We start from the raw sequence: 56,611 nt of genomic DNA on the forward strand, positions 1-56,611 counted from the left end.
CCCTACGAAGGCCCCCTCTCCGTCCGCTTCGCCGAGCCACCTCTCCCCCACTGTCGTGGGGGCGAGGAACCAAGCCCACTCAACCAGCGCTGTTCTGCGGATAACAGATAATCGACAAATACCGCATCGGCAGTTTCGTCAGCTGCTCCGGCCCGTGTGGCGCGTCGGCGTCGAAGAACAGGCTGTCGCCGGGCTTCATCGGATAGAGGTTGCTGCCGTGCCGGTAAACCACTTCGCCCTCCAGCATGTAGAGGAATTCCATGCCCTCATGCTGGAAGGTCGGGAAGACATCCGAATCCTCGGTCAGCGTGATCAGATAGGGCTCGACGACGACACCGCTGGTGTTGGAACCGATATGTCCGAGCAGATTGTACTGGTGGCCGGCGCGCGTGCCGCGGCGCTCGACATCGAGGCCTTCGCCGGCCTTGACGAAGACGGCGCTGCGCTCCTCTTCGAAGCGGCGGAAGAAGGCGGTGACGGGAACGCCGAGCGCACGAGACAGCGCCTGCAATGTCGTCAGCGAGGGCGAGGTGATGCCGTTTTCGATCTTCGATAGCATGCCCAGCGAAATGTCGGTGGCGACAGCCAGATCTGCGACGGTGATTCCGAGCTTCTTGCGGAAGGCGCGCACCTCGCGGCCGATCGCCACCTCCAGCACCTTTTCGCGTGTGTCGCGGATGGCGTGCGGGTTCTGCGTCAGCGGCGTACGAATGGTCTTCCCGTCCACCGAGACCTTCGCCAGCGGCTTTGCCTTGGCCGGACCGGCGCCGGGCTTGAGATCGGATGCTGTCTTCGCCATGTCGCCGCTCCCAAGAATCGCAGATTTATTTCACTCAAGGTGAACATATTCGCTGCCGGTACAGAAAGGCAACCGCTACGCAAGCCCCTTAAGTCGAATGGTGTCGGGTCCGGATTTGCGCTGTCATCGGGTTTTGCCGAAAATCCGCAGGGACGAAACGCGGTTTCGCCACAAGGCCTGTTGACAGCATCGAAGGGGCAATTACTGTCACTGTGAGTGAAATTTGTTTCGTAAGAGCAATCCCAGGAAAAGCGTGAAACGGTTTTCCAACAGGAATTGCGTCAAAGTTGAAATGAGCCCGGGAGGCCTGCCATGAACACTCGCGTTGCCGTCATTGGAGCCGGGCCATCCGGCCTGGCCCAGCTCAGGGCCTTCAAATCGGCTGAAGACAAGGGCGCCGCAATTCCCGAAATCGTCTGCTTCGAAAAGCAGTCCGACTGGGGCGGCTTGTGGAACTACACCTGGCGCACCGGCCTCGACGAACATGGCGATCCTGTGCACGGCTCGATGTACCGCTACCTCTGGTCGAACGGGCCGAAGGAATGCCTGGAATTCGCCGACTACACATTCGAGGAACATTTCGGCCGGCCGATCGGCTCCTACCCGCCGCGCGCCGTTTTGTGGGACTACATCAAGGGCCGCGTCGAGAAATCAGGCCTGCGCAAATGGGTGCGCTTCAACAGCCCGGTGCGCATGGTCACCTTCTCGGACGTGACGAAGAAATTCACCGTCACCGCGCATGACCGCACCAACGACGTCACCTACTCCGAAGAGTTCGACAATGTCGTCGTTGCGTCGGGGCATTTCTCGGTGCCCAACGTTCCCTATTTCGAAGGGTTTTCGACCTTCAACGGCCGCATCCTGCACAGCCATGATTTCCGCGACGCCATGGAATTCAAGGGCAAGGACATCCTGATCATCGGCCGCTCGTATTCGGCCGAGGATATCGGCTCGCAATGCTACAAATACGGCGCCAAATCCATCACTTCCAGCTACCGCTCCAAGCCGATGGGCTTCAAATGGCCGGAGAACTGGAAGGAGGTCCCGCTGCTGCAGAAGGTGGTCGGCAAGACCGCGCATTTCAAGGACGGCACGACCAAGGACGTCGACGCCATCATCCTGTGCACCGGCTATCTGCATTCCTTCCCCTTCCTCACCGACGATCTGAAACTCAAGACCGCCAACCGCATGTGGCCGCTCGACCTCTATGAAGGCGTCGTCTGGGAGAAGAACCCGAAACTGTCCTATATCGGCATGCAGGACCAGTTCTACACATTCAACATGTTCGACGCGCAGGCCTGGTTCGCCCGCGATGTCATCATGGGCCGCATCAAGCTGCCGTCGGCGCAGGCGATGGCGGAACACGGCGCCAAATGGCGGGCCCGCGAGGAGACGCTGGAAGACGCCGAGCAGATGATCTGGTTCCAGGGCGACTACACCAAGGAGCTGATGGACCAGACCGACTATCCCGGCTTCGACGTCGAGGCGGTCAACCAGACTTTCATGGAGTGGGAGCACCACAAGGGGGAAGACATTATGAGCTTCCGCGACCACGCCTACCGCTCGCTGATGACCGGCACCATGGCGCCGTTGCATCATACGCCCTGGCTGCAGGCGCTGGACGATTCGATGGAGAGCTATCTCGAAGTGAAAGGTGTGGCGGCCGAGTAGGGCATCATCCCGAACCGAAGGCCGGCGAAGCAAAAGCGGATCCCGATTTTCGGTCAAGCAAGAAGGAAAATAGAGCCGCACGGCTCTATTTTCACATCACCCCAGCCTTGCTCGCGCCTTCGCCGTCCAGGCATTGAACAGCCGGTCGGCGACGATGCCGATGAAGGCGATGGCCAGGCCTGCGACGATGCCGCGCCCGGAATCGGCCTTGGACAGAGCGATGAACACCTCCTGGCCGAGATCGCGCGTGCCGACCATGGCGCAGATGATGATCATCGCCAGCGCCATCAGGATGGTCTGGTTGACGCCGAGCATGATTTCGGGAAGCGCAAGTGGCAATTGCACGCGAAAGAAGGTCTGGCGCGGCGTACAGCCGGACACTTTCGCCGCTTCGATCAGCGCCGGCGGCACCTGGCGGATGCCGTGATTGGTATAGCGGATCGCCGGCACCACGGCGAAGGCGACCGTCGCGATCATGGCGGTGACGTCGCCGACGCGAAACAGCATCACCACGGGTATGATGAAGCAGAAAGACGGCAGCACCTGCAGCGTGTCGATGATAGGCGTGACGATCTTTTCGAAGCGGTCGCTTCGTGCAGCCGCGAGCCCGATCGGAATGCCGATCAGGCAAGCGATGAAGGCCGAGATGCCGCAGAGATAGACCGTCGCCATGGTCTTTTCCCAGAGACCGGTGATGGCGCAGAAAGCAGTCAGCGCCGCGACCAAAGCGGCGAGGCGGAGGCCGCCTAACTGGTAGCCGGCAAGGCCAAGCAGGGCCACCGCGCCCAACCATGGAAAGCCTTCGCAGAAGGCGCGCAGCGGGTTGAGCACATTGAGGATCAGCGCCACGCGAAAGGCCTCGATCACGTCGAAGAAGTTGATCGTTATCCAGTTCACCGCCGCCTTCCACAAAGGCGCGGTGGTGAAGGTGATCGCTTTCGGCACCGCCGCGAAGGCAGGCACATAGAGACTGATCAGCGTGGTGGCGGCAAGGATGGCGACCACCAGCGTCAGATGGGGATAGCGCCGCCAGAAGACCGGGCTTACTGCCTGATGCGTCTGGCCTTTCGCCTGCTTGTGGGCGATGGCCTGGCTCAGCCGGTCAAGCGCGATAGCCAAAGCCACGATGGCAAGGCCGGCTTCCATCGCCTCGCCGACCTTCAGCGCGCGCAAGGCCAGGAGCACGTCGTAGCCCAGCCCGCCGGCGCCGATCATCGAGGCGATGATGACCATGTTCAGCGCCAGCATGATCACCTGGTTGACGCCGACCATCAGCGTCGGCCGCGCCGAGGGCAGCAGAACCCGCCACAATTTCTGCCGCGCCGTGCAACCGGCCATCTCACTGAAATCATCGATCTCGGACGGCACCCGCGACAGGCCAAGCATTGTCGCCCGCACCATTGGCGGCGTGGCGAAGATGGCGGTGGCGATCATCGCCGAGACCGGGCTGTTGCCGAACAAAAGCAGCATCGGGATCAGATAGGCGAAGGTCGGGATGGTCTGCATCAGGTCCAGCGCCGGGGAGATGATCAGCCTCTCGGCCCACGGCTTGCGCCAGGCCCAGATGCCGGCGAACAGGCCGGTGACGATGCAGAACGGCACGGCGATGGAAATCAGCGCCAGCGTCAGCATCGCGCTCGTCCACTGGCCGAACAGCGCGATGTAGAGGAAGCAGCCGCCGACCAGCAGGCTGAGCTTGCGGCCGCCGGCGGCATGGCCGGCGATGAAGGCCGAAGCGCAGACGCCAACCCAGGACAGGCGCGGCAGCACATAGGCATCGGCGCCATGGCCGATCTTGAAACTCTTGGCCAGCAGATTGAGCGCGAAGTCGAGGGGAACGCCGAGCACCGCGGTGATCGAGCGCGTTAGCCACGACAAGTTCGACTTGATCCAGCGCATCAGCGCGCTGACCCAGTCGGCGACCGGGACGACCGCCTCGGCCGGATAGTTGACCGCCCAGGGCAGCCCGTCCTGCAGCAGGAACACCACCAGCACGGCGGCAAGTGCCAGCGCCCAGACAAGCAACCAGCGCTGAACCGGCGGTCTTGCCTCGCTGGCGTTTGCCGTCACCGTCATGCGCCGACTCTCGGTTTGTCCAGACCGGCCAGCAACCCGATCACGGCTTGCGGCGTCACTTCGCCGATCGGCTTGCCGGTGCCGTTGACCACGGCGAACGGCTTGCCCGAGGCGACGATGCTGGCCGAGAAACTGGCGATCTTGGCATCGGGCGAAACCGTGCCGCCATGCTCGGTGCCATCGCAGGCGCGCATCAGGCTGCGCGCCGAGATCACCTTGGCGCGGTCGACGTCGCGCGTGAATTCGGCGACATAGTCAGTCGCCGGATTGACCACCAATTGCTCCGGCGTGCCGATCTGGATGACCTCGCCATCCTTCATGATGGCGATGCGGTCTGCCAGCCTTATCGCCTCGTCGAAATCATGGGTGATGAAGACGATGGTTTTGTGCAGCATGGTCTGCAGCCGCATCAACTCGTCCTGCATCTCGCGGCGGATCAGCGGATCGAGCGCCGAGAACGGTTCGTCCAAAAACCAGATCTCCGGTTTGGTCGCGAGACTGCGCGCGATGCCGACGCGCTGCTGCTGGCCGCCGGAGAGTTCGCGCGGGTAAAAATGCTCGCGCCCGCGCAGGCCGACAAGCTCGATCACCTCACGCGCCCGCGCTTCCCGCGTCGGCCGATCCTGCCCCTGGATGCTGAGCGGGAAGGCGATATTGTCCAGCACATTGAGATGCGGCAGCAGCGCGAAATTCTGGAACACCATGCCCATCCGATGGCGCCGCAGTTCGATCAGCGCGGCATCGGAAATCTTGAGCAGATCATTGCCTTCGAACTCGACCTTGCCGTGGGTCGGCTCGACCAGCCGGGACATGCAGCGCACCAGTGTCGACTTGCCGGAGCCCGACAACCCCATGATGATGAAAATCTCGCCCTGGCGTATTTCGAGATCGACGGCGCGGACCGCGCCGACCAGTCCGGCGGCAGTGACATCGGCCATGCTGGCCTTGCCGTCGCGCTCGCGGATGAAACTGGCCGCGTTCGATCCGAATAGCTTCCAGACATTGCGGCAGGCAAGCTTTATCGGCCGCGCATCCTTTGGCGTGCCAACTGCCTGCGGTTCAGTCGCTTCCGTCATCCAATGGTCCTTCTGGAAAATAGGGAAATAGACCCGGCCGCTACGGCCGGGTCTGGCTTCCAGTCGGAACGATCACTGCGCCCAGGCTTTCCAGTCGGCTTCGTGCGCGGCGATCCAGGCGGCGGCGACTTCTTCAGGCGTCTTGCCGCCGAGGTCGATCTCGCCGCTCATCTTGTTGAGCTCGTCGGTGTCGACCGTGTAGGCCTTGGCGACCTTGTAGGCGACCGGCCATTTGTCCTTCATGCCGGACCACGAGTATTTCCAGATCTCGCCATGCGGCTTGCCGCAATCATATTTGGCGTCGGGGTTGGTGCCCCATTTCGGGTCGGTGTAGCACTCCGGCGTGTATTCGGGGAATTGCACCCATTCGCCCTTGTATTTGGCCGGTGCCCAATGCGGCGAATAGATCCACAGCATGATCGGCGCCTTGCGCTGATAGGCCGAGTCCAGTTCGGCGAACATCGCCGCGTCGGTGCCGGCATGGATGACGGTGAACGGCAGCTTCAGCGCCTCGACGCGCTCGTCGTCAAAGCCTTCCCAGGTCACCGGGCCACCGAGATAGCGGCCCTTCGGCGCCGTCTCCGCTGTCGAAAAGGCCTCGGCGCATTTCGGGTCCTTCAGCGCTTCCCAATTCGGCAGGCCCGGGCATTTCTCCTTCATGTATTCGGGAAACCACCATTCTTCCTTGGCCTTCGGTCCGAGCTTGCCGAGTCGCTCGGTCTGCCCGGTGGCGTCGGAGGCCTTCATCGCTTCGCCTGCCGTTGTGTCCCAGAATTCGAGGCCGACATCGATGTCGCCATTGGTGAGGCCGGTGGTCAGGCTGGAGAGGTAGTCGGCGGTCGGATATTCGACGGTGTAGCCGAGCTTTTCGAGAATGCCGCCAAGGATCTTGGCGTTGAGGTTGACGCTGGTCCAGTCAAACAGCGCGATCTTGATCGGGTCGTTGGATTCAGGCGCGGCCGCTTGCGCCGCCGGTGTCAGCGCGCTTGCAGCAGCAAGCGCCAAGGCTCCCATTGATAGGTTCGAAATCACACTGCGAAATGACATGCTTGTTCTCCTGTCAAACCATGTGGAAGTTCTTAGTCGTTCCCTTCTTGCGTCTTTTCTTGATTGTGTTGGAAAGGCGGGTCGTTACGCAAGCTCGTTCGCGCCATACCATCTCCATGGCCGCAACCGGCGCAGGCGAGATAGTGCTCAATCTGGTGGTGGTATGGTGCTGGATAGGCCCGCGTCATGGCATCGCATGGATTGCTGCGCGAGCAATCGTCAACGAATCGATCGCCGCTCCGGCGGCGCTCTGTGACTTCAGAGCCATCAAGGTCCCATGATCTCGGCCGGCGAGCCCCATCCCCACCAAGGCCGTTTCATGGGATGAAATTATATATACCAACGTTCATGCGGCGCAACGGCTGACGGCTCGTGCACTGCGGAATTTCAGACTGGTCGATTGCCAACCGCCAGAGCTGACTTCACGACATGATCAGGCCGCCATCGACATTGATCGTCTGGCCGGTGATGTAGGTGGCGTCGTTGCTGGCGAGGAAGCTGACCAGGCCGGAGACATCCTCGCCGCTGCCGGCGCGGCCCATCGGAATGTTCTTCACCCACTCGGCCATCAGTTCGCCGGGCTTGTAATCGCCCATAAGCTTGCCCCAGGCGGCATCATTATAAGCCCACATATCGGTGTCGATGATGCCGGGGCAGATCGCGTTGACGGTGATCTTCTCCTTGGCCACTTCCTTGGCCAGGCTCTGGGTGATGCCGACGACGCCGAACTTCGACGCCGCGTAGTGCGGCGTGTAGATAAAACCCTGCCGCGCCTGGCCCGAGGCCGTGTTGATCAGCCGGCCGCCATCGCCATGCTTGCGGATGCGGGCGATCGCTTCCTGGCAGCACAGGAACACGCCCTTGGTGTTGACCGCCATCACCTTGTCCCACTCGGCCTCGGTCATCGCCTCGATCCGGGCGATGGTAATGACACCGGCATTCTGCACCGAAATGTCGACGCGGCCGAATTCCTTCTCGGCAAGATCGTAGAGGGCGGCGACCTCGTCCTTCTTGGTCACATCCATGCGCATCGACGCCACCTTGACGCCTGCTGCTTTCAGGCTGGCGGTGACGTCTTCGACGCGCGCATCGATGGCGCTGACCACGACCGCGGCGCCTTCCTCGGCGAAGCGCTTCGCCATCGCCGCGCCGATGCCGCCGCTGGCCCCGGTGATGACCGCCGTCTTGCCTTCAAAACGTTTCTGCATTTTTTCTCCTACCAGCAGACAAAGCCGCCATCGACGATCAGGTCGATGCCGGTGACGAAACTCGCGGCGCGGCTGGCCAGGAACACGGTCGGGCCGACCATTTCTTCGGGCGTCGCCATGCGCCCCATCGGCGTGTCGCGCTCGAAAATCTTGATCTGCTCGGCGACCTCAGGGCGCTTGTTCATCGGCGTCAGCGTGTAGCCGGGGCTCACCACATTGACGCGCAGGCCGCGATCGGCCCATTCCATGGCGAGGCTCTTCGACATGTGAATGACGGCGGCCTTCGACGAATTGTAATGCGCCTGGGTCAGGCCGCGATTGACGATCGAACCGGACATCGAGGCGATGTTGACGATCGAGCCCTTGCCGCGCTTGAGCATGGCGCGTGCCTCGGCCTGGCAGGAAAGGAACACGCCGCTGACATTGACGTCGTAGATCTTCTGCCATTTTTCCAGCGGCAGCGTCTCGGCAGGTTCGGCGCCGGCTATACCAGCATTGTTGACGGCGATGGTCAGCGCGCCGAGTTCCTTCTCGGTGCGCGTGACCGCAGCCGCCAGATCGCCTTCCGACGTCACCGTGCCGGTCAGCACCAGCGCCTTGCGGCCGAGTGCGGTGATCCTGCGCGCCGTCTCCTCCAGTCCGCCTTTGGAGGCATGGCCGAAACAGGCAATGTCGGCGCCGGCTTCCGCCAGCCCGATGGCGATGGCTTGCCCGATGCCGCTGCCCGCACCTGTCACCAGCGCCACGTCGCCGCTGAGATCGAATAATGTCATGTCTCTCCCTCTCCCTGAAATGAAGGGGCGCCAACTCTTGAGTTAGCGCCCCGCGCGGTCCGGTGCCTGGGAGGATATCACCTGCTGCGCTGTGTTCCGATTCCTGTCCCTCAACTGGTGGCGAGTTCCATGACCGCGACATTGCTGGCTTCGCTGCGGTCGAGAATGCCGCGCTGCCGGCCACGGCTCAGCACCAGCACGCGGTGCGACAGCCCCAGCACTTCCTCGAGGTCGGAGCTTACCACCACCACCGCCATGCCGGAGCGGGCGAGGTCGGCGATGACGTCGTAGATCGCCGCGCGCGCGCCGACATCGATGCCGCGCGTCGGCTCATCGAGGATAAACACCTTTGGTGGCCGCGACACCCATTTGGCGATGATCACCTTCTGCTGGTTGCCGCCGGAAAGTTTGCTCACTGCCTGGTTCGGCTTGCCCTTCACCCCGAGCCGCGAGATGCCGGCCTCGGCGAATTTCTGCACCGCCTTGGGAAACACCCAGCCCTTCGGCGCGACATGGTCGAAATTGCCGAATGCCAAATTTTCGCCGATTGTCTGGTCGAGCACGACGCCCTGCGCCTTGCGGTCCTCCGGCACCAGTACGACGCCGGCCTTGATCGCCGCCGCCGGGCCGCTGAGATGCACAGCTTGGCCCTCGACCCGCACCGAGCCCGACGAGATCGGGTCGGCGCCGGCGATCGCCCGCACCAGCTCGGTGCGGCCGGCGCCGATCAGCCCGGCAATGCCGAGGATTTCGCCTGCTTTGACCGAGAAGGAGACGTCGTTGAAACTCTTTTCCGGCGAGGACAGGTTCTCGACCTCGAGCAGCGTCTCCTCGCGCGGCGGCGACAGATGCGGGAACATCCGCTCCACCGAGCGGCCGACCATCTGCTCCACCACGGTGCGCACGGGAATGTCGGCGCGCTCGTGGCGGGCGACGATGCGGCCGTCGCGCATCACCACGACGCGGTCGGCAATCTGCGCGATCTCGTCGAGGCGGTGGCTGATATAGATGAAGGACATGCCTTCGGCTTTCAACTTGCGGATCTGCTGGAACAAAAGCTCCGTCTCTTCGCCGCCAAGCGCTGCCGTCGGCTCGTCGAAGATCAAAAGCTCGGCATTGAGCGTCAGCGCCTTGGCGATCTCCACCTGCTGCTGGGCGGCGATGCGCAGCGTGCGCACCTTGCGCTCGGGCGAGACGTCGAGGCCGAGCCGCTTCAATTGCGCCGAGGCCTTGGCGTTCATCCCGGCGCGGTCGATGCGGCCGCCGCGCATCGGCAGGCGTCCGACATAGACGTTTTCCGCCACCGACAGGTCCGGCAATAGCTTCAGTTCCTGGTGGATCATGCCGACGCCGGCATCGATGGCGGCGGCGGGATTGGCGGGGGAGTAGGGTTTCCCCCGCCAGATGATGGTGCCCGCATCGGCCCTGGTCGAACCGGCGATGATGTTGGACACCGTCGACTTGCCGGCGCCGTTTTCGCCGAGCAGCGCCACGACCTCGCCCGGCCGCACGTCGAAGCTCGCATCGGCCAGGACCTGGACCGGTCCGTAGCTCTTGCAGAGGCCGTTGACGAAGAGCCCATTGTGCGGGCTTTCGCTATGGCGAGACTCTGTGGACATCGTGGCGCTCTCTTACGCGGTGCGAGCTGTTACGGGTGCTTGGCGATGAACTGCTCGACATTGTCCTTGGTGGTCAGCGTCGCATCCTGCAGCTGCTCGGCCGGAATGCTTTCGCCAGCCACCAGCTTGATCGCCGCATCGACCGCGAGCCTGCCCATGCCTTGCGTCTGCTGCGTCGCGGTGACGTCGAACACGCCGTCCTTCAGCGCCTTCAGCGCCGCAACGTCGCCATCGAAGCCGGCAACCCAGACCTTGTGGCCGGGATTGGCGACCTTGACCGCCTGTGCCGCGCCCAGCGCCAGCGCATCGGCCTGGCCGATGACGATGGAGACATCGGGATGCGACTGCAGCAGGTCCTGCGTCAGCTTGAAACCTTCGTCCTGATGCCAGCCTTCGCTCCACAATTCGCCGACCACCTTGATGTCGGGGTAGCCCTTGAGCGCTTCGCCGCAGCCCTTCGAGCGGTCGACTTCCGGCGTCGTGCCCTTCTGGCCGTGGATGATGATCAGCTCACCTTTGCCGCCGGCCTGCTTGGCAATGTAGTCGCACACCGCTTGCGCCGAGGCGACGCTGTTGGTGGCGATGAAGGTGTCGCCGGGCGCGCCGTCGGCGTTGCGGTCGACATTGATCACCGGGATGCTGGCTGCCTTGGCGGTCTTGGTCGGCACGGTGGCGGCGGTAGCGCCGGCCGGAATGTAGATCAGCGCGTCGATGTTCTGCGTGATCAAATCCTGTACCTGGCTGACCTGCGTTGCCGAATCGCCCTTGGCGTCGACGGTGACGATCTCGATGCCCTTCTCCTTACCGTAGGCTTCGACGGACTGCTTGATCTGGTTGAAGAAGTCGGCCTGCAGATTGGCAACGGCGAGGCCGAGTTTCTTGGCCTCTTTGGCCGAGGCTATGTCGGTCAGGCCGAGCAGCGGAATGATTGCGGCCGCGGCAAGCAGCAGTGAACGTTTGGTCAGCATGTGTTTCCTCCGTTGATAGTCAAACTGTCCCGCCAGCGCATCGCGCCCCTTGGAACATCCCAGTTTCGGATCGACCGATCCGTCTATCGCCCGGACGCTCCGGGCGAATTCCTATTGTGCTCGCCGGCGCCAGGTGTCGGTGGCGACCGCCAGCGCGATCACCACGCCGATCACCACCTGCTGGATGAAGGGCGAGACGCCGAGCAGATTGAGCCCGTTGCGCAGCACGCCGATGATGAGCACGCCGACCGCGGTGCCGCCGATCGAGCCGACGCCGCCCGACAGGCTGGCGCCGCCGATTACCACGGCGGCGATGGTGTCGAGCTCATAGCCGAGGCCGGAGCTCGGCTGCACCGAATCCAGCCGCGCCGCCAACACGATGCCGGCAAGCCCGGCGAGCACGCCGCAGATCGCGTAGACCCAGTTGGTCAGCGACTTCACCGGAATGCCGGAGAGCCGCGCCACCTCGGCGCTGCCGCCGATGGCGTAAAGGCTGCGGCCGGTGGCGCGGTAGTTGAGGAAGATGGCGAAGATGATCGCCAGCACCATCATCAATCCGACGGTCACCGACAGGAAGCCGAAATGGCGGATGATCGACAAGTTGGTGAACCAGTCGGGGAAGCCGACGATCTGCGAGCCGTCGGTGATCATGTTGGCAAGACCGCGCGCCACCGACATCATCGCCAACGTGGCGATGAAGGGCGGCAGCCGGGTGACGGTCACCAGCAGGCCGGACACCAGTCCGCAAAGGCCGGCGACGACCAGTCCGGCGATGACGCCGGCCGCAAGGCCGAGATTGAGATAATCGGGGTGGGCGACGAAGCCCATCACCATGGCGGCCAGCGCCAGCACCGAGCCGACCGAGAGATCGATGCCGCCGATCAGGATCACCAGCGTCATGCCGATCGCCATGATGCCGAGCACGGTGATCTGGTCGAGCACGTTGAGGATGTTGCGCACGGTGAGGAATGTGTCGGTGGTCAGGGTCAGCGCCAGGCACAAAAGCGCCAGCCCGATCAACGGCCCCATGGTTCCGGCGAACAGCGCCGAAAGCTTCGCGCTCGTCGCGCCTTGCGCGCCGGTCGCGACTTTCAACTCGCTTGCATCATTGCTCACGGCCACTTCGTCTCCTCCGTCAGCGAAACGGCGATGGCCTGCCGTCCGCTCTTGTTCACCAGGCACCTCCCTGTGAACAATTTATCTTTGATATGCAATTTTGTTCAGCTAAACTGTTCATTAGAAAATTGTCAAGAGCCGTTGCGCCACTCGGCCACGGTTTGCGCCACCGGGCGGTTTGTCCTAGGGAAGGCCAGGGGGCGGCGCTTTGCGGAAAGATTTCCGAAATCTGCCGCGGGAGGGCACGAGCATGGCGACCGTCGAAAACGAGAAGGCCTCGCGTTTCCCCGATGCCGAGCTGAAGGCCCGCGCTGCCTGGCACTATTATGTCGAGGGCCTGACGCAGGAGCGCATTTCGGAAATCCTCGGCGTAGGCAGGATCAAGGTCCACCGCATTCTCTCAGCCGCCCGCGAGGAGGGCATTGTCCAGTTCCGCATTCGCGACAGTGTCGTCGAATGCGTGCAGCTTGAGGAAAGCCTCAGGCAGCGCTTTGGACTCAGTCAGGCCGTCGTGGTGCCGTCGGCCGCCGACCGCAGCAACGCGCCACTGATGATCGGCCACGCCGCCGCCGCCTATCTCGCCGACAACGTCAATGCCGGCGACGTCATCGCGCTGGGCTGGGGCCGCACGCTGAAATTCGCCATCAACGAACTGCCAAGGCGGCCGATCGCCAGAACCACGGTCGTTTCGATGCTCGGCGGTCTCACCCATGCGCAGCCGCTCAACCCGACCGAAAGCGCCTGGGAATTCGCCGAGAAGATCGGCGCCGAATGTTTTCTGCTGCCGGTGCCGGTCTATGCCGACAGGCCCGAGCAGCGCGACGCCTTCATGAGCCAGCGCAGCGTTCAGGATGTCGTCTTCCGGGCGCGGCGGGCCAACATCGCCGTGCTCAGCGTCGGCTCGTTTTCCAACGACAGTCCGATCGCCAATTACGGCTTCATCAAGCCGAGCGAACTCGAGGAATTGCAGGCGGCCGGCGCGGTCGGCGACCTCTTGTGCCATTTCATCGACGCCGAGGGCCGCCCCGTCGACCATGAGGTCAACCGCCGCGTCTGCGCCTATCCGCTGCAGGAGCTTTCGGATATTCCGAGCATCATCCTGGTTTCAGGCGGGCAGGAGAAGGTGGCCGTGATGCGGGCGGCGCTCGCCGGGACGAAGGTATCGGTGCTGATCACCGACGAGGATGCCGCCAAGGGCCTGCTCAATCGCTGAATGTCGCGGGCCTGTCGGAATTCGCACGGCTCCGGACGGCTGTCGTCCGACCAGTCGGCAAGCGCGATCGGCGTGAATTTTCCCGCGACCGGCTTGCCGCCGCCCAGATCCTTTGAGGCGACGCCCTTGCCGGTGAGAAAACTGATGTCGCAGCCGCCGAGTGTGGTCTCGACCGTGCCATCGGCTTTCTGCACGTTCCAGTCCCAGTCGCGGCTATAGCCGGCGACCAGGAACTTGCCGCCGCGCCAGATTGGCGCGCCGGCGGATCGAAAACCGAAAATTTCCACCGGAAACGTCAGCTCGAGCTCAGATCGCGCCCAGCCGCACATGGATGTCGCGGGTTGCGTGATAGAGGTCGCGGTAGATCGCCTTGCGCGTCCGGTAAGCCGACATCAGCGCCGTGTCCGGATCGACACGCCGGGCCGGCTCCGCCGCCATCGCCTTGGCTGCCTCTTCCGGCGAGGCGAACCAGCCGATCGCCGAAGCCGCCAGCATGGCCGCGCCAAGTGCGGCCGCCTCGTTGACCGGCGACACGAGAAGCGACCGCTCGAGCACGCTGGCCATGATTTGCATCAGCAGCGCCGAATTGGTACCGCCGCCGGCGGCAATCATTTCCGCCGGTGTGCCAACGCTCTCGGCTTCCATCGCCTCGCTTGCGATGGCTTGCTCGAAAGCGATGCCTTCCAGCGTCGCGCGGAAGAGATGCTTCGGTTCATGGTTGAGCGACAGGCCGACGACAGCGCCTCGCGCCGCGCCATCCCAATAGGGGCTCATGACACCGGCCCAATAGGGCATGACCAGCAGCCCATCACTGCCGGCCGCGATATCGACCGCAAGCTTCTCCAGTTTTGCTGCGGAGGTCGCGCCGGTGATGCGCACGATCCAGTCGACCAGTTGCATGCCCGAGCGCAGCACGGTCTCCAGCATGAAGCCGGAACCGGTCGGCGAGACCAGCGTGCGAAACGCGTCCGATGTGGTGACCGTGCCGGAATAGCAGCCGCTGACGACGCCGGAGCCGAGCGATAGATAGCTCTTGCCGGCGCCATAGACACCCATGCCGAGGCCCATAGCCTGGCCGTCGCCGGCACCGGCGACAATGGGTGTGCCAGCCTTCAGGCCGGTCAACTGCGCAATGCTTTCGGCAAGTCCGCCGCAGATTTCGCCTGGACCGACCAGCGCCGGCAACTGCTCGGGCCTGAGTCCCGCGGCCGCGATGAGTTCGGGGCGCCATTCGCCTGTCGCGACGTCGATCAGCCCGAGCGGGTCGGCACTTGCCGTGCTGGTGACGAGATGGCCTGTAAGCCGATGGACGAAGAAGCCGTGAACATCGACGAGCGCGGCGGCGCTGTAGAGCACCTCCGGCTGGTGCTCCGCCAGCCAGGCGATGGCATAGAGAGCAGGCGTCGGGTCTGGCGGCTTGCCGCTCCAGTCGCGGATCACTTCGCGGCCGAGCTCGGCTGACAGCCGGGCGACTTGCGGTCGGGCGCGCTCGTCAAGCCACAGGATCGCGGGAATGAGCGGCTTGCCGGCATGATCAATCAGCGTGAAGCTCTCGCGCTGATGGGCGATGGCGATCGCTGCTACGCGCGACGCTCCTATCTTGTCGGTGACCTGCTTCAGCCCGCCGACAAGGGCTGCCCACCAATGTTCGGCATCCTGCTCGAAATGGCCGGGCTTCGGGTTTGAAAGCGGATACGTCTCGCGTGCCTGGAAAAGCTCCGCGCCGTCGCGCGCGAAAGCGATCGCCTTCACCGCCGTCGTCGAGGCATCGATCCCGATAACGACATCGTCCATCACAGCTATTCCCGAAGGTTCAGGCAGCGTTGGTCACGAACCGTCCGTCCGACTGGTCGAGACGACGGCGGATCTGCGTTATCACCATCGAATCGTCGGGTACACAATTTTCATAGGTGAGAAAGTCGCCGGTCTTGATTGGTTTGACCACCTTGGCGCGTTCGGCAAGCCCGAGCGGCAGCGCACCCTTGGCGCGCGCGTCCTCCCAGGTCATGGCAAAGCCGCGATAGTCCGTCTCGCCGATCATGCCGAGCGATTGCCCGGCGCCGAGGTCGCTCTTGGCCACCGCCACCGCTTCGGCCACCGGATGATCGAGCGGCTCCATGTCGGCGCGCTTGTAGACGACGGCACGCGCAGCCGACAGCGGCACTTCCAGGCTGGTCAGGTGGTAGGGGCGGAAGATCGTGAAATAGGGGCCCTTGCCGACCTTGAGGTCGATCATCCGCTCCATGACGCGCGGATGCCTGGTTTCGATGACGCAGAACACGCCGGGCGCCACGCCCTTGCCTATGGAATAGTCGACCACGCCCTTGCGGTGCAGCACGCCGCCATCCTCGCGCGGGCAAAGCACGCTGGCGAGTTCCTCCAGCGTCGCGGTCGGGCCGTGCATGCCCGGCACGTCGGGCACCAGGCCCGTGGCGTTGGCGATCGCCACCATCTCGATCGCCGTCTTGGAGCCGTCGACGAACTCGACCAGCATGCGCGCATTCATGTTGCGCTCGGCCGCTTCCTTGGCGTAGTCGGCCGGCATGGCGTCGAACTTCAGCGGGTTGTTCTTGCCCTTGCCGGCGGCGATGATGTTGAAGCCGAGGCTGCGGGCAAAGCCGATGATCTCCAGCGTACAGGCAGGTTCGTCGCCGGCCGCTCCGGTGTAGACGACGCCCGCCTTGCGTGCCTCGTCCTTGAGGAAGCGCCCGATGGTGATGTCGGCCTCGACATTGAGCATGACGATGTGCTTGCCGTTTTTCATCACTTCGAGTGCAAACAGCGTGCCGATGTTGGGATTGCCGGTGGCGTCGATGATGACGTCGATACGGCCGGCCGCGGCCAGCGCGTGCAAATCCTCGGTGACAGCGATCTTGCCGGCCTCGATGACGCGGTCGATGGCAGACGCATTGGCGGCCTGCACGATGTCGGAACGGTCATGGCCGGCCAGCAGCGCTGCATCGATCGCCGCTTGCGGCCGAACCTCGGAAATGGCACCGATCCGCATGCCGGGCATCAATGCCACCTGGACGACGATATCGGTGCCCATCTGCCCGGCCCCGGCGAGACCGATGGTGATCGGGCCTTGAGCTTCAGCGCGCTGCAGAAGTTCCGCTGCAAATTGCGGATGGGCCATATCGTTCCTCCAGTCGTGACGCGCCGCAGCGTCAAATCATCATTTTGAACATTCCTATTTCTAAATGAACAATATTTCAACCGGCAATTTGGCAATCGTGGCGGGATTCAAGTTGGGGCTTCGAGCCGGTAGTTGATCGGCGTTGCCTTGATGCGCTTGATCTTCATCTTGAGCCGATCTCGAAGAATGGTTTGCCAAGGAGGCTCGGGTCGACATCGATGCCGAGGCCGGGTCCGTCGGGAATGCCCATATGACTGCCGGTGACCGGCGGGGCGTTTTTTGCTGTGCGCACCGTCACCCATTCATGGAAGGCGATGGCGTGCAGCCGCCGCTCTTCCGGCGTCGACAGCGACAGATGTGCCATCGCCGCGGTATCGATCTCGGCGCCGCCCGTATCCTCGACCGTGATCATGAAGCCCAGATCGACGGCGACGTCGCGGATCTGGCGGCTCCTGGTCACGCCGCCCAGCCGCGAGATCTTCAGCGTCAGCCCATCGGCTGCGCCCAGGCGGTGAACCTCCAGCATCGCCTCGAGAGAGATCACGGATTCATCCAGCACCATCGGCTTGTCGAGCATGCGGCGCACCGACATGTTCTCCTCGATCGTCGTGCAGGGCTGCTCGAATGTGTAGTCGATGCCGCGCGTGGCATCGGCGAACTGGCGCGCCTGGTAGGGCGTCCAGCCGGCATTGGCGTCGCAGAAAATCACCGTGCCTTTCGGCACAGCGGCGGCGACTGCGCTGACGCGCTCGATATCGTCGTGCACATTGCCGCCGACCTTGACCTGCAGGCGCCGACAGCCCTCGGCGATGATCCTCTTGGCCAGTGCCGACATCTGGTCGAGCGTGCCGTGGGTGACGACGCGGTAGGTCTCCGCCATATCGCTCTCGCGGCCGCCAAGCATGGTCACCAGCGGTACGTCGGCGGCCCGCGCCGCCAGGTCCCAGCAGGCCATGTCGAGCGCGGACTTGATGTAGGGATGGCCCTTGAAGACCGTGTCCATCAGCCGGCCGATGCCGGCGAGGCCACGCGGGTCCTGGCCGATCAGGTGCGGCGCGATCTCGACCACGCCCGCACGCGTTCCCGCCGGAAAGGCGGCCGAATAGAAATTGCCGAGCGGCGCCATCTCGCCCCAGCCGGTCACGCCGCTGTCGGAAGTGATGGCGACGATCACCGCGTCGAAGCAGTCGGCGACGCGCCCCTTGGACATGCGGTAAGGCCCGTCCACGAAGGGCTGCACGACGCGAAAAGCCTTGATGGTTTTGATCTGCACTTTGTCTGTCCGTTGTCGCTTGGTGTTGAGGAGGGTCAGCCCTTCGATGTCCGCTGTTCGAGGCCGCGCGCGCATAGGCAAGCAGCTCCTCGAAATCGAGGTCGATGTGCTCGCGGGCGTGGCGCTGGGCGGCGCGCATGTCGGCGCCTTTCAAGAGCCGCACATAGGTCTCGTGGACATCCTCAGCCGGCACCGGCTCATTGCGCGCCCGCTGGTGCAGGGCAAAATACATTTGCAGCCGGCTGGTCAGCCGCTGCCAGGTTTCCAAGAGCACCGAATTGTCGGCCCACTCGTAAATCAGCCCGTGCAGTTGCAGCGCGGTTTCGATCTGGCGGGTGGTGTCGCGCGCCCGTGTCGCCTGCTTCACCGCCTCGTGGCGGCTGTCGAGTTCGTCGAAGAAGCGTTGGTCGCGCTGCTTCCAGGTGCGCTCGATGGCGAATTCGTCGAGCACCTTGTTCAGCGAATAGGCGTCGTCAATGTCCTTGGCGGTGACATCGATCACAAAAGTGCCGGCATAGGGAATGCTGGTCAGGATGCCTTCCTGCACCAGCTCGCGCATCGCCTCGCGCAATGGCGCGCGGCTGACCCGCATCTGTTCGGCGATCCTCAGCTCATTGAGTTTCTGGCCAGGCTCCAGCTGGCCGGTCAGGATCGCGCGCCTCAAGAGCGCGACGATCTCGGCCCGACGTGTCGTATCCGCGATCGGACTGAAATCCAGCTTGGCCATGTCGCCACTCCAGTGAGAGCCGGAAACAAGACAAGCAGATTGTCGACAATCCTACAAGAGGCCATTTCTGCATTCTTCCAGCCGGACGGCGTGTCAGCCTTTTGGCCTCATGCCGCCCGACCGTAGAAGCCGACCCGCTCTTCTGGGCTGAACATCACACCTGGTTTCTCATAGTAGGAAAACACCGCGATCATCCGCTCGCGCTCGCCCTGGACCGTGGTGACGCGATGCGCGGTGTTCTTGCCGCGGAACACGTTGAGCGTGCCGGGCTTCACGCGCAGGATCTTGGCCTCGGGATCACGGCCTTCGAGCAGTTTTGCGACGCCGTCATAGTTGGGATTGTCGTCGGATCGCAGATCGGTGCGGTACTCGAAATCGCCGCCGCGCTCCGGCGCCTGCAGCAGAAGCGTGGTGGTGAATTCCGAGCGGTCGAAATGCCAGTTCAGCGCCTCGCCGGCGCGATAGGCCATGATATTGGTGCGCGCCAGTGGATCCTGCATGACATGCAGTCTGGCCTTGCCCATCGCTGCCGCCAGGAAGCGTAGCAGCGGCTCATATTCGTAGATGGCAAGCACGGTGCTGCCCGGGATCTGGTCGGCGCAGACCGTATGGCTGATGGTTTCGACCTTGCGCAGCGCCGGATGATCCGGAGCGAGTTCGGGAAGGTCCGGCTTAAAGTAGATGTTGTGCATGCGCTTGTGCACATGCGAGCGCGCCGCCATCACCGGCTGGATTTCGCCGACCGCCTTCTCGGCGACGCCTGGGCGCAGAAACCCTTCGAGATTGAACATGCCGTCGGCTTCGAGCGCCGCAACGGAGGTGTCCACCAGGCGCTGCCATTCGGGGCTGCCTTCGCGGTCGAGCGGGTAGCGGTCGAGATCGAGAATGTCTTTCATCGTCAAATGCTCCGGTTTCGAAAGCAGAAGACGACAAAAAAATCTTTCTCTCAACGCGGAAAATTATTAGGGTTGCACAAGAAAATATTGAGGAAGCGATATGGAGAAGCTCCCGCCTTTGAACGCCGTACGGGCTTTCGAGGTCGCTGCGCGCGCCGGCTCCTTCACGCTCGCCGCCACCGAACTTGGCGTCTCCTCGGCTGCGGTCAGCCAGCAGATCCGCAACCTCGAAAGCTGGTTCGGCAAGCAGCTCTTCGTGCGCAACGGCAACCGCATCACGCTGACCGATGCCGGCCATGCCATCTACCCGCAGACGGCTCGCGCCCTTGGCGACATAGCGGCGGTCGGCCGGCGCATGCTGGAAGGCGGCGTGCGGCCGCGCCTGGTCGTCAGCGTGCCGTTCTCGCTGGCCGAATTGTGGCTGGCGCCGCGACTGGCGGAGTTGCTTGACGGCTTCCCGCAAATGGCAATCGATATCCGCGTCGAGGACGATCCGGTCGATGTCATGCGCCAGAGCATCGACCTGCGCATCTCCTATGGCGACTATCACTATCCGGCGCTGCGCATGGTGCGGCTCGTGCATGACGAGGTGCTGCCGGTCGCGTCGCCCGATTTCCTGCAGCGCCACGGTAACCTCCTGGCGGATATGCATGAGAGCCAGTTCATCCACACCAACTGGGGGCCGAACTACGCCTCGCATCCAAGCTGGGCGGAGTGGTTCGCGGCGGCGGGCGGCAATCGTGCGCCGGACCCTTCGCACGGCCGCCGCGTCGGCCTGTCCAGCCTGGCGATATCGGCGGCGAGGCTGGGGCTGGGGGTCGCACTTGGCCAGAGGGCGATGGCTGATGCCGATCTCGAAGCCGGTCGCCTGATCGCGCTCTCGCCAGTCTGCGTACGGCTCGGTCAGCCCTATTGCGCCTTCATGCTGCCGGCGAAAGCCGAACGCGCCGACATTGCCGGGCTTGTTGCGCTGCTCGGAGCAATTCCAGGAAAAGTGCACGGCGCTCCATAAAAAACGGCGCCCTCGGCGTGGGTGCCGAGGGCGCCACAGAACCGGGGCTGATGGGGGTTATCAGCTGGCCGGTTTTTCCTGAGGCAATGGCGAGATCGGCATTCCTGGTCCGATCTTCTGCAGATTGCCCGTTATCACCTGGTCGCCTTCGGCGACGCCGGTCAGCACGGCCACCAGATCGCCGCTGTTCGCGCCAAGCGTGACGATGCGCTGGTCGACCGTGTTGCCCTTGCCGACGACATAGACATATTTGCCGAGCTGGCTCGAACCCAGCGCCACTTGCGGAACCATCAGCGCGTCGGGCAGCTGCTTGATGTGCAGCCGCACGCGGACATACTGGCCCGGCAGCAGCGAGAACTTCGCATTGCCGATGGTGGCGCGCGCCGTGATCGTGCCGGTCGAGTGGTCGACCGTGTTGTCGATGAAGGTGAGTTCGCCCTTCTGGCTGGCCTCGGTCTCGCCGGGCAGCAGCACCTCGACCTCGATCGGGCCGGCCGCGCGGGCCTGCTCGATTTCGGCCAGGTCCGTCTCGCTCGGATTGAAGGTGACATAGATCGGGTCGAGCTGCACCAGCGTGTTCAGCACCGTGCCGGCAACGCTGACCAGCGTACCGACGGATGCCTGGTTGCGGCCGACGCGGCCTGCGAACGGGGCGTGGATTTCGGCATAGCTCAAATTGAGCTCGGCCGTCCGCGCCGCCGCCTGGTTGACGGCCAGCGACGCCTCGGCCTGGCGCAAGGTGCTGGTGCGTTGGTCGAACCCGTCCTTGGCGAGGTAACCGCTCTTGGCGAGCTCGGAGCCGCGGCCGAGATTGGAACGCGCATAGTCGAGGCTCGCCTGGTCGCGCTGCACCTCGGCCTTGGCCTGGTCGAGAGCCGCCTTGAAGTCGTCGGGCGAGATCCTGTAGAGCAGGTCGCCTTTGCGCACATCCGCGCCGTCCTCAGCCGTCTGTTCGTCAAGATAGCCGGGCACCCGGGCCTGCAGCGTGACGCTGCGGATCGCCTCGATCCGGGCGGCGTAGTCGAGATAGATCGGGATCGTCTTCTTGACCACGCTCGCCACCGGCACCGGCATGACGAATGCCGCCGGCGCGGGCGTCGCTGCCGCCGTGCCGGCATTGAGGCTGAGATTGCCCATATCGAGGAAGTGAACGCTCGCCACCGAGATCGCCCCCAGGGCGACGGCCGTTCCCAAAGCTATTTTCCATTTACGCATTTTGGTCTCCAATTCTATTCGGCTGCTTCGGCCAGTCGCACGAGCGCTGGGTCGGCAGTCGGTTCATTGTTGTCCTGGCCACTGTGGTCCTGGTCATGGGCGGCGGGTTCGCTGCGCTCGCGGCCTTCGCGCAGCCGTTCGATGACTGCGTAGAAGACTGGCACGAACACCAGCGACAGAATGGTCGCGGCGACCATGCCGCCGAAGACGGTGGTGCCGATCGACTGCCGGCTTGCCGCACCAGCACCTGTCGCAAACATCAGCGGCAGCACGCCGAGGATGAAGGCGAAGGCCGTCATCAGGATCGGCCGCAGCCGCAGCCGCGCGGCTTCCATCGCCGCGTCGACGATGCTCAGGCCTTCCTCGCGCCGCCGCCTTGCGAACTCGACGATCAGGATCGCGTTCTTGGCCGCCAGGCCAATCAGCATGACGAAGCCGATCTGCGAGTAGACGTCGATCTGCATGCCGCGCAGGAACAGGGCTGCGAAGGCGCCGAACAGGGCCAGTGGCACCGCCAGCAGCACCATGAACGGCATCGCCCAGCTCTCATACTGCATCGCCAGGATCAGGAAGACGAAGACGATGGCGAGGCCGAAGACGACCGACGCGATCGATCCTGCCTTGAGCTCCTGGAAGGTGATGCCGGTCCATTCGAAACCGAAATCCCTGGGCAGCGCGGTGGCAGCGGCCCGCTCCATCGCGGCGACCGCCTGGCCCGACGAGAAGCCGGGGGCTGCGCCGCCGTTGATCGTGGCCGAGGCGTTGTTGTTGTAGTGCGGCACGGTTTCCGGGCCGACGAACGGCACCAGCTTGCCCAGTGTCGAGAGCGGCACCATGCCGCCGGACGCATTGCGCACATAGAGCCTCGAAATGTCGGCGGCACCCGCGCGTGCATCCTTGTCGGCTTGGATGGTCACCCGGAAGGTGCGGCCGAACAGGTTGAAGTCGTTGACGTAGAGCGAGCCGAGATAGATCTGCAGCGTGTTGAAGACATCGGGCAGGTTGAGGCCGAGCAGTTTGGCCTTGCTGCGGTCGAGGTCGTAGTTGAACTGCGGCGTCGAGGTCGAGAACGGCGAGAACAGCTGCTGCGGATTGATTTCCGGCTGCTTGCGCGCCTCGGCGATCACGGCTTGCGTCGCGTCGTTGAGGGCTGAGCTGCCGCGTCCGGTGAGATCCTCGACGACGAATTCGAAGCCGCCCGTGGTGCCGATACCCGGGATGGAAGGCGGATCGAAGGACAGCGCGAAGGCTTCCGGAATCTGCATCAGCTTGCCGCGCACGTCGGCGACGAGTTTCGACGCACTCTGGTCGGGGCCACGCTCCTCCCAGGGCTTGAGGATGGCGAACTCGACCGCCGAGTTCGACTGCGCAGCACTGGTCAGGAAGTTCAGCCCGCTGATCGAGCCGACGATGTCGACACCGGGCGTCGCTTGCAATATGTCGCGCGCTTTCTGCGCCACCGCGTCGGTGCGTTCCAGCGACGCGCCGTCAGGCAGCTGGATGACGACGAAGAAGTAGCCCTGGTCCTCGACCGGAAGGAAGGTCGAAGGCAGCTTCTGCCAGACGAAGTAGGTCGCGACCAGTCCGGCTGCGAACAGGCCAAGCATGATCCAGCGCAGCCGGATGAGGATGCGCACGCCGTGGGCGTAGAGATGCGAGAGCTTGTCGAAGCCGCTATTGAACCAGCGGAAAGGCGCGAATTGCGTCTCGCCGCGATGGCGCAGGAAGGCGGCACTGAGCGCCGGACTGAGCGTCAGCGAATTGAAGGCGGAGATGCCGACCGAAATCGCCACCGTCAGCGCGAACTGGTTGTAAAGCTTGCCGGAGACGCCGGGAATGAAGGCGACAGGCACGAAGACGGCCATCAGCACCGCGGTGGTGGCGATGATCGGTCCGGTGACCTCGGCCATCGCGGCCTTGGTCGCCGCCAGCGGTTTCAGCCCGGCCTCCAATTGTCGTTCGACATTTTCCACCACCACGATGGCGTCGTCGACGACGAGGCCGATGGCCAGCACCATGCCGAGCAGAGAGAGCATGTTGAGCGAGAAGCCGAGCATCTCCATGACGACCATCGTCGCCACCAGCGACACCGGAATGGCGATGGTCGGAATGATCGTGGTGCGCCAGCTCTGCAGGAAGATGAACACCACGGCCACCACCAGCACCAGCGCTTCGCCGAGCGTGATCAGAACGTCATGCATCGAGGCCGAGACGAAGCGCGTCGTGTCGTAGTGCATGGCATAGGAGACGCCCTTGGGGAAACGGGCCGACAGCTCCTGCATCTTGTCCTTGACGCGCTGCTGCAGATCGAGCGCGTTGGAACCGGGCATTTGGTAGACGGCGAGCACCACGGTCGGGTCCTTGCCGAAGAAGGCCGACGACGAATATTGCAACGCACCAAGCTCGATGCGGGCGACGTCGCGCAGCCGCACCAGCGAACCGGTGTCCGTATTGGCGCGCACGACGATGTCGCCGAACTCCTTCGGGTCGCTCAGGCGGCCGACGGCGTTGACCTGCATTTCGAAGGCGGTGCCGGCGGGCGCCGGCGACTGGCCGATCTTGCCGGCTGCCACCTGGACGTTCTGTTCCGAAATGGCATTCTGGACGTCGACCGCGGTGATGCCGAGATTGGCGAGTTTGTCAGGGTCGAGCCAGACGCGCATCGAATAGCGCCGTTCGCCGAAGATCTGCACATCGCCGACGCCGGGCAGGCGCTTCAGCGGATCGACGACCTGCAGATAGGCCAGGTTGCTCAGCGCCACCGGATCGACCGAACTGTCGGGCGAGGTCAGGTTGACGATGAGGACGAAATTCGGATTCTGCTTCTTGATCGTCACACCACCCTGGTTGACGATCGCCGGCAGCGACGAGGCGGCTTGCGAGACGCGGTTCTGCACGTCGACGGCCGCGGTGCTCAGCGGATAGCCGACATCGAAGGTGATGGTGATGGTCGAGGAGCCGTCATTGGAGCTCGACGACGACATGTAGGTCATGCCTTCCACGCCGTTGATCTGCTGCTCCAGCGGCGTCGTCACTGTATCGGCGACCACTTGCGCGCTGGCGCCCGGATAGTGGGCGCTGACCACCACCTGCGGCGGTGTGATGTCGGGAAACTGCGAGACCGGCAGCAGGAAATAACAAATCGTCCCGGCGAGCACCATGATGATGGCGATCGCCGAGGCGAAGATCGGACGATGGATGAAAAAGTTTACCACGACACGCAAGCCTCTTTAAATGAATGGGCCTCTTTAAATGAATGGTCAGACCGGGACAGCCGCCGGCTGCGCGCCGAACCCGGGTCCTGCAAAAAATACGAAGACGGCGCCGCGCCGCTGAGGCCCTGCTCATCGGCCACGGTCCTCAGCATCGCTTCGAAGGCGCGCGGGTTGACGCGGTCCGCCTTCATCACCAGCCGGATCATCGGATCCCGGATGGCTTCATCGATGGTCAAATCCTTGCGCTGCGACATTGGAGCGTCTCCATTCCAGCGATTCGCATCGGATGATCGCGAACCGGTTTTCATCTCTTCACCGGCCGGAGCCGCATGAACCGCAATTTTCACCCTTTGTGACCTGGCAGGACCAGTTCACGGCCTTGTTATTGACGGAAGGCTACATAGGTGTTACCAGTAAGTAACATTCGGATAGTTACAGACCGGTAACACCCTAGTCAAGAGGTGGACCGAAAATTTAGGGAGACAAGGAGACTGCGATGGCAGACGGCATTACGGATCGCGTGCGTCCCCGGGATCGAATCCTGGAGACGGCGCAGGACATGTTTCACAAACATGGCATCAAGGGCGTCGGCGTCGACGCCATTACGGAAGCCGCCGGCACCAACAAGATGACGCTGTACCGTCATTTCGAGTCCAAGGACGAGCTGATCGTCCAATGCCTGCGCGCATCGGCAGCCAAGGGCGCCGCGATATGGGGCGAATTCGAGGCTGAGCACCCTGGCGACAAGCTGGCCCAACTACATGCCTGGGTCCACAAGGTAGCCGAGACGCTCGCCACGGACGGCCGCGGTTGCGACATGGCCAACGCCGCCGTCGAACTGACCGAGCTCGACCACCCGGCCAGGAGCGTGATCAAAGAACTCAAAGGAGCCCAGCGCGATCGCCTTGTTGCGCTTTGCCGCGATGCCGGCATCGGTCAGGCCGAGCTTCTCGCCGATACGCTGTCGCTGCTGTTCGAGGGTGCGCGTGTCAGCGTGCAGACCATGGGCTGCCAGGGCCCCAGCACTCAGTTCGTGCGCATGGCGGAAGGCCTGATCAGCTCTTTCAGGGCACGCTGAACTCCAAGCTCCACGTGGAAGCTCCCGCCATCCGGCAGGGGCCGCGGGTGTTTGCCAAGCGTTGACCGTCAACGGCAGATTCATGTGGGAATGAAAAAAGCCCGCTGCCGGGAGGAGGTGGCAGCGGGCTCGATTTCGAACGAGATGCGGGAGGAGGTGCACCGCGTTCAGCGCCGGCATCGCATCTGGGAGGAGTAGATGGCCGACCACCAATACCTACGAGTTGCTTAATGATTCGGCAACCATAAAAGATGCATAGCTGCTGTGCAGATTTGCGGCAGCTACCCCGACTTGTCGGACAAATAGGAAAACCGCCACGGCGCAAAATTCACTGCACCGGCACGTTTTCCTTGAAGATCAGCCGCGGCTCGATGAACTTCTTCGTCAGATAGGGCGCGGCTGACGCGATCGAGCCGAGCAGGCGGATCACCGATTGCTCGGCGATCAGCCGCGCATTCTGGTCGATCACGACGTCAGCGAGGTCGTCGACGAGATAGCCGCGCGTTTCCTTCGTCAGGTCGTGACAGATGAAGACCGGCTTCTTCTTCGGCCTGGTTTCGAGCAGCGCTCTGGCCACGCCTGAGCGTCCGGCGCCGACGCAGTAGATGCCGAGCAGGTCCGGCTCGTTGTGCAGCGCCTGCATCGTGGCGGCATAGCTGCCCTCCGGCTCGTCATTGATCTCGACGGCGCTTGAGACTGTGAGGTTGGGGAACTCTTCCGACAGCACCGAGCGGAAGCCCATTTCGCGCTCCTCATGCCCGCGATAGGAGCGCGAGCCGACCACCATCGCCAGATGGCCCTTATGGCCGTTGAGGAAGCGCCCCATCAGCAGTGCCGCCGTGCGCCCGGCGACCCGGTTGTCGATGCCGACATAGGCCGAGCGCGGGGCCGCCGGAACGTCTGAGACCAGCGTGACCAGGCGGATGCCGGCCTCGACCACATCACGCAATATGTTGCGCGTCCTGGGATGATCGACGGCGATGACGCCGACGCCGTTGGCCTTCAGCGACAGGTTTTCGACCGCCGCCTGCAGTGCGGCGGGCGAAATGCCGGCAAGGTTGTGGATGCGGCACGAGGCGACCAGCGGCAGGCGCGCCGCATAGTCCTCGATATGCCCGGCCAGGTCGACCATGAAGCCGTTGGCGCCGATCGGCAGGAAGAATTCGAGATGCGCCGGCCGCGATGGCAGCGTCACCTGGTCGACCACCGGCAAGTAGCCGAGCTGCTTGGCCGCTTCCATCACCCGCTGCCGGTTGGCGGCGCTCGCGCCGGCCCGGTTGTTCAGAACGCGGTCGACAGTCGCGGTCGACAGGCCGCAGCTTCTGGCAATGTCAGCAACGGTGGCTTTCATGGCTGTAGTCATAGAGCATGATCCCGAAAAGTGGGAACCGGTTCTCCGCAAGGCCGATGGCCACTCAGCCGTGCGATGGCCTGCCTTCGGCGATGGCGTCGCGGATCTCCTTGTCCGACATCCCGGTAATGATGCGTTCGACTTCAGCGACCGTCGTCTTCTTCGGATCGATGTCGTCGGCCACCACCTTGCCCCGGCGCATGACGACGATGCGGTCGACCACCTGGAAGACGTGGTGGATGTTGTGGGCGATGAAGATACAGGAATGTCCGGAATCGCGCGCGTTGCGCACGAAGCTCAGCACGCCTTGCGTTTCGGCGACGCCGAGATTGTTGGTCGGCTCGTCGAGGATGATCAGCTCGCTGTCGAAATGCATGGCGCGCGCGATCGCCACCGCTTGCCGCTCTCCACCTGACAGCGAGCCGATCGGCGTCGTCGGCGGGATGTTCTTGGAAATGCCGACCTGTTTCAACAGGTCGCGGGCGACCACGTTCATCGCCTCCTGGTCCATGCGGTTCAGAAAGCGCGGCGGCTTGATCGGCTCGCGCCCGAGGAACAGGTTGCGCGCGATCGACAGCTGCGTGACCAGTGCGGAGTCCTGGTAGATCGTCTCAATACCGTGCGCGATGGCGTCGCTGGTGCTGCGCAGATTGACCTTCTTGCCGCGGATGAAGATGTCGCCACTGGTCAGTGGCACGGCGCCCGACAGCACCTTGATCAGCGTCGACTTGCCCGCGCCATTGTCGCCGAGCAGGCCGACGATCTCCCTTTCGTTGACGTGGAAGTTGGCGTCCACCAGCGCCTGCACGCGCCCGTAGGATTTGCGGATGTTCATCATGCGGATGAGCGGTTCAGCCATGGTTCACGTCCCTGCCTGATGCCGGCGTTCGAGCCATGAGTGCAGCGCCATCATGCCGAGGATGATCGCGCCGATGAAGATGTTGTAGGCAAGACCCGGCACGCCGATCAGCACGATGCCGTTGCGCATCACGCGCAGGATCAGGATGCCGAGCACGGTGCCGATGATGGTGCCGCGGCCGCCGGTCAGCGCCGTGCCGCCGATCACCACCATGGCGATGACCTCGAGCTCGTACCCGGTGCCGCTGTTGGGATTGGCGGCCGAGGTGCGCAGCGAAGAGATGACCCCGGCCAGCGAGGCCATCAGCGACGACAGCACGAACAGGCCGATCTTGACGCCATTGACGTTGACGCCGCGCGCGCGGGCGGCGTTTGGATTGCCGCCGGCGGCCTGGATCCAGTTGCCGGTGCGGCTCTGCGTCAGCACATAGCCCAGCACGATCGCAGCACCTATGAACCAGAACAGCGAGGCATAGATACGGAACGGTCCGACATAGAAGTCGCCGACCAGGATGTTGGCCAGCCAGCTGCCTTCGGCGCTCCAGGTGCGCTGCGGGAAGCCGTCGGTGATGAACAGCGCCGAGCCGCGCACGACCAGCAGCATGCCGAGCGTCACCAGGAAGGACGGGATCTTGAGCTGCGTGACGAACCAGCCATTCACCAGTCCGATCAGAGCAGCGACGATCAGCGCGATCAGCAGGCCCATCTCCAGCGAGGTGACGCCGCTGTTGTAAAGCGTCCACATCAGCACCGGTGAGAAGCCGAACAGCGAGCCGACCGAAAGGTCGAATTCTCCGGATGTCATCAGCAAGGTCATTGCCAGCGCGATCAGGCCGAGCTCGACGGTGAAGGCCAGGATGTTGGAGATGTTCTGTGGCGAGAGGAAGTCGGGATTGATGCCCCAGAAGACGGCGAGCTCGACGATGAGCAACACCAGCGGGCCGAATTCCGCTCGCGCGATGAAACTTTGAATGAAGGAATGGTTTTCCATTGAGCCCGCGACATAAGCGCGGCCGTCCGATGGGGACGGCGCGGGGAGGAGGAAAAACGGTCGCGACAGGGGCCGCGACCGTTCGCTTGAGGATTATTTGCCGGACAGGATCTTGTCGTAGACGCCGGCCGTGTCCTTCTCATAGAGCGCGCCGGTGATAACGTTGAAGCCTGGAGGAATGCCGCTGGCGGCCATGTTGGCCAGCGAAAGCGCCACATAACTGGTCGCCTGCGGGTCTTGCCACTGCCCGGCATTGACGTAGCCGTTCAGCACTTCCTGCGTGGTGTCGAGCGAGTTGCCCCAGCCGACGACCGGGATTTCGCCCGGCTTGACGCCGGCCTGGTCGAAGACGCGCTTGACCGAGCCGGTGACGAGGTCGCCGAGGCCGATCATCGCCTTGACCTTGCCCTTGTTGGCGGTGAGGTAGTCGACCATGCGGTTGATCACTTCGGCCTGGTCGAGCGTCGCTTCGGTGATTTCATAGGTGATGCCGAGCGGGCCGAACACGCTCTTGATGCCTTCCTCTTCCTGCACGCCATAGGTGGCGCCGGGAACCTCGACCGGCATCCAGACGAAATCGCCCTTCTTCACCAGGCCCTTGTCGACCAGATACTGCGCCCAGTGCTTGCCGAAGGTGACGTTGTCGCCGCCGACATAGGCGTTGAAGTTGGCCTTTGGATCGGGCGTGTTGAAGTTGATGATCGGAATATTGGCGGCACGCGCTTCCTTGACGATCTCGACCAGGCTGCCCGGATCGGGACTGGTGGTGACGATGCCGTCGGCCTTGGCCGAGATGGCGGCGCGAACAGCCTCCTGCTGCGAGGCCACGTCGCCATTGTGGAACGAGGTGTTGACGGTGTTGCCGGTGTCCGTCGCCCATTGCTTGGCGCCGGCCAGGAAGTAGGTCCAGACCGGATCGGCCGGTCCACCGTGCGAAATCCAGTAGAACGTCTTGGCCTGTGCCGCCGCCGGAATGGCCAGCGCCACAATCAAGCCAAGCACGAGTAATCGTAGCCTCGTCAGCATTTGCTTTCCTCCATGTTGAAAAACGACCTCCACGTCCGGATGATCCGGGGCCATGCCCCCGATCATATCCTCCTGCCAGGGCCGACCCGGATGCTCAGAGCATCCTCTTTTCTGGCCGATGGCAAGCCTCCATCCGCCCAATGGATGGTGGCGCGATGCAACACGCCATCAGCGATCCCATCAGATCGCATCAGTTGTGGTGCTATTTTCCCAGGGCAAGCGACGCCGTCAGGCCATCAGCTTGCCGGGATGGTACCCGACAAAATCGCCTGGGCTGCGGCGCTGGAGCAAAAGTGCGTGCGATTTTGCGTCCGGAACTGCGCCAAAACCAAAGGGATAGAGCATTTGGAGGCGATTCTGTTTTCGCCGCAATTGCTCTAGAGAAGGCCGGCTTTGGCGAGGTCGCGCATCAGATGGCTGGCACCATAGGTCCAGTGCGGACAATCCGGCGACAGAAGCACGCGATTGACCAGCGCGCCGAATTTCTCCGACGAAATGGTGACGATGTCGCCGACCTTGTGAGTGAACCCCTTGCCCTTTTCGCCGCGGTCCTTCGACGGCACGAACATGGTGCCGAGATAAAGCGCCAACCCGTCAGGATACTGATGGTGCGGCCCCATGGCGGCCGCGACCAGCTCTTCCGGCGAACGGCTGATCTCGGCCATCGAACTCGCGCCCTCGAGCGAGAACCCGTCCTCGCCCTCGACTTTCAGCCGCACGATGGCCTGCTTGACGTCGTCGATGGCGAAGGTGTCGTCGAACAGCCGGATGAACGGGCCGAGCGAAGCCGAGGCGTTGTTGTCCTTGGCCTTGCCGAGCAGCAGCGCCGAACGCCCTTCGACGTCGCGCAGATTGACGTCGTTGCCGATGGTGGCGCCGACGATCCTGCCGCTGCTGGCGGCGATCATGGCAATCTCCGGCTCCGGATTGTTCCAGGTGGAGACGGGATGCAGGCCGACATCGGCGCCGAAACCGACCGACGCCATCGGCTGGCATTTGGTGAAGATCTCGGCATCGGGGCCGATGCCGACTTCCAGATATTGCGACCAGGCGCCGCGCTGGATCAGCTTGGCCTTGATCTCCATCGCTTCCGGCGACCCCGGCTTCAGCTTCGACAGATCGTGGCCGATCAGCCCGGCAATGTCGGCGCGGATGGCGTCGGCCTTTTCCGCCGAACCGCGCGCCTGCTCCTCGATGACGCGTTCGAGCAGGCTGACCACGAAGGTCACGCCCGACGCCTTCACCGCCTGCAGGTCTACCGGCGAGACCAGATAGGGCTTGCCCGGATCGCGGGTGGCCTGAAAACTATTGGCGGCAATCGCGTTGAGTGAGCCGATCGACTTGCCCTTGGCCGAGCGCACATATCCGGCCGGGTCGGCCATCTCGCAAATGTCGCGCACGGTTGGTGCTGCGCTCGATGTGATGTCGAGGACGGTGCCGTCGCGGACCGTGACCACCAGCGGATGCGAGGCATCGCTCGCTTTGGCGCGGCCGATGAAGAGCCCGTCGGCGGGAAGCTGCGTTGGGTTCGTCATGGCTTACGGTCCTTTGAATGATCGCGAATGGGAGCTGGCCTGAAGGGCGCGGCACTTTCACCGGATTCACGTCAAAGGTCTATCCCGTGGCGCAGCCAATTATCGGTTCTGACCTGACGCTCACTCTTTCAAAAAAATGAAATAGCCAATAGAATTTTCATTTTACGCGCCACATCAGGTGAAGCCTTGCCCGTGCCGTTTTCCATTCCGATCTGGCAAAAGCCGAAGACCGCATCCGCATTCCAGTCGCTCGTCCCGGATGGCGCATCTGTCGATGTCGTCATCGTCGGCGGCGGCTTCATGGGTATGTCGACGGCCTTGCATGCCGCGCGTCTCGGCCTCGGCGTTCAGGTGCTGGATGCCGGCGAAATCGGGCAGGGTGCTTCGGGCCTCAATGGCGGCCAGGTCATTCCAGGCCTGAAATACGATCCGGAATGGCTGCTTGAGCATTTCGGCCCCAAGCGTGGCCAGGCATTGGTCGATTTCGCCGCCTCGACGGCGGATACGGTGTTCGATCTCATCCGAGACGAAAAACTGGCGGTGCCGTTCACGCGCAATGGCTGGATCCAGGCTGCGCACACCGAAACCGCCTTGAAAGCGGCCGCGAACCGGGATCGGCAATGGCGGGCGCGTGGCGCCGATGTCCAGCTTCTGAGCCAAAGCGAGATCGCGGCGATGACCGGCGCGCAAGGTTATCTCGGCGGCTGGCTCGACCGCCGCGCCGGCATCATCGATCCGCTTGCCTATACGCTGGAACTGGCGCGCATCGCGGCCGCTGCCGGCGCCAGCATTGCCGAGCGCCATAAGGTGGTGAAACTGACCAAAGAGGCCGCCCTTTGGCGTGTTTCGACCGCAAACGGCGCGGAGGTGTGGGCCAAGGCGGTTGTGCTGGCGACCAACGCCTATACCGATGGACTGCTTCCGGGCCTGGCGGAGACCATCGTGCCGCTGCATTCCTTCCAGATCGCGACCGCACCGCTGTCGTCCAACCTGGCGGCGACGATCCTGCCGGAAGGGCAGGCGGTATCCGACTCCAGGCGCATCCTTGTCTACTATCGCAAGACAGCTGATGGCCGGCTGGTGCTTGGCGGGCGCGGCCGCATGGCACTGCCGAGGAGTGAGGCCGACTGGGCGCATCTGCAGCGCGCACTGCTGCGGCTCTATCCGGCCTTGGCCGATACTCCGATCGAGAAGCGCTGGTTCGGCCGCGTGGCGATGACGCCGGATCATCTGCCGCACATCCACGAGCCCGAAAAGGGCCTGCTCGCCGTGGTCGGCTGCCAGGGCAGGGGCATCGGCCTGATGAGCGCGTTGGGAAAACGCATGGCGGGCTACTTGGCAGCCGGTGATGTAACGCAATTGCCGTTCCCGCTGTCGCCGATCCGGCCGATCCCGTTCCATGCCTTCCGCCAGGTCGGCGTCGCCGCGACCATCGCCTGGTATAGGATGCTGGACGCCTTCGAGCGCTGATTGCACGCTGGCCGGTCAGCGCCAGCTAATTCAGCTTGACAGTTTCATGAATATGAAAAAAGTTAAGTTGATTTCACAATTCGGTTGAACAGTTTGATGTCGACCATCGTTGCAACAGAAGCACCGGCACAGCCCCGATCCCCTTCAGGATTCCGCTTCGCCATGTTGCTGCCGGGTGGGCTGGTCACCTTCTTCCTGATCCTGTTTGCCCTCGGCCTGGTGCTCTTTCTCGCCTTCCGCGGCAATGACGGTTCGCTGCTCGGCGCCGGCTTCACGGCAGACAATTTCATCACCGTGATCTCCGATCCGCTGTACTGGACGGTGACGCTGCGCTCGTTGGTCATTGCCGGCCTGGTGACGCTGGCGACCGTCGTCACCGCCTATCCCGTCGCCTACTATCTCGCGTTCCATGCCGGCCGCAGGCGTGGGCTGCTGCTGTTCCTGGTGACGCTGCCGTTCTGGACCAGCTATCTCCTGCGCGTCTTCGCCTGGAAGATCGTGCTGGCCTACAACGGCGTGTTGAACTCGGCGCTGATCGAAAGCGGCATCTGGTCGGAACCGACGCTGGCCTTCCTCAACACGCCGGCCGCTGTCGTCGTCACCCTGGCGCATGCCTATGCGCCCTTCGCCATCCTGCCGATCTATGTGGCGCTGGACACAATCCCGAAATCACTGCTCGAAGCCGCTTCCGATCTCGGCGCCAGGCCGTTCACGGCGTTTCGCCGCGTCGTGCTGCCCAATTCGATGCCGGGCGTGCTGGCCGCGGCGCTGGTCGTCTTCGTGCCGACGGTCGGCGACTATGTCACGCCGGCCATGGTCGGCGGCCCGGCCAGCACCATGATCGGCACGCTGATCCAGTCGCAATTCGGCAAGGCCAATGACTGGCCGTTCGGCGCCGCACTCTCGGTCTGCGTGATGCTGGTCATCCTTTGCGTGGTGCTGGTCGCGCGCTCTGCCGACCGCAAATTCGGCAGCCGCACATGAGCGCGGCGCGCACCGAAGGCGGTCGCTGGCTTGGCGTCTACGTCATCGCCTACCTGGTGTTCCTCTATCTGCCCGTCCTGTTGATCCCGCTGTTCTCCTTCAACAATTCCATCCAGGCAGCGTTTCCGCTGCAGGGTTTTACGCTCGAATGGTATGCCACGCTCTATGGCAATCCGGGGCTGTCCGGCGCGCTTTTGAACAGCCTTGTCATCGGCGTCATTGCCGCCGCCGGGGCAACGCTGTGCGGCATCACCGTCTCCTACATGGACCTCTATGGCCGCTCGCCGCTGGCCGCCACCATCAGCGCCATCGCCCGGCTGCCAATCCTGATCCCCGGCGTCATCGTCGGCATATCGCTGCTCATCCTCGTCAACCTCATCGGCCTCGGCCCGTCGCGCATCGCCATCGTTCTCGGCCACATACTGGTGGCGCTGCCGACGACGGTGGTGATCATGCGCAGCCGCTTTGCCGCCATCCCGAAAACCATTCGCGAGGCGGCGCTCGATCTCGGCGCGTCCGACTGGACGACGTTCCGGCGGGTGATGCTGCCGCTCAGCGTGCCAGCGATCATTTCGGCCTTCATGCTGGCGTTTCTGATTTCCTTCGACGAATTCATCGTCGTCTTCTTCCTCGCCGGCACCGAGCCGACGCTGCCGCTCTACATCTGGAGCCAGCTGCGGTTTCCCCGCTCGCTGCCGACCGTGATGGCGCTGGGGACTGCGATCCTCACCGTGTCTTTCATCATCGCCGGCACAGCCGAATTGCTGCGCCATCGCGGGCTCAGCGCGAAACCATCCTGATGACAACAAAACAAGAGAGGAGAACTGAAATGGCATTCGACCTGACATCTGGCCTGAAATCGATCACCGGAAAGGCAGCTCGCACCGGGCTTGCAGCCCTTGCAATCGTCCTGTCGTCGACCGTCGCCTTCGCCGCCGACAAGCTGCAATATTTCACCTGGTCGGGCTATGAACTGCCCGACTTCAACAAGAGCTTCCTGACGGCCCATCCCGATGGCGTCGAAGCCTCGATCTTCGGCGACGACGACGATGCCTTCACCAAGGTCAAGGCCGGCTTCCGCCCCGACATAGCGCATCCCTGCTACGACAAGGTGGCACGCTGGAACAAGGAAGGCCTGCTGCAGCCGATCGACACCAAGCGCATCAAGAACTGGGACTCGATCTTCCCGGTGTTCAAGAACCTGCCCGACATCCAGGCCGGCGACGGCAAGGTCTGGATGGTGCCGTGGGACTGGGGCAACACCTCGATCCTCTACCGCACCGATCTGGTGAAGAACCCGGAAGCAAGCTGGAACCTTCTGTGGGACAAGCAGTATGCCGGCCGAATGGCGACCATCGATGCCGTGCATGACACCCCGATCGTTGCCGCGCTGCTCGCCGGCGTCAATCCGTTCGACATGACGCCGGCTGAGATGGACAAGGTGGCGGAAAAACTGCGCGAGCAGCGTCCGTTGCTCTCCAACTACACCACCGACATGACCTCGGTCGAACAGGCACTGGCCAGCGGCCAGCTGGTCGCCGCCATGACCTGGAACGCGTCTGCCACCTCGCTGAAGAAGCAAGGTGTGCCGGTCGAGTTCATGAAGCCGAAGGAGGGCATGCTGACCTGGGCCTGCGGCTTCGTCATGCTGAAGGACGCCAAGAATGTCGACCTCGCCTATGACTTCATCAACAGCCGGCTCGACGCCGACTCGGGTAAGTACCTGATCCAGTCCTACGGCTATGGCAGCTCGCTGAGCACCGCCTTCGCCGGCGTGGCGAAGGACGAACTGGACAAGCTGCAACTGCCGGCGGACCCGGAAGTAATGCTGAAGAGCACCATCTTCACCGGCCCGATGAAGCAGAATGACGATGTGGCGAAGATGTTCGAGAAGGTGAAGGCGGGCGGGTGAGCGGCTGAGGCCTGACCTTCTCCCCTTGTGGGAGAAGGTGGATCGGCGCGAAGCGCCGAGACGGATGAGGGGTGTTCCAGCGGAGTGAGACGCTTGCGTTCCCTGGAACACCCCTCATCCGTCGCCTTCGGCGACACCTTCTCCCACAAGGGGAGAAGGGGGAGCTTATCGACGCTGCGCCGCGCCTACGAGACTGCAACGAGGACCCACGCATGGACATGCTCGACGACGCAACCGAGAAACCCAAGGACGATGCCGACATCCGCGTCGGCCGCCGTGTGCGGGCGCTGCGGCTGGAGCGTAACCTGTCTCTGGCCGAGCTTGCGGAAAAGGCCGGCGTGTCGATCGGGGCGCTGAGCCAGATCGAGCGCGGCCTGTCTTCGCTGCGCGTCAAGGTGATCTGGCCGCTCGCTGCCGCACTCGACATAGAGCCCTCGGCGCTGATCACCGACGGCAATGATGCCGGCAACGATCTCTATTGCGTGCGCGCCGACAAACGTCGGCAGATCCCGGTCAAGTCGGAAGGCATCGCCAAGGCGTTGCTGTCGCCGCCGGGCGCGACGCTGACCGGGCTCCTGGTGACGGTGGAAGCCGATGGCGGCACGGCGGAAGCCTATGCGCATGTCGGCCACGAGTTCGGCTATGTGCTGTCGGGCGAGGTCGAACTGGTGGTGGATTCGACAAAATACGTGCTGAAGACCGGCGACTCCTTTGCCTTCAAGAGCACGCTTCTGCATGCCTTCCGCAATCCCGGCTCCGAGCCTTGCCAGATTCTCTGGGTCAACACCACGAAGCCGTCCGAGGTTCGTGATGGCGCTTGATGCTCTGGTACGTTTGGACAACGTCTCGAAGGTTTTTCCCGGCGGCATTGTCGGGCTCGACGCTGTCGATCTCGACATCACCAGCGGCGAGTTCATCACGCTGCTCGGGCCGTCGGGCTGCGGCAAGACCACCAGCTTGCGCGTCATCGCCGGCTTCGAAAGCCCGTCGAGTGGCAAGGTGCTGCTCGACGGGCGCGACATCACCGCGCTCAGGCCCTTCGACCGTCCCGTCAACACGGTGTTCCAGGACTACGCGCTGTTCCCGCATATGAACGTAGCCGAAAATGTCGGTTTCGGCCTGTCGCTGCGCAAACTGTCCGGAGCCGAACAGGCCAAGCGCGTCCGCGAAGCGCTCGACATGGTCGGCCTTGCCGACAAGCTCGGCGCCCGCGTTTCCGAACTGTCGGGCGGCCAGCGCCAGCGTGTCGCGCTTGCCCGCGCCATTGTCTGCGAGCCGCGCGTGCTGCTGCTCGACGAGCCGCTGTCGGCGCTCGATGCGCACCTGCGCGAGCAGATGCAGGTCGAGCTGAAGCGGCTGCAGTCGCGGCTCGGCACCACCTTCGTCATGGTCACCCACGACCAGACCGAAGCGCTGTCGATCTCCGACCGCATCGTCGTCATGAACAAGGGCCGCATCGAGCAGATCGCGCCGCCGGCCACGCTCTACGACCGGCCGGCGACGAAATTCGTCGCGAGCTTCATCGGCACGATGAATCTCCTGCAGTCGCGCTTCCTCGGCCGCGATGGCGACCGCCTTCGCTTCGCCGCCGGTGGGCTCTCGCTGGAAGCGACATTCGAGACCGGCGACATGCCTGGTGAAGGCGCCGAACGCACCATCGGCGTCCGCCCCGAGGATCTGCTGGCCACCACCGCGGCCGCCGCCGGCACCGCGCCGGCGCGCGTCAACAGCATCGTCTTCCACGGCCGCACGCTGCGCCTGCATGCCGAACTCGGGCAAGGGCTGCCGGTGGTGATCGACGCCCCGCGCCAGGCAGAAGGCTTTCAATTCAGCGTCGGCGATGTGGCGCATATCAGTCTGCGCCGTGGCGCCAACTGCCCTATGCTGCCAAGCTGATCTCCTCGTCTCAGCCCTGAAAGCGCCACCCTGGTCACCGGTCGACCGCGGCCGCCGGCTGTGAACAAAAGACCATGGAACTAAGTGTGAATTGACTCGACAAGGAACATATTCCTACCTTGTCTTATGCCCGAACTGAGCACCCGACCGCGCCGAAATGTGCAAACCCTGTGCCTGGCGCACGAGGTCGGGCAGCTAATTCGTATCCGATGCCGGCACTGCAACATCACTCGACACTATCTCCCTGGCGACCTCGCAAAGCTGGTCGGTGATATACCTTTTTGGGACGTGGAACGGCACATGCGGTGTGAGCGCTGCAAAGGTCGCGAGCTTGAAGCCAGCATCATCCTGCCTAGCGCAGTCGAGCGTTTGAAAATTCGTGTCAGGCGTCTTGTCGAAATCCGCATGGTTCGCCGGGTGATCTGGCGAGACGACGATTGAGGAGAGCCGATCCCGGCCTAGAACAGAGACCCCTGCGCTGGCGCCAACTGCGTGAACTTGATCTGTGTAGCTGGCTTCTCGACGATCACCAACGCGTCGTCGGTCGCTGTCCGCTGCAAATGCCGTGCTTCTGACCATGGCGCTGTCAGCCAAGCCTCGGTCTCTTCCGGCGTGGTTAGGATCACGGGCATCGCCTTCTCATGAATTGGCGCTATGAGAGCGTTAGGCTTGGTTGTCATGAAGGCGAACAACTCGAAGTCGCCGGGACCGTCCTTGACCTTTCGCACGCCCTGCCAGCGGGTCCAGAAACCAGCGAAGAAGAACAGCGGCCGGCTTTCGTCACGGGCAAACCAATAATTGCGCTGGATGCCTGTGTCTGGGTCCTTGTCGTTCGGAGCAGGGCTGGGTTCGGCAAAGCTGGTCACCGGGACGACGCATCTATGCTCGACGCCGACAAACTGCTGCCAGTGCGAGTATTGCGGATTGCGAACGTTGGTGGTGCCGTAGTCGGCCTTGCCTTGCATGCGCTCAGGCGGCGTTGGCAAACCCCAAAGCAGCTTCGCCAGCTCACGCTCCCCCTCCGCCGTGTTGCGAACGACCAGGCCAGGTTGATTGGGATAGACATCAAGCGAAGGCTCGAGATTGCCGCTGATATCGCGCAGTGCGCGGGTCCATTGGCGGACCGCCTCTTGCGTCGTCGTGATGTTGTAGAGGTTGCACATGCACCTAGCATTGCGGAATTGGCTTGTGTCCGCAACCGACGTCGCTGTCGGCGCCGCCCCAAAATCGTCGTCACATAGCCGCGCTATATCAATCGTCCTGACACCAGTTGTCAGCTACCGAGCGTCCTAACGGTGGCAGGCCGGCATGCGGCCCCCTACTTGGGATGCGTCTGAACAGGAGGAACACCATGTCCATTACGGAAATTGCCAAGGATTTCACCGAACTCCTCAAGCAGGGCGACAGCCACAGCGCTGCCGCGAAATACAATGCCGACGACATCGTCAGCTATGAGGCGATGGAAGGGCCGATGGCTGTCTGCAACGGCAAGGAAGCCGTTAAGCAGAAGGGCGAATGGTGGGAAGCGAACCATGAGGTCCATGGCGGCTCGATCGATGGCCCCTATGTCAATGGCGATCAGTTCGCGCTGCGCTTCAAGTTTGACATAACGCCCAAGGCTACTGGCGAGCGGGCCACCATGGATGAAGTTGGCCTGTATACGGTCAAGAACGGCAAGATCACTGAAGAGCGCTTCTATTATTAAGTCCGGAATACCGTCGGCTTCCGGCTCGCTTGCGTGATTTAAGAATGGCGGCCGGGACATTGTCCTGGCCGCCAGGCGAAAAACTCAAATCGTCTTCACATATTGCGCCAGCTGATCGGCCACCGTGCCCCAGCCGTCGAAGAAACCCATCTCTTCATGGTTGTTGCGGGTGGCCTCATCGCGGTGGATGGCGGTGGCCGTGTAACGCGTGCCCTTGCCGTCCGGATGCAAGGAAATCACAGCGGTGATGAAGGGCTCGCCCGACGGCCGATAGCCCGGCAGCAGCGCGTCCGTCCACACCAGCCGCTCGTTCTCCACGATGTCGAGATAGCAGCAACGGCGGTCGTTGACCTCTGTGCCGTCGGGCGACTGCATGCGGGTGCGAAACAGCCCGCCTGGCCGCAGATCGATCTCGCAATCGGTGATCAGCCACGGCTTTGGCGTGAACCATTGCTTGACATGGTCCGGCACCGTCATGGCGCGCCACAAGAGTTCGCGCGGCGCGTCGAGCTTGCGCTCCAGCACGAGGTCCAGTCTGGGGTCGGGCTTGAAAGGATAACTCACTTTTCCTGCTCCTTGAGGCTCATCACATAGGCGTCGAACTGATCGAGGCGGCGCTCCCACAGCGCGCGCTGTTCGGCCAGCCAGTTTTCGGCAAGCTGCAGCGGCTCGGGCGCCAACTGATAGGTCCTGGTGCGGCCGATCTTTTCCGATCGCACCAGGCCGCAGCCTTCCAGCACTTTGAGATGTTCGATGAAGGAGGGCAGCGCCATCTCGAAAGGCTGCGCCAGTTCGCTGACCGAGGCCGGACTGCGGTTCAGCCGCTCGACCACGCGCCGCCGCGTCGGATCGGCCAGCGCTCGAAAGATGCCATCGATCGGCGGAGGGCTGGGATTTGCGGTGTGGAGGCTTGGCATGGTCGGTTCCTGAGGCGCCGAAAGAGTGATATGAAAATACTTAGGAAAATTCCTTAGTAATGGCAAGTCCTAAAAATGCGCAGATGTCGGCCGGGGCGCTGGCAAAGCGGGAAGGGCGGTTTTAGGCTGTCCGGCGGATTCGACACTCAGCCTTGGGAAGCACGCCTTTGACCATCACCATGTACGGCATCACCACCTGCGACACGATCAGGAAGGCGCGTGTTTGGCTGGAGGGCCACGACGTGCCTTACCGGTTCCATGATTACCGGGCCGAAGGGATCGATGCGGGCAGGCTGGATGACTGGGTCGGCAAGGTCGGATGGGAAAAGGTGCTCAACAAGGCGAGCACGACGTTCCGCGACCTGGCGGACAAGGACAAGCAGGGCCTCGACGAGGAGAAGGCCAAGAAACTGATGCTGGCCAACCCGACGATGATAAAGCGGCCGGTGCTCGAGGTCGGGGATCGGATTCTGGTTGGGTTCAAGGCTGATGTTTATGAGGAGACGGTGGGGAAGTAGATTTTCACCGCGGCGACCCTTCGCGCCCCCCTCTGTCCTACCGGACATCTCCCCCCACGAGTGTGGAGATTGGCTGTTTCGGCGCCTCGCCTGTCTCTGCAGCGTTGAAGATTGGCGAAAGCCCGCGTGACGTCTGATCTCCCCCCTCGTGGGGGAGATGTCCGGCAGGACAGAGGGGGGCGCTGTCCCGCCGGCCTCTGAATTCCGATCGGCTCACCCCATCCCGCGCAAATACCCCGCCAACGCCACCGCATTGTTATGCGCCTCATCATGCGCGCCGTAGAGCAGCGTCACGCGGCCCTTGCCGAGCAGGCCACGGAGCTGCGCCACCGCCTCGCCGTTCCCGTCCAACTCGACCGCATACCGCTCCCGAAACTCCGCCCACCGAGCCGGCTCATGCCCGAACCATTTACGCAGATCATCACTCGGCGCGACGTCCTTCAGCCACAGCGTCAGCGCGGCATCCTCCTTGCGGATACCGCGCGGCCAGATGCGGTCGACCAGAACCCGCTGCCCGTCATCGGGCGCGGGTGGCTCGTAGACCCGCTTCACCGTCAGGTCGAAACCCATCCGACCCTCCGCAAGCTCAGGCCCACTCGCCCTCGCGCATCACCGGCACCTTGCGGCCGTCCTTGTGGACGCCGTCTATGTCGATCTTGTCCGAGCCGATCATCCAGTCGATGTGGATGAAACTCTTGTTGCCGCCGCGCCGGGCGATCTCGTCCTGGCTGAGCGAGGCGCCGTCGACGAAGCATTTCGAATAGCACTGGCCGAGCGCGATGTGGCAGGCGGCGTTCTCGTCGAAAAGCGTGTTGAAGAACAACAGACCGCTGGCCGAGATCGGCGAGGAATGCGGCACCAGCGCCACTTCGCCGAGCCGGCGCGAACCTTCGTCGGTGTCGAGCACTTTCTTCAGCACATCCTCGCCCTTGGACGCCTTGGCTTCGACGATCCTGCCGTCCTCGAAACGCACCGAAATGTCGTCGATCAGCGTGCCCTGGTAGGACAGCGGCTTGGTCGAGGAGACATGTCCGGAGACGCGCCGTGCATGCGGCGTGGTGAAGACTTCCTCGGTCGGGATGTTGGGGTTGCAGGTGACGCCATTCTTGGCCGTCGAGGCGCCGCCCATCCATTCATGGCCGTCGGCCAGCCCGACGGTGAGGTCGGTGCCCGGCCCGGTGAAATGCAGGGCATGGAAATTGTGGCCGTTCAGCCACTCGGTGCGGCCGCGCAGCGCTGCATTGTGCGCCGTCCAGTTTGCGATCGGGTCTTCCACATCGACACGCGATGCCGAAAAGATGGCATCGGCGAGCCTGACCACGGCGACATCGTCGGCATCGCCGGGGAAGACCTGCTTGGCCCAGGCGAGATCGGGATAGGCGACGATGTTCCAGTTGATGTCGAAGCCGGTGATCTTCTCCAGCGCCGGCTGGTAGGCCATCGAGTTCGCCTTGTTGGCGCGCGCCACTTTGGCCGGGTCCTGCGCCGACAGCAGCGACGGGTCTTCGCCGCGCACCGCAAGCCGCGCCGCATTGCCGGCGAAGGCTTTCGCCATTCCCTCATACATCCAGCCGGCGGCGCGGTCGAAGCCGGCATCGGCACCGTAGCGGAAGCGCGCCAGCGTGATCTCGTCATCGTTGAAGATCGGCGTCACCAGCCCGGCGCCGGCCTTGTAGGCGTGCTCGACGATGCGCCTGGTCAGCGGCAGGGCCGCAATCGACGAGGTCAGCACCAGATCCTGGCCCGGCTGCAACTGCAGCCCGACCTTGATGGCGACTTCCGCCAGCCTGTCGAGCTTCACCGGGTCGATCGTTGCGGAAACGCCGCGCGAATGTGTGGTCATGATCCTGCCTGCCTTGGTCTTGGGGGTGAAGGTTTCAACATAGAGCGGCGCGGCTCCCCTTTCCAGCATCGTCGCGATGGCCAGCGTTTACGCAGCGCTATCGAGGGACTGGAACAGCGCCACGGTCGCCGCGATCTCCTCGCGGACCCAGATCTTGAAATCGCGGACCTTGCGGCTTTCGGCTTTGGTCGCCGAGGTCACCAGCCAGTAGCCAAGACCGCTCTGCGCCCGCACACCAAAAGGCGCGACAAGGCGGCCGTCGGCGAGCGCATCGGCGGCCAGCAATTGCCAGCCGAGCATGACGCCATGGCCGGCGATCGCCGATTCCAGGCATAGCATCGGATCGGTGAAGCGCGCCCCCTTGCGGAAGGTGACCGGGTCGACGCCGGCGGCGGCAAACCAGCTGTCCCAGGTGATCATCGCCCGCCCGTCGGTGATGGCGCAGGTCTGCGCCAGATCCCCGATCGTGTGAAGCTTGCTCGCGATCGACGGCGCGCAGACCGGAAAGACTTCCTGCGCCAGCAGCAGTTCGGCCCGTCCGCCCGGCCATTTGCCGTCGCCGAGCCGGATGGCGATGTCGATATCGGAGCGCTCGAGATCGGCCAACCGAACCGAGGCGTCGATGCGCAGCAGCACATTGGGATGCCGATCGAAGTGACGTGACAGCCGCGGCAGCAGCCATTTCGAAGCGAAGGCCGGCGCCACCGAAACCACCAGCGTGCACTGGTTTGCCTCGTCGGCAAGCGCCACAGCTTGCGTCAGTTCGCGAAACCCGGCGCCCAGCCGGGCGGAAAAAACCACGCCGAATTCGGTCAGCACCAGCCCGCTTGCCGTTCGCTCGAACAGCGCCTGTCCGAGCTGCTTTTCGGTGCGGTTGATCTGCTGGCTGACGGCGCTGACCGAGACATTGAGTTCGCCGGCCGCCGCCGCGAGCGAGCCGAGGCGAGCAACGGTTTCGACGGCGCGCAAGCCGTTGAGATGGACGCGGTTCAGCATAGCCATTTCAGTTTTTCTAAACCGCTACGGCTGAAATCTCAATTGAAAGACGGCGCGGGGAGGCGGATTTTAGCGGGACAGTCAGACCAAGGAGGCGAGGATGGTGACGCTCCTATCACTGCTCAAGATCTTTGCGGCCGTGGGCGCGCGGCGAGCCCCGCGCCAGAATGCCGATGCCGTCAATTGGGTGACCGATCCGCTGTCGCACCCGGTGCTCGACACCATGTCGGAGCGCGAACTCGGCGACATGCCGTTCCGGCTGACGGCGCGGCGGACTGCGTATGAGACCGGCACTGCACCCGCCGGCTGCGGTTAAGCGCGACGAAGCGTTAGCCCTCGGCCCGGCCTGCTGGCCCAACACAAAGCGGATTGTCTCGGCGGCCACCAAATCTATTGTGCGCTGCAATGAACGCCGCGTCGTCACCCCTACGCCTGGCTCTCGCCGGCATGATCGCCCTGGCCGTCGCCATGGGCATCGGCCGCTTCGTCTACACGCCGATCCTGCCCGGCATGATGGAAGAACTCCATCTGTCGCCGGCCGATGCCGGCTGGATCGCCTCGGCCAACTATCTCGGCTACCTCGTCGGCGCGCTTGCCGCGGCCGGCGGCTGGGCGCATGGGCGCGAGCGAATGCTGATGTTTGGCGGCCTTGCAGCAAGTGCTGCACTCTCCGCCCTGATGGGGCTGACCGAAACGATGACAGCCTTTGTCGTCATCCGTTTCCTTGCCGGTCTGGCCAGCGCCTTCGTCATGGTGTTCATGGCCAGCATCGTCTTTGGTCATCTGGCTGCCGCCAACAGAAGCGACCTGCAGGCGCTGCATTTCGGCGGCGTTGGCCTCGGCATCGCGGCGTCCTCGGCACTGATGGCGGTTCTTGTCACCGAACATGCCGGCTGGCCGGCGGGCTGGCTGTGGTCGGGCGCGATTTCGGCTGGCGGGCCGGTCCTAGTCGCCTGGCTCGCCGGTTCCACCGCACCTGCCAACGGCGTGGCGGGTCGCGAACCGGCGTTGCCCAAGGACCGGTCGCTGGCAAAAGTCATCATCGCCTATGGCCTGTTCGGCTTCGGCTATGTGGTGACGGCGACGTTCCTCGTCGCCATCGTGCGCCAGGGCGGCGGCGGCCGCGTCTTCGAGGCCGCCGTCTGGATGGTCACCGGCCTTGCCGGCTTTCCCTCGGTCTGGCTCTGGCAGAAGATTGCGGCACGGATCGGGCTCTACGCAGCCTATGCCGTGGGCTGCCTGGTCGAAGTGGTCGGCGTCACCGCCAGCGTCGCCATGGGTGGTACCGTCGGGCCGGTGCTGGCAGGCGTCCTGCTCGGCGGCACCTTCATCGCCATCACCGCGCTCGGCCTGCAGACCGCAAGGCAGCTCGTGCCGCAGGCGCCGCGCCGCATCTTCGCGCTCATGACTGCGTCCTTCGGCATCGGCCAGATCGTCGGCCCGATCGTCGCCGGCCTGCTGGCGCAGGCCTCGGGCAACTTCTTCCTCGCCTCGATCGTAGCTGCTGCCGTATTGCTGGTATCTGCAGGGGTCACCTGGTCGGCCGCGCCAAAATCGCCATGATTGTGGTCTTGCTCGGTGCCGGGCACCGGGCACGGGCATTTGCTTTCCAGCTAATGTGTGACTTTATGCCCGCTGATATCAGCTGATTTGCCCCCGACCGAGGATTTCACCACAGTGTTCGTATCGTTTTTTCCGCAGCCGAAGATTTTTTTCACTTCGGCGGTCGTCTGGACTGCTGTTCTCGTGGCAGGCTGGTTCCTCGGTGGTGACCAGCTCGGCGCGTTTGTCGGCCTGCCTCCGGCTCTTGCCGATGCGCCGCCCATCATAGGTGTCTCGGTGTTCTGGTCGCCCCCGTTCCTCTGGTTTTACATCTACTATGCGCTTGGCGTTTTGATATTCTATGGCTTCTGGCACTGGTATTCCCCGCACCCGTGGGACCAATGGTCTATCCTCGGCAGTTCGCTGCTCTTGTTCACGACCTATTTTCAGGTGCAGGTGAGCGTGGCGATCAACGCTTGGTATGGACCATTCTGGGACCTCATTCAGGGCATCGTGAGCAAAACCGTAAAGGCAACCGAGGCTGATCTTTATGCTCAAATAATCACTTTCCTCGGTATCGCTCTGGTCGCGGTTACCGTGTTCGTTTTGACGAATTTCTTCGTCAGCCACTGGGTGTTCCGCTGGCGCACCGCGATGAACAATTACTACATGTCTTATTGGCCGAAGCTGCGCCATATCGAGGGCGCCGCACAGCGCGTGCAGGAAGACACGATGCGGTTTTCCAAGATCATGGAAGACCTTGGCACCAGCTTCGTCGATTCCATCATGACCCTCATCGCTTTCATGCCGATCCTGCTCGGTTATTCCAAGCATATCACAGAGTTGCCATTCATCGGCCACGTTCCGCAGCCGCTGGTTTTGGCTGCGATCTTCTGGGCAATCTTCGGCACAGTCATCATTGCGACCGCAGGCATCAAGCTCCCTGGCTTGCAGTTCCGCAACCAGCGCGTCGAGGCTGCGTATCGCAAGGAACTTGTCTACGGTGAGGACGATTCGGCCCGGGCGCAGCCGCCGACCGTCACGGAGCTGTTTGCGAATGTGCGGCAAAACTACTTTCGCCTGTATTTCCACTACGTGTATTTCAACGTGGTCCGCTATCTCTATCTGCAGACCAACAACGTCTTCTCCTACTTCCTGATGGTGCCTTCCATGATCGCTGGAACGCTGACGCTGGGTCTCATCAACCAAGTCAGTTCAGCCTTCAGCCAGGTAACCAACTCATTCCAGTATCTCGTCAATTCCTGGTCGACGATTGTCGAGCTTCTGTCAGTCCACAAGCGCCTGCGCGCCTTCGAGGCGACGATCCGCGGCGAGCAGCTTCCCGATATAGACCGTCGCTTCATGGAACGTCACGAACAGGCAAAGGAACCAGACCCGGCCTGATTGTTTCTGATGGAGACTGTGGGCGCTCAGCCGCCCACCAGCCGTTTCTCGTCGCCATGCCGCGAAACATAATCGCGAAAACTGATGCACTCGACGTCAGCCTTGACACAGACCTCGCCGGCAAAGCGCTCCAGCGCGTCCCAGTAGGCACCGTTGTTCATCTGCGTGAAATGGAAGCCGAGTTCCAGCGGAATGCGCTTGCCCTGGTATTGCGCGTCGAAGGCGGCACGGAAGGCTTCGTAGCTCCGCTCAGTGAATTCCGTCGCTCCGCTCGGCCGCTCGAAGCCACCGGAGTGGCGGACAAAGAGATTGTAGTCCATGGCAATCACCGGCCTTGAGCCGGGACCTTCCGGGATCTCCGGTAGCGAAAAGCGCGTGATACCTCTGCTGGTCGGCGGCTGCACCGGGCCTTGCGAGACGCCGCTGGCGTCGAACTGGTAGCCGGCCGCCGGCAGCGCCTCATAGAGTCCTTTGCTGGTCGACAAGTAGGGCGCGCGAAAGCCGACAACGGCATGGGCAATATGGTGCCAGCCGTTGGGTTCGGGCGTGATGCCGTTGATCGAATAGGCGTTCTTCAAAATGCGCGCGAACGAGGCGAATTCCTTCAACCAGTCGGCCTTGCTCCAGTCCTTGCCGTCGAAATGGCCGCAGCCATGGCTGGCGATGTCGTGGCCTTCCGACGCGGCGAACCCGATCTGCTCCAGCCGGTCCGCGACTTCCTGTTTCGAGGCGGCAAAGCCGATGTTGGATTTGCCCGCGGATTTGCCCGGCGGCGTGTATTCGGCGCGCGTCTGCTGCGACAAGAGGAACACGCAGGACAGAAAATAGGTGAAATGCGCGCCGGTGCGTTTCGCCAGCGCCCGGCTGCGCTGCCATTGCGAGATCTCGCGGGCGCTGTCGAACGAGATGATGACCACTTGCTTCGGCTTGGCCGGGGAAGGTGGCGCCGGTGGATCAGCAACGGCCGCGCCGGCCGTGGCGAGCATGGCTGTGGAAAACGCGACAACGCGGGACAAACGAGGCATCGGCAATCTGGGCTTGATCCGGAGACAGTCGAAGCCGGCTACCGGCAAAATGTGGCGTGGGTCTGACGGCCGCAGGCGGCTGGTCACCGGGCGATTAGCCGATTTTACGGCCCAGCCCCTTCCATGCCGACAAAATTTCGCTAAAACGCGGGGCTCAAGAAGCGCCCCTGTTGGGGCAGCAATGGTTTTGATTGATGTCCGACGACAGTTTTATCCGCGAAGTCAACGACGAGATGCGTCGCGACCAGGCACAGGCGCTGTGGGACCGTTTCGGCCCGGCGATCCTTGTCCTCGCCATCTTGGTGGTGCTCGGCACCGCTGCCTTCGTCGGCTACCGCTATTGGGACGAGAGCCGCGCCAACCGCTCGGGCGATGCCTTTTCGCAGGCGCTGAAGCTTGCCAATGACGGCAAGAGCGACGATGCGCTGACCGCGCTTCAGCAACTGGAAAAGGATGGCTACGGAGCCTATCCGCTGCTCGCCCGCATGCGCGCGGCAACCGTCAAGGCCGACAAGGGCGACTTTGCCGCCGCCGTCACGGATTTCGATGGCGTTGCCGCCGACACCGCCATTCCCCAGGGCATTCGCGACATGGCGCGCCTGCGGGCCGCGCTGCTGCTCGTCGACCACGGCTCTTTCGCCGATGTCTCCAGCCGCGTCGAGGCGCTGACCGCCGACAACAACACGCTGCGCCACACGGCGCGCGAAGCGCTCGGCCTTGCCGCCTGGAAGGAAGGCAAGACCCAGGACGCGCTGAAACTGTTCGACCAGATCGCCGCCGATGACGGCGCCCCGCGCAATGCGCGCCAGCGGGCGACCCTGATGTCGGAACTGATCCGCGGCTCGGGCGCGTCATGATACGCGTCGCCCAAAATGCGCTGCGGTTTTGGGCGATGGATGACGGATTGTAGGGCCGGATGAGCTTCAAAGTCGCCATTATCGGCCGGCCCAATGTCGGCAAATCGACGCTTTTCAACCGGCTGGTGGGAAGGAAGCTGGCGCTTGTCGACGACACGCCGGGCGTCACCCGCGACCGCCGCGTCCACGCGGCCAAACTCTATGACCTGCATTTCGATGTCATCGACACCGCGGGTTTCGAGGACGCGGCCGCCTCGACGCTGCCCGGCCGCATGCGCGCGCAGACCGAGATCGCCATCCGCGAAGCCGACCTGATCTTCTTCACCATCGACGCCAAGTCCGGCCTGCTGCCGGACGACCGCACCTTTGCCGAGATCGTGCGCAAGTCCGGCAAGCCGGTCGTGCTGGTCGCCAACAAGGCCGAGGCCAAGGGCGCCCAGGGCGGCATGCTGGAGGCCTGGGAGCTCGGCCTCGGCGAGCCGATCCCGGTCTCGGCCGAGCACGGCCAGGGCATGCCCGACTTGCGCGATGCGGTGATCGAAGCCCTTGGTGAGAAGCGCGCATTCGACGAGGAAGAGAACGACGCCGAGGAAGAGGTTGCCGCCAGCGAGGTGCTGATCGGCGAGGACATCACCGATCCCGATGCCGAGCCGGCCTATGACGACACCAAGCCGATGCGCATCGCCGTCGTCGGCCGTCCCAATGCCGGCAAGTCGACGCTGATCAACGCGCTGATCGGCGAGGAGCGGCTGCTGACCGGCCCGGAAGCCGGCATCACCCGCGATTCCATCTCCGTCGACTGGGACTGGCATGGTCGGCGGCTGAAGCTGTTCGACACCGCCGGCATGCGCCGCAAGGCCAGGATCCACGAAAAGCTGGAAGTGATGTCGGTGCAGGACGGCCTGCGCGCCATCCGCTTTGCCGAGATCGTCATCATCGTGCTCGACGCCACCATCCCCTTCGAAAAGCAGGACCTGCAGATCGCCGACCTGATCATCCGCGAGGGCAGGGCGCCGGTCATCGCCTTCAACAAATGGGACCTGATCGACAATCCGCAGGAGCTGCTGGCCGAACTGCGCGAAAAGACCGGGCGACTGCTGCCGCAGGTGCGCGGCATCCAGGCGGTGACGGTTTCGGCAGAGACCGGGCGCGGCCTCGACAAGCTCATGGATGCCGTCATCAAGACGCACAAGGTGTGGAACAGCCGCGTTTCCACCGGCAAGCTCAACCGCTGGCTGGAAAGCATTCTGGCGCATCATCCGCCGCCCGCCGTCGCCGGCCGCCGGCTCAAGGTCAAATATGTCACGCAAGCCAAGACCCGGCCGCCGGGTTTCGTCGTCCAGTGCTCGCGACCGGATGCGATGCCGCAATCCTACGTCCGCTATCTCTCCAACAGCCTGCGCGAAGCCTTCGACATGCCGGGCGTGCCGATCAGGATAGCGCTGCGGGCCTCGGACAATCCATTTGCGGGACGGGCGAAGAAGCGCTGAGGGTTGAGGCGGCGCCCGCCTCCCTTCGGTCGTCATCCCTAAAGAATGACGAAGTCGAAAGGCGCCGCCCAAGACCTCACGCCACCGCTCTCAGCCCCTCATTCTCCCATGCCCTCTCCGGCAGCGCCTCTATCGCCGCCTGCAACAATATGTCCGCCAGCCGCGCCGCAACCGGATCCAGCTCGGCGTCCTTCTGGTGCAGCACCAGCGCCATGGTCGGCAGCGCGGGCAAACCGAGCATCTGCGGCGCCATCGCCCTGACATTGGCCGGCAGGCCGATATCTGTGCGGATCGTCAGGCCGAGCCCGGCGGCGACCGCCGCCCATATGCCGCCAAGGCTCGGGCTCGAGAAGACCATCCGCCACGGCAGGCCGGCGCGGTCGAGCGTTTCCGTCGTCACCGTGCGCAACAGGCATGGCGCTTCCAGCGCCACCAGCGGCAGTGCCTCGCCCTCGCGCAGGCTGGTCTCAATCAGCTTTGCCGGGCCGATCCAGCGCAACTGCGCATCGCCGACATGCCGGCTGTAGGGCAGCGCCTGGCCGCTGTCCCAGGCCAGCGCAATGTCGAGATTGCCTGATGCGATCCGTTCGGCAAGCTCATAACTGCGCCCGATCCTGGCCTCGATCTTGACCTTGGGGTGCGCGCGGGCGAAGCGCCCGAGCACCTCCGGCAGCACCGCCTCGCCGAAATCCTCCTGCAGGCCGAGCCTCACCCAGCCCTCCAGTTCGACGTCATGGATGGCGGAAGCTGCCTCGTCATTCAACTCGAGCAGCCGCCTGGCATAGCCGAGCATGGTCTCGCCGGCTTCGGTCAGCGCCAGACCGCGCCCCGATTTGCGGAAGATCGGCGTCGCCGCCTGTTCCTCCAGCTTCTTCAATTGCGCGCTGACCGCCGAGGTCGATCGCCCAAGCCGATCGGCCGCCTTGGCGAAGCTGCCGAGCTCCATGCCGGTGACGAAGCTTCTGAGGACATCGAGGTCGAAGGTTACGTGCCGCATGGAACTATCCTGTTTTTCGGGAGTAACAGTCAAAAAATTCCCGATATTCAGGATGAAATTATGACGGTAGAGACAAGGCGTCAAGTTCCGGAAAGGGGCCATTACAGGAGTTTCGCCATGTCGAGTGCCGACGCAAATTGTGAGCCAGGCCGGGTTGGTCGAGCCGCCGCCGTCACCGCCACTTCGAAGGCTGAACGATTTCGCGCCAATCATCGCTGGAAGGTGCTCGGCATCGGCGTTGCCGCCAATGCCAGTTTCTCCGCCACCTTCGCCGGCATACCGGCGGCAGCGGTGTTTCTGCGCTCGGGGTATCAGCTCTCCAACGGCAATCTCGGCCTTGTCCTCGGCCTCCTCGGCCTGGGTGTAGCCTTGAGCGAACTTCCCTGGGGCCTGCTCACCGACCGCTGGGGCGATCGCGGCGTGCTGTTGACCGGCCTCGGCGCGACGGCGTCCTGGCTCGCGCTTATGGCGTTTTTCATCGTGCCGTCGGCGACCTATGTGCCTGGCGTCGCCATGCTCGCCGCGTGCCTTCTCGTCACCGGCCTGCTCGGCGGCAGCGTCAACGGTTCCAGCGGCCGCGCCATCATGGCCTGGTTCCATGAGGGCGAGCGTGGTTTTGCCATGAGCATCAGGCAGACGGCGGTGCCGCTCGGCGGCGGGCTCGGCGCGCTGGTCCTGCCGTCGCTGGCCTCAGCCCATGGCTTCGCGGCGGTCTTCGGGCTGCTGGCCGCCGTGAACGCAGTCTCGGCGCTGTTTGCCTGGCGCTGGCTGCATCAGCCGCCGGAAGCCGACAATGCGGGCAGCATGGCTATGGCAAAGCCGGCCGGTCCGGCGCCGCTACGCAATGTCGAAGTCTGGCGCATCGCCACCGCCATCGGAATGCTATGCGTTCCGCAGGTTGCGGTGCTCACCTTCGCCTCCGTCTTCCTGCACGATTTCGCCGGCATGGGCACACTGACGATCAGCGCCAGCCTTGCCGCGGTGCAGACCGGCGCCATGATCATGCGCGTCTGGAGCGGCCGCTTCACCGACCGCCATGGCAACCGCCGCTGGTTCCTGCGCCTCTGCAGCATGACGAGCGCGCTTGGCTTCGCGGCTCTCGGCCTGCTGGTCCTGGCGGCCGCCGCCATGCCAGGCCCGCACGCCGCGCTGATGCCGGCAATCGCGGTGCTGCTGGTCGTTGCCGGCATCTCGGTCTCCGCCTGGCACGGCGTCGCCTACACCGAGCTTGCCACGCTTGCCGGCGCCAGCCGCGCCGGAACGGCACTCGGCCTCGCCAACAGCTTCGTCTTCATCGCCTTCTTCGTGGTGCCGACAGCCATTCCGGCTTTGCTGCTCGTCTGGTCCTGGCCTGGCGTCTGGCTGGTAGGAGCGCTCTGCGCACTCACCGCCTGGCCAATCCTGCTGCGGCCGAACTGACGGGCCTGCAAACGCGTCCCGTTTCGGGCCGGTTTGAAAAAACGCCATCGTTAACGTTAACCCCGCATCAAGGTTAATGCTTCACTTTGGCTCTCCAGTGGCTCAGTGGCGTTTCTGGAGAGTTCCCCGTGCATCGACGTGTCTTGAAGCGGCTGGCTGCCGCCGCCGGTGAGAAAAAACGTTCGTTCGTATCGCCATTGGTCATCGGGCTCGGCATCTGGATCGGCTTTCCGACCGTCGTTGCCTACCAGGACATGGGCAGCCTGATTTCCGGCCTCGAAGCGTCGGGCAGCCGCTGGAATTCCTATGTCGAGCGCTCCGTCGCCGGTTCGGTCCATGCCGCCGAAATGCCTTTCATCGATTCCGTCACCACCGGTTCGCTCTCCGGCTCGGGCGTGCGCCTGCCCGGCGTCGGCAAGGTCTCGTTTCGCGGCAAGGGCAATGTCGCCGGCGTTACGCCCGACGAGGACCGTATCATGCGCGCCGACAAGAAGGGCCGCATCATCCAGGTCTCGCCGGTCGCGCCGCCGAAGAACTTCAATGCCGGCTCTATCTTCCAGCGCACCTCGTCGCTGCTGCGGCCGAGCATGGATAGCGGCCTGAAACTGGCCTTCGCCAAGCCCGGCATCAAGGGCAAGGAAATCCAGATCGCCCAGGCCTTCCATATCAGTGTGGACAAGAAGCCCGAGCCCGGCGTACCGGCAGCGCTGATCGCCCTCGTCAACAATGACAAGCCGGACATTCTTGCCACCGCCTATGCCCAGGCCGAACCCGACTATGCCAAGGCCTCGCCCTTCGAGGCGTTGCTGCAGGACGAAGAGCCGAACGATGGGCGCTTCATTCCGCCGATGGCCAAGGGCGATCACTCGTGGATCCAGAACCCGCTGCCGGCCAGCGTCTTCTCCAAGAAGGAGCAGGCCTGCCTTGCCAACGGCATCTATTTCGAGGCGCGCGGCGAATCCGTGCGCGGCCAGGCCGCCGTCGCCCAGGTTATCCTCAATCGCGTCCGCAATCCCGCCTATCCGAATTCGATCTGCGGTGTCGTCTACCAGAACGACAATTGGCTGAACCGCTGCCAGTTCTCCTTCGCCTGCGACGGCAGGAAGAAGCGCATCGAAAGCCCCACCAACTACAAGGTGGCGCAGGATGTCGCCATGGCCGTCACCGCCGGCAAGATCTTCATCCCGGAAGTCGGCTCATCGACCCACTACTACGCCAACTATGTCCATCCGGGTTGGGCGCGCACCATGCAGAAGATGACCAAGATCGGCCTGCATATCTTCTACCGCACCTATGGCGGCGGCTGGAGCTGAGCCCTTCGGGCTACAGTCGGCAACGAGCCGCCAAAGGCCCCGGGCGCCGAAATCGGACGCGGGTCGCCGGACGGATTCGGGGCATGTGCCGACCCTATAGTGCCGGGCACGATGTCGCACCTCTCCAAGCTATTGATTTCAATAGAGAAAATACATGGCTTTGAAGTCCCGCCCGTGGCTTGACGGGCGCGGACCCTCTAACTATGTTGCCGGCGACTTTAGAAGCGGACGGACGGTAACGGTCTGACCGGGCAGGGGGGTTCGATGGCCGACAAGAATGGGCCACACGGAACCGGAGAAACCGGCCGCGGCAGCAAGCACGAACCCGACATCCGCGACGAAGAACTCGAGCGCCGCCGGCGCGAGCTTGGAGCATCGCTTGCGACAAGACGGCCGGATCGGCTAGAGGGGAATGACGGCGCGAAAGCGACGGCCGGATATGGCCAGGCGCTCAAGCTGTCCAGCGAGTTCATCGCCGGGATAGTGGTGGGTGTGGGCCTTGGCTGGTTTCTGGATCGTGTGGCGGGAACCTCGCCATGGGGTCTGGTCGTCGGCTTGTTGCTGGGCTTTGGCGCCGGCGTGCTCAATGTCCTGCGTTCGGCAGGTGTTGTGTCGGAATTCGGAAAAAGCGAGAAGTCGCGCGATCCGAAAGAATGAACTGGCGCCGCCAATGGCGCATAAGAACACTTAAAGCCGTTCGTGGCTTTGACGGGGATGTAAATGGCTGCTGACAAGGTCGATCCGATCCACCAGTTCCATATCGTCAAGCTGATTCCGATCAACATCGGCGGCTATGACCTGTCCTTCACCAATTCGGCTCTGTTCATGGTCGCGACCGTGGCCATTGCATCGGCGTTTCTTTACCTCTCGACCTCGAGCCGCAGCCTTATTCCCGGCCGCCTGCAGTCGGTTTCAGAAATGGCCTACGAGTTCGTCGCAAACATGTTGCGCGATGCAGCCGGAACCCAAGGCATGAAGTTCTTTCCCTTCGTGTTCTCGCTGTTCATGTTTGTGCTTGTCGCCAATCTGCTTGGCCTTTTTCCTTATTTCTTCACCATCACCAGCCACATCATCGTCACCTTCGGCTTGGCCGCGCTGGTGATCGGAACCGTCATCGTCTATGGCTTCATGAAGCACGGCATGGGCTTCCTCAAGCTTTTCGTGCCGAAGGGCGTGCCCATCCTGATGATGGTGCTTGTCGTTCCGATCGAGGTGATTTCCTTTGTCTCGCGTCCGGTCAGCCTGTCGGTTCGTCTGTTCGCCAACATGCTCGCCGGCCACATTACCCTGAAGGTGTTTTCCGGGTTTGTGGTCAGCCTGAGTGCGCTCGGTGCGCTCGGCGTTGCGGGATCGATCCTGCCGCTGGCAATGGCCGTGGCGCTGACCGCGCTGGAGTTGCTCGTGGCGCTCTTGCAGGCATATGTGTTCGCCGTGCTGACCTGCATGTACCTGAATGATGCGCTGCATCCTTCGCACTAGATAGAGTTTCCGGCATCGGTCGCCGGATGGAATTGCAACGGAATTACAGATCCAAAGGAGTTTTAAAATGGACGCAGAAGCAGCAAAGTACATCGGCGCCGGCATCGCTTGCCTGGGCATGGGCGGCGCGGGCATTGGCCTCGGCAATATCTTCGGCAGCTACCTGGCCGGCGCCCTGCGCAATCCGTCGGCCGCCGATGGCCAGTTCGGCCGCCTGATTTTCGGCTTCGCCGTGACCGAAGCTCTGGGCATTTTCTCGCTTCTCATCGCCCTTCTCGCCCTGTTCGGCTGAGCCCTGTTTCGGCCAGCTGTTGGTCGGACAAGCATTGGGAAGAATTGGCTGGCCGCATTCCTGCGGCCATGCCTGATATCAGGGGATAGTCCATGTTCGTGACATCTGCCTTTGCGCAAGAGTCCGCACCCGCCACCGAAGGCGCCCACACCGGTACGGAAGGTGGTACGCATTCCGCCACCGAGGTGCCCGCCGAGGCGCATGGCACGTTCCCGCCATTCGATCCGGCGACGTTCCCGTCGCAGCTTCTGTGGCTGGCGATCACGTTCGGGCTGTTCTACCTGTTCCTGAAGAAGGTGGTGATGCCGCGCGTCGGTGGCATCATCGAAGTGCGCAGCGATCGCATCACGCAGGACCTCGACCAGGCCGCCAAGCTGAAGGGCGAGGCTGACGCCGCCGTTGCTGCCTACGAGCAGGAACTGGCGGAAGCCAAGACCAAGGCCAATGCGATCGGCCAGCAGGCCAACGACGCGACCAAGGCCGAAGCCGAAACCGTCCGCAAGAAGATCGAGGCCGCGCTCGACAAGAAGCTCGGCGAGGCCGAAGCCAGCATCGCTTCCATCAAGGCCAACGCCATGAAGGAAGTCGGCACGATCGCCGAGGACACCGCTTCGGCTATCGTAGAAGCGCTTGTCGGCGGCAAGACCGGCAAGGCCGAGATCGCGGCGGCCGT

At 63.4% G+C, this 56,611-nt stretch carries 52 protein-coding genes and 1 pseudogene (1 of these 53 cut by a window edge); 23 read left to right on the plus strand and 30 right to left on the minus strand.

Annotated elements, in window-relative coordinates:
- Positions 1 to 79 precede the first annotated feature (79 nt).
- Positions 80 to 799: an XRE family transcriptional regulator gene (locus tag FJV77_RS26620; RefSeq protein ID WP_142869498.1), complete on the minus strand. Its 720-nt coding sequence runs from the start codon at positions 797 to 799 to the stop codon at positions 80 to 82.
- 312 nt (positions 800 to 1,111) lie between these two features.
- Here FJV77_RS26620 and FJV77_RS26625 point away from each other — a divergent pair, with 312 nt between their 5' ends.
- Positions 1,112 to 2,470: an NAD(P)/FAD-dependent oxidoreductase gene (locus tag FJV77_RS26625; protein ID WP_142869499.1), complete on the plus strand. Its 1,359-nt coding sequence runs from the start codon at positions 1,112 to 1,114 to the stop codon at positions 2,468 to 2,470.
- Positions 2,471 to 2,566: 96 nt separating this feature from the next.
- Here FJV77_RS26625 and FJV77_RS26630 read toward each other — a convergent pair whose 3' ends face one another.
- From FJV77_RS26630 to FJV77_RS26665, 8 genes are all read right to left on the minus strand, one after another.
- Positions 2,567 to 4,546, minus strand: coding sequence for an ABC transporter permease subunit (locus FJV77_RS26630; protein WP_142869500.1), 1,980 nt, complete (start codon positions 4,544 to 4,546; stop codon positions 2,567 to 2,569).
- A complete protein-coding gene (locus tag FJV77_RS26635; protein WP_142869501.1) occupies positions 4,543 to 5,622 on the minus strand; it encodes a glycine betaine/L-proline ABC transporter ATP-binding protein in 1,080 nt (359 codons plus the stop codon). The genes FJV77_RS26630 and FJV77_RS26635 overlap by 4 nt, the downstream gene beginning before the upstream one ends.
- A 72-nt stretch (positions 5,623 to 5,694) precedes the next feature.
- Positions 5,695 to 6,669, minus strand: a complete 975-nt coding sequence (locus FJV77_RS26640) for an ABC transporter substrate-binding protein (RefSeq protein WP_142869502.1) — start codon at positions 6,667 to 6,669, stop codon at positions 5,695 to 5,697.
- 422 nt (positions 6,670 to 7,091) lie between these two features.
- Positions 7,092 to 7,877 carry an SDR family oxidoreductase gene (locus FJV77_RS26645; RefSeq protein WP_142869503.1) on the minus strand — a complete coding sequence of 262 codons (786 nt, stop codon included), beginning with the start codon at positions 7,875 to 7,877 and terminating at the stop codon, positions 7,092 to 7,094.
- Between the two features lie 8 nt (positions 7,878 to 7,885).
- Entirely contained in the window at positions 7,886 to 8,650 is a 765-nt protein-coding gene (locus FJV77_RS26650; protein WP_142869504.1) for an SDR family oxidoreductase, read from the minus strand.
- A 110-nt stretch (positions 8,651 to 8,760) separates the two neighbouring features.
- Positions 8,761 to 10,269 (minus strand): sugar ABC transporter ATP-binding protein, encoded by a 1,509-nt coding sequence (locus FJV77_RS26655; RefSeq protein WP_142869505.1) that lies wholly within the window; start codon positions 10,267 to 10,269, stop codon positions 8,761 to 8,763.
- Between the two features lie 29 nt (positions 10,270 to 10,298).
- Positions 10,299 to 11,237, minus strand: coding sequence for a sugar ABC transporter substrate-binding protein (locus tag FJV77_RS26660; protein WP_142869506.1), 939 nt, complete (start codon positions 11,235 to 11,237; stop codon positions 10,299 to 10,301).
- Between the two features lie 111 nt (positions 11,238 to 11,348).
- Positions 11,349 to 12,359, minus strand: a complete 1,011-nt coding sequence (locus FJV77_RS26665) for an ABC transporter permease (RefSeq protein WP_142869507.1) — start codon at positions 12,357 to 12,359, stop codon at positions 11,349 to 11,351.
- A 244-nt stretch (positions 12,360 to 12,603) separates the two neighbouring features.
- Between FJV77_RS26665 and FJV77_RS26670 the strand changes: the two genes are divergently transcribed.
- The gene (locus FJV77_RS26670; protein ID WP_142869508.1) at positions 12,604 to 13,566 is read left to right on the plus strand and encodes a sugar-binding transcriptional regulator; all 963 of its coding nucleotides are present in this window, start codon (positions 12,604 to 12,606) and stop codon (positions 13,564 to 13,566) included.
- Positions 13,567 to 13,872: 306 nt separating this feature from the next.
- On the opposite strand, the gene FJV77_RS26675 is transcribed toward FJV77_RS26670, so the two are convergent.
- From FJV77_RS26675 to FJV77_RS26695, 5 genes and pseudogenes are all read right to left on the minus strand, one after another.
- On the minus strand, positions 13,873 to 15,360 hold the full coding sequence (locus FJV77_RS26675) for an FGGY family carbohydrate kinase (RefSeq protein ID WP_142869509.1): 1,488 nt from the start codon (positions 15,358 to 15,360) through the stop codon (positions 13,873 to 13,875).
- 19 nt (positions 15,361 to 15,379) lie between these two features.
- A complete protein-coding gene (locus FJV77_RS26680) occupies positions 15,380 to 16,702 on the minus strand; it encodes a homoserine dehydrogenase (RefSeq protein WP_142869510.1) in 1,323 nt (440 codons plus the stop codon).
- Between the two features lie 163 nt (positions 16,703 to 16,865).
- Entirely contained in the window at positions 16,866 to 17,975 is a 1,110-nt protein-coding gene (locus FJV77_RS26685; RefSeq protein WP_142869511.1) for a mandelate racemase/muconate lactonizing enzyme family protein, read from the minus strand.
- Positions 17,976 to 18,135: 160 nt separating this feature from the next.
- Positions 18,136 to 18,702: pseudogene (locus FJV77_RS26690) on the minus strand (GntR family transcriptional regulator); the annotation flags it as partial.
- A 107-nt stretch (positions 18,703 to 18,809) separates the two neighbouring features.
- A complete protein-coding gene (locus FJV77_RS26695) occupies positions 18,810 to 19,598 on the minus strand; it encodes a 2OG-Fe(II) oxygenase (RefSeq protein WP_142869512.1) in 789 nt (262 codons plus the stop codon).
- A 100-nt stretch (positions 19,599 to 19,698) separates the two neighbouring features.
- Here FJV77_RS26695 and FJV77_RS26700 point away from each other — a divergent pair, with 100 nt between their 5' ends.
- The gene (locus tag FJV77_RS26700; protein ID WP_142869513.1) at positions 19,699 to 20,610 is read left to right on the plus strand and encodes a LysR substrate-binding domain-containing protein; all 912 of its coding nucleotides are present in this window, start codon (positions 19,699 to 19,701) and stop codon (positions 20,608 to 20,610) included.
- Positions 20,611 to 20,670: 60 nt separating this feature from the next.
- On the opposite strand, the gene FJV77_RS26705 is transcribed toward FJV77_RS26700, so the two are convergent.
- Genes FJV77_RS26705 through FJV77_RS26715 form a run of 3 tightly spaced genes read right to left on the minus strand, consistent with a single transcriptional unit; the run spans position 20,671 to position 25,294 of the window.
- The gene (locus tag FJV77_RS26705; protein ID WP_142869514.1) at positions 20,671 to 21,825 is read right to left on the minus strand and encodes an efflux RND transporter periplasmic adaptor subunit; all 1,155 of its coding nucleotides are present in this window, start codon (positions 21,823 to 21,825) and stop codon (positions 20,671 to 20,673) included.
- 14 nt (positions 21,826 to 21,839) lie between these two features.
- Positions 21,840 to 25,040, minus strand: a complete 3,201-nt coding sequence (locus tag FJV77_RS26710) for a multidrug efflux RND transporter permease subunit (RefSeq protein ID WP_142869515.1) — start codon at positions 25,038 to 25,040, stop codon at positions 21,840 to 21,842.
- Positions 25,034 to 25,294 carry a hypothetical protein gene (locus FJV77_RS26715; RefSeq protein WP_142869516.1) on the minus strand — a complete coding sequence of 87 codons (261 nt, stop codon included), beginning with the start codon at positions 25,292 to 25,294 and terminating at the stop codon, positions 25,034 to 25,036. The genes FJV77_RS26710 and FJV77_RS26715 overlap by 7 nt, the downstream gene beginning before the upstream one ends.
- A 242-nt stretch (positions 25,295 to 25,536) precedes the next feature.
- Between FJV77_RS26715 and FJV77_RS26720 the strand changes: the two genes are divergently transcribed.
- Positions 25,537 to 26,118 (plus strand): TetR/AcrR family transcriptional regulator, encoded by a 582-nt coding sequence (locus FJV77_RS26720; RefSeq protein WP_142869517.1) that lies wholly within the window; start codon positions 25,537 to 25,539, stop codon positions 26,116 to 26,118.
- Positions 26,119 to 26,446: 328 nt separating this feature from the next.
- On the opposite strand, the gene FJV77_RS26730 is transcribed toward FJV77_RS26720, so the two are convergent.
- The 5 genes from FJV77_RS26730 to FJV77_RS26755 form a co-directional block, all read right to left on the minus strand.
- Positions 26,447 to 27,469 carry a LacI family DNA-binding transcriptional regulator gene (locus tag FJV77_RS26730; protein ID WP_142869518.1) on the minus strand — a complete coding sequence of 341 codons (1,023 nt, stop codon included), beginning with the start codon at positions 27,467 to 27,469 and terminating at the stop codon, positions 26,447 to 26,449.
- Between the two features lie 64 nt (positions 27,470 to 27,533).
- Positions 27,534 to 28,328, minus strand: a complete 795-nt coding sequence (locus FJV77_RS26735; protein ID WP_142869519.1) for an ATP-binding cassette domain-containing protein — start codon at positions 28,326 to 28,328, stop codon at positions 27,534 to 27,536.
- A 3-nt stretch (positions 28,329 to 28,331) separates the two neighbouring features.
- Complete coding sequence (locus tag FJV77_RS26740; protein WP_142869520.1) at positions 28,332 to 29,318, minus strand: ABC transporter permease; 987 nt, start codon at positions 29,316 to 29,318, stop codon at positions 28,332 to 28,334.
- Between the two features lie 93 nt (positions 29,319 to 29,411).
- The gene (locus FJV77_RS26745) at positions 29,412 to 30,344 is read right to left on the minus strand and encodes a substrate-binding domain-containing protein (RefSeq protein ID WP_142869521.1); all 933 of its coding nucleotides are present in this window, start codon (positions 30,342 to 30,344) and stop codon (positions 29,412 to 29,414) included.
- Between the two features lie 377 nt (positions 30,345 to 30,721).
- Positions 30,722 to 31,879 (minus strand): fumarylacetoacetate hydrolase family protein, encoded by a 1,158-nt coding sequence (locus FJV77_RS26755; protein WP_142869523.1) that lies wholly within the window; start codon positions 31,877 to 31,879, stop codon positions 30,722 to 30,724.
- Between the two features lie 186 nt (positions 31,880 to 32,065).
- On the opposite strand from FJV77_RS26755, the gene FJV77_RS26760 reads away from it, so the two are divergent.
- From FJV77_RS26760 to FJV77_RS26785, 6 genes are all read left to right on the plus strand, one after another.
- Positions 32,066 to 33,349, plus strand: coding sequence for an FAD-binding oxidoreductase (locus tag FJV77_RS26760; protein ID WP_142869524.1), 1,284 nt, complete (start codon positions 32,066 to 32,068; stop codon positions 33,347 to 33,349).
- 96 nt (positions 33,350 to 33,445) lie between these two features.
- On the plus strand, positions 33,446 to 34,333 hold the full coding sequence (locus FJV77_RS26765) for an ABC transporter permease (protein ID WP_142869525.1): 888 nt from the start codon (positions 33,446 to 33,448) through the stop codon (positions 34,331 to 34,333).
- Complete coding sequence (locus FJV77_RS26770) at positions 34,330 to 35,133, plus strand: ABC transporter permease (protein WP_142869526.1); 804 nt, start codon at positions 34,330 to 34,332, stop codon at positions 35,131 to 35,133. Before FJV77_RS26765 ends, FJV77_RS26770 begins: the two co-directional genes overlap by 4 nt.
- A 29-nt stretch (positions 35,134 to 35,162) precedes the next feature.
- The gene (locus FJV77_RS26775) at positions 35,163 to 36,245 is read left to right on the plus strand and encodes an ABC transporter substrate-binding protein (RefSeq protein WP_142869527.1); all 1,083 of its coding nucleotides are present in this window, start codon (positions 35,163 to 35,165) and stop codon (positions 36,243 to 36,245) included.
- A gap of 212 nt (positions 36,246 to 36,457) precedes the next feature.
- On the plus strand, positions 36,458 to 37,066 hold the full coding sequence (locus tag FJV77_RS26780) for a cupin domain-containing protein (RefSeq protein ID WP_142869528.1): 609 nt from the start codon (positions 36,458 to 36,460) through the stop codon (positions 37,064 to 37,066).
- Complete coding sequence (locus FJV77_RS26785; RefSeq protein ID WP_142869529.1) at positions 37,056 to 38,141, plus strand: ABC transporter ATP-binding protein; 1,086 nt, start codon at positions 37,056 to 37,058, stop codon at positions 38,139 to 38,141. The genes FJV77_RS26780 and FJV77_RS26785 overlap by 11 nt, the downstream gene beginning before the upstream one ends.
- A gap of 458 nt (positions 38,142 to 38,599) precedes the next feature.
- Here FJV77_RS26785 and FJV77_RS26795 read toward each other — a convergent pair whose 3' ends face one another.
- Entirely contained in the window at positions 38,600 to 39,304 is a 705-nt protein-coding gene (locus tag FJV77_RS26795; protein ID WP_142869531.1) for an SOS response-associated peptidase, read from the minus strand.
- Between the two features lie 188 nt (positions 39,305 to 39,492).
- On the opposite strand from FJV77_RS26795, the gene FJV77_RS26800 reads away from it, so the two are divergent.
- On the plus strand, positions 39,493 to 39,846 hold the full coding sequence (locus FJV77_RS26800) for a nuclear transport factor 2 family protein (RefSeq protein WP_142869532.1): 354 nt from the start codon (positions 39,493 to 39,495) through the stop codon (positions 39,844 to 39,846).
- A gap of 84 nt (positions 39,847 to 39,930) precedes the next feature.
- On the opposite strand, the gene FJV77_RS26805 is transcribed toward FJV77_RS26800, so the two are convergent.
- Positions 39,931 to 40,410 (minus strand): SRPBCC family protein, encoded by a 480-nt coding sequence (locus FJV77_RS26805; RefSeq protein WP_142869533.1) that lies wholly within the window; start codon positions 40,408 to 40,410, stop codon positions 39,931 to 39,933.
- A complete protein-coding gene (locus tag FJV77_RS26810; protein WP_142869534.1) occupies positions 40,407 to 40,763 on the minus strand; it encodes a metalloregulator ArsR/SmtB family transcription factor in 357 nt (118 codons plus the stop codon). Before FJV77_RS26810 ends, FJV77_RS26805 begins: the two co-directional genes overlap by 4 nt.
- A 167-nt stretch (positions 40,764 to 40,930) precedes the next feature.
- On the opposite strand from FJV77_RS26810, the gene FJV77_RS26815 reads away from it, so the two are divergent.
- Positions 40,931 to 41,281, plus strand: coding sequence for an ArsC family reductase (locus FJV77_RS26815; RefSeq protein ID WP_142869535.1), 351 nt, complete (start codon positions 40,931 to 40,933; stop codon positions 41,279 to 41,281).
- Positions 41,282 to 41,494: 213 nt separating this feature from the next.
- On the opposite strand, the gene FJV77_RS26820 is transcribed toward FJV77_RS26815, so the two are convergent.
- The 3 genes from FJV77_RS26820 to FJV77_RS26830 all read right to left on the minus strand — a co-directional run bounded on the left by FJV77_RS26820 (position 41,495) and on the right by FJV77_RS26830 (position 44,126).
- Entirely contained in the window at positions 41,495 to 41,851 is a 357-nt protein-coding gene (locus tag FJV77_RS26820; protein ID WP_142869536.1) for a DUF488 domain-containing protein, read from the minus strand.
- Between the two features lie 16 nt (positions 41,852 to 41,867).
- On the minus strand, positions 41,868 to 43,124 hold the full coding sequence (locus tag FJV77_RS26825) for an aminopeptidase (RefSeq protein ID WP_142869566.1): 1,257 nt from the start codon (positions 43,122 to 43,124) through the stop codon (positions 41,868 to 41,870).
- Between the two features lie 87 nt (positions 43,125 to 43,211).
- A complete protein-coding gene (locus tag FJV77_RS26830) occupies positions 43,212 to 44,126 on the minus strand; it encodes a LysR substrate-binding domain-containing protein (RefSeq protein WP_142869537.1) in 915 nt (304 codons plus the stop codon).
- Between the two features lie 94 nt (positions 44,127 to 44,220).
- On the opposite strand from FJV77_RS26830, the gene FJV77_RS26835 reads away from it, so the two are divergent.
- The 3 genes from FJV77_RS26835 (at position 44,221) to sbmA (ending at position 47,066) form a co-directional block, all read left to right on the plus strand.
- Entirely contained in the window at positions 44,221 to 44,436 is a 216-nt protein-coding gene (locus tag FJV77_RS26835) for a hypothetical protein (protein WP_142869538.1), read from the plus strand.
- An 89-nt stretch (positions 44,437 to 44,525) separates the two neighbouring features.
- Positions 44,526 to 45,683, plus strand: coding sequence for a YbfB/YjiJ family MFS transporter (locus tag FJV77_RS26840; protein ID WP_246691394.1), 1,158 nt, complete (start codon positions 44,526 to 44,528; stop codon positions 45,681 to 45,683).
- Between the two features lie 114 nt (positions 45,684 to 45,797).
- Complete coding sequence (gene sbmA, locus FJV77_RS26845) at positions 45,798 to 47,066, plus strand: peptide antibiotic transporter SbmA (protein WP_142869539.1); 1,269 nt, start codon at positions 45,798 to 45,800, stop codon at positions 47,064 to 47,066.
- A gap of 26 nt (positions 47,067 to 47,092) precedes the next feature.
- Here the strand turns inward: sbmA and FJV77_RS26850 are convergent, their stop codons facing one another.
- A complete protein-coding gene (locus tag FJV77_RS26850) occupies positions 47,093 to 48,091 on the minus strand; it encodes a polysaccharide deacetylase (RefSeq protein ID WP_142869540.1) in 999 nt (332 codons plus the stop codon).
- A gap of 194 nt (positions 48,092 to 48,285) precedes the next feature.
- Here FJV77_RS26850 and FJV77_RS26855 point away from each other — a divergent pair, with 194 nt between their 5' ends.
- Positions 48,286 to 48,948, plus strand: a complete 663-nt coding sequence (locus tag FJV77_RS26855; protein WP_142869541.1) for a tetratricopeptide repeat protein — start codon at positions 48,286 to 48,288, stop codon at positions 48,946 to 48,948.
- 59 nt (positions 48,949 to 49,007) lie between these two features.
- Positions 49,008 to 50,438: a ribosome biogenesis GTPase Der gene (der, locus tag FJV77_RS26860; RefSeq protein WP_142869542.1), complete on the plus strand. Its 1,431-nt coding sequence runs from the start codon at positions 49,008 to 49,010 to the stop codon at positions 50,436 to 50,438.
- Between the two features lie 76 nt (positions 50,439 to 50,514).
- Here the strand turns inward: der and FJV77_RS26865 are convergent, their stop codons facing one another.
- The gene (locus FJV77_RS26865; RefSeq protein WP_142869543.1) at positions 50,515 to 51,435 is read right to left on the minus strand and encodes a LysR substrate-binding domain-containing protein; all 921 of its coding nucleotides are present in this window, start codon (positions 51,433 to 51,435) and stop codon (positions 50,515 to 50,517) included.
- A gap of 117 nt (positions 51,436 to 51,552) precedes the next feature.
- On the opposite strand from FJV77_RS26865, the gene FJV77_RS26870 reads away from it, so the two are divergent.
- The 6 genes from FJV77_RS26870 to FJV77_RS26895 all read left to right on the plus strand — a co-directional run.
- Positions 51,553 to 52,854: an MFS transporter gene (locus FJV77_RS26870; RefSeq protein WP_142869544.1), complete on the plus strand. Its 1,302-nt coding sequence runs from the start codon at positions 51,553 to 51,555 to the stop codon at positions 52,852 to 52,854.
- A 128-nt stretch (positions 52,855 to 52,982) separates the two neighbouring features.
- Entirely contained in the window at positions 52,983 to 54,167 is a 1,185-nt protein-coding gene (locus FJV77_RS26875; protein WP_142869545.1) for a cell wall hydrolase, read from the plus strand.
- A gap of 264 nt (positions 54,168 to 54,431) precedes the next feature.
- On the plus strand, positions 54,432 to 54,824 hold the full coding sequence (locus tag FJV77_RS26880; protein WP_142869546.1) for an AtpZ/AtpI family protein: 393 nt from the start codon (positions 54,432 to 54,434) through the stop codon (positions 54,822 to 54,824).
- 63 nt (positions 54,825 to 54,887) lie between these two features.
- Positions 54,888 to 55,646, plus strand: coding sequence for a F0F1 ATP synthase subunit A (locus FJV77_RS26885; RefSeq protein ID WP_142869548.1), 759 nt, complete (start codon positions 54,888 to 54,890; stop codon positions 55,644 to 55,646).
- 67 nt (positions 55,647 to 55,713) lie between these two features.
- Positions 55,714 to 55,938: a F0F1 ATP synthase subunit C gene (locus FJV77_RS26890; protein WP_006206606.1), complete on the plus strand. Its 225-nt coding sequence runs from the start codon at positions 55,714 to 55,716 to the stop codon at positions 55,936 to 55,938.
- 92 nt (positions 55,939 to 56,030) lie between these two features.
- Positions 56,031 to 56,611, plus strand: partial view of a F0F1 ATP synthase subunit B gene (locus FJV77_RS26895; protein WP_142869549.1) — the 5' portion only. It continues 19 nt past the right edge of the window; only the first 581 of its 600 coding nucleotides appear in the window; its start codon is at positions 56,031 to 56,033; its stop codon lies beyond the right edge, outside the window.

It is taken from the genome of Mesorhizobium sp. WSM4306 (genome assembly GCF_007003975.1).
Taxonomy (GTDB): domain Bacteria; phylum Pseudomonadota; class Alphaproteobacteria; order Rhizobiales; family Rhizobiaceae; genus Mesorhizobium.

Excerpts from the sequence above, each read along its gene's own strand:
- FJV77_RS26620 (WP_142869498.1), bottom strand. The coding sequence starts at position 799 with ATGGCGAAGACAGCATCCGATCTCAAGCCCGGCGCCGGTCCGGCCAAG.
- FJV77_RS26625 (WP_142869499.1), top strand. The coding sequence starts at position 1,112 with ATGAACACTCGCGTTGCCGTCATTGGAGCCGGGCCATCCGGCCTGGCC.
- FJV77_RS26630 (WP_142869500.1), bottom strand. The coding sequence starts at position 4,546 with ATGACGGTGACGGCAAACGCCAGCGAGGCAAGACCGCCGGTTCAGCGC.
- FJV77_RS26635 (WP_142869501.1), bottom strand. The coding sequence starts at position 5,622 with ATGACGGAAGCGACTGAACCGCAGGCAGTTGGCACGCCAAAGGATGCG.
- FJV77_RS26640 (WP_142869502.1), bottom strand. The coding sequence starts at position 6,669 with ATGTCATTTCGCAGTGTGATTTCGAACCTATCAATGGGAGCCTTGGCG.
- FJV77_RS26645 (WP_142869503.1), bottom strand. The coding sequence starts at position 7,877 with ATGCAGAAACGTTTTGAAGGCAAGACGGCGGTCATCACCGGGGCCAGC.
- FJV77_RS26650 (WP_142869504.1), bottom strand. The coding sequence starts at position 8,650 with ATGACATTATTCGATCTCAGCGGCGACGTGGCGCTGGTGACAGGTGCG.
- FJV77_RS26655 (WP_142869505.1), bottom strand. The coding sequence starts at position 10,269 with ATGTCCACAGAGTCTCGCCATAGCGAAAGCCCGCACAATGGGCTCTTC.
- FJV77_RS26660 (WP_142869506.1), bottom strand. The coding sequence starts at position 11,237 with ATGCTGACCAAACGTTCACTGCTGCTTGCCGCGGCCGCAATCATTCCG.
- FJV77_RS26670 (WP_142869508.1), top strand. The coding sequence starts at position 12,604 with ATGGCGACCGTCGAAAACGAGAAGGCCTCGCGTTTCCCCGATGCCGAG.
- FJV77_RS26675 (WP_142869509.1), bottom strand. The coding sequence starts at position 15,360 with ATGGACGATGTCGTTATCGGGATCGATGCCTCGACGACGGCGGTGAAG.
- FJV77_RS26680 (WP_142869510.1), bottom strand. The coding sequence starts at position 16,702 with ATGGCCCATCCGCAATTTGCAGCGGAACTTCTGCAGCGCGCTGAAGCT.
- FJV77_RS26695 (WP_142869512.1), bottom strand. The coding sequence starts at position 19,598 with ATGAAAGACATTCTCGATCTCGACCGCTACCCGCTCGACCGCGAAGGC.
- FJV77_RS26700 (WP_142869513.1), top strand. The coding sequence starts at position 19,699 with ATGGAGAAGCTCCCGCCTTTGAACGCCGTACGGGCTTTCGAGGTCGCT.
- FJV77_RS26705 (WP_142869514.1), bottom strand. The coding sequence starts at position 21,825 with ATGCGTAAATGGAAAATAGCTTTGGGAACGGCCGTCGCCCTGGGGGCG.
- FJV77_RS26715 (WP_142869516.1), bottom strand. The coding sequence starts at position 25,294 with ATGTCGCAGCGCAAGGATTTGACCATCGATGAAGCCATCCGGGATCCG.
- FJV77_RS26720 (WP_142869517.1), top strand. The coding sequence starts at position 25,537 with ATGGCAGACGGCATTACGGATCGCGTGCGTCCCCGGGATCGAATCCTG.
- FJV77_RS26730 (WP_142869518.1), bottom strand. The coding sequence starts at position 27,469 with ATGAAAGCCACCGTTGCTGACATTGCCAGAAGCTGCGGCCTGTCGACC.
- FJV77_RS26735 (WP_142869519.1), bottom strand. The coding sequence starts at position 28,328 with ATGGCTGAACCGCTCATCCGCATGATGAACATCCGCAAATCCTACGGG.
- FJV77_RS26740 (WP_142869520.1), bottom strand. The coding sequence starts at position 29,318 with ATGGAAAACCATTCCTTCATTCAAAGTTTCATCGCGCGAGCGGAATTC.
- FJV77_RS26745 (WP_142869521.1), bottom strand. The coding sequence starts at position 30,344 with ATGCTGACGAGGCTACGATTACTCGTGCTTGGCTTGATTGTGGCGCTG.
- FJV77_RS26755 (WP_142869523.1), bottom strand. The coding sequence starts at position 31,879 with ATGACGAACCCAACGCAGCTTCCCGCCGACGGGCTCTTCATCGGCCGC.
- FJV77_RS26765 (WP_142869525.1), top strand. The coding sequence starts at position 33,446 with ATGTCGACCATCGTTGCAACAGAAGCACCGGCACAGCCCCGATCCCCT.
- FJV77_RS26770 (WP_142869526.1), top strand. The coding sequence starts at position 34,330 with ATGAGCGCGGCGCGCACCGAAGGCGGTCGCTGGCTTGGCGTCTACGTC.
- FJV77_RS26775 (WP_142869527.1), top strand. The coding sequence starts at position 35,163 with ATGGCATTCGACCTGACATCTGGCCTGAAATCGATCACCGGAAAGGCA.
- FJV77_RS26780 (WP_142869528.1), top strand. The coding sequence starts at position 36,458 with ATGGACATGCTCGACGACGCAACCGAGAAACCCAAGGACGATGCCGAC.
- FJV77_RS26785 (WP_142869529.1), top strand. The coding sequence starts at position 37,056 with ATGGCGCTTGATGCTCTGGTACGTTTGGACAACGTCTCGAAGGTTTTT.
- FJV77_RS26795 (WP_142869531.1), bottom strand. The coding sequence starts at position 39,304 with ATGTGCAACCTCTACAACATCACGACGACGCAAGAGGCGGTCCGCCAA.
- FJV77_RS26800 (WP_142869532.1), top strand. The coding sequence starts at position 39,493 with ATGTCCATTACGGAAATTGCCAAGGATTTCACCGAACTCCTCAAGCAG.
- FJV77_RS26810 (WP_142869534.1), bottom strand. The coding sequence starts at position 40,763 with ATGCCAAGCCTCCACACCGCAAATCCCAGCCCTCCGCCGATCGATGGC.
- FJV77_RS26820 (WP_142869536.1), bottom strand. The coding sequence starts at position 41,851 with ATGGGTTTCGACCTGACGGTGAAGCGGGTCTACGAGCCACCCGCGCCC.
- FJV77_RS26825 (WP_142869566.1), bottom strand. The coding sequence starts at position 43,124 with ATGACCACACATTCGCGCGGCGTTTCCGCAACGATCGACCCGGTGAAG.
- FJV77_RS26830 (WP_142869537.1), bottom strand. The coding sequence starts at position 44,126 with ATGGCTATGCTGAACCGCGTCCATCTCAACGGCTTGCGCGCCGTCGAA.
- FJV77_RS26835 (WP_142869538.1), top strand. The coding sequence starts at position 44,221 with ATGGTGACGCTCCTATCACTGCTCAAGATCTTTGCGGCCGTGGGCGCG.
- FJV77_RS26840 (WP_246691394.1), top strand. The coding sequence starts at position 44,526 with ATGAACGCCGCGTCGTCACCCCTACGCCTGGCTCTCGCCGGCATGATC.
- FJV77_RS26850 (WP_142869540.1), bottom strand. The coding sequence starts at position 48,091 with ATGCCTCGTTTGTCCCGCGTTGTCGCGTTTTCCACAGCCATGCTCGCC.
- FJV77_RS26855 (WP_142869541.1), top strand. The coding sequence starts at position 48,286 with ATGTCCGACGACAGTTTTATCCGCGAAGTCAACGACGAGATGCGTCGC.
- der (WP_142869542.1), top strand. The coding sequence starts at position 49,008 with ATGAGCTTCAAAGTCGCCATTATCGGCCGGCCCAATGTCGGCAAATCG.
- FJV77_RS26865 (WP_142869543.1), bottom strand. The coding sequence starts at position 51,435 with ATGCGGCACGTAACCTTCGACCTCGATGTCCTCAGAAGCTTCGTCACC.
- FJV77_RS26870 (WP_142869544.1), top strand. The coding sequence starts at position 51,553 with ATGTCGAGTGCCGACGCAAATTGTGAGCCAGGCCGGGTTGGTCGAGCC.
- FJV77_RS26880 (WP_142869546.1), top strand. The coding sequence starts at position 54,432 with ATGGCCGACAAGAATGGGCCACACGGAACCGGAGAAACCGGCCGCGGC.
- FJV77_RS26885 (WP_142869548.1), top strand. The coding sequence starts at position 54,888 with ATGGCTGCTGACAAGGTCGATCCGATCCACCAGTTCCATATCGTCAAG.
- FJV77_RS26890 (WP_006206606.1), top strand. The coding sequence starts at position 55,714 with ATGGACGCAGAAGCAGCAAAGTACATCGGCGCCGGCATCGCTTGCCTG.